Annotated in this window: 24 protein-coding genes and 1 tRNA gene (1 of these 25 running past the window's edge); 9 read left to right on the top strand and 16 right to left on the bottom strand. The window is 72.1% G+C overall.

Going from position 1 to position 57,671, the window contains the following annotated elements; all coding sequences use genetic code 11:
- The 3 genes in view from AB0H54_RS07865 to AB0H54_RS07855 are tightly spaced (at most 24 nt apart) and all read right to left on the bottom strand, a layout consistent with a single transcriptional unit that may run on beyond the window.
- Positions 1 to 2,095: the start of a type I polyketide synthase gene (locus AB0H54_RS07865; protein WP_357343633.1), read on the bottom strand. It extends 13,763 nt beyond the left edge of the window; the window shows 2,095 of its 15,858 coding nt (coding positions 1–2,095); its start codon is at positions 2,093 to 2,095; its stop codon lies off the left edge, out of view.
- Positions 2,092 to 12,867, bottom strand: a complete 10,776-nt coding sequence (locus tag AB0H54_RS07860; RefSeq protein WP_357343631.1) for a type I polyketide synthase — start codon at positions 12,865 to 12,867, stop codon at positions 2,092 to 2,094. The genes AB0H54_RS07865 and AB0H54_RS07860 overlap by 4 nt, the downstream gene beginning before the upstream one ends.
- A gap of 24 nt (positions 12,868 to 12,891) precedes the next feature.
- Complete coding sequence (locus AB0H54_RS07855; protein WP_357343629.1) at positions 12,892 to 27,708, bottom strand: SDR family NAD(P)-dependent oxidoreductase; 14,817 nt, start codon at positions 27,706 to 27,708, stop codon at positions 12,892 to 12,894.
- Positions 27,709 to 28,386: 678 nt separating this feature from the next.
- On the opposite strand from AB0H54_RS07855, the gene AB0H54_RS07850 reads away from it, so the two are divergent.
- A complete protein-coding gene (locus AB0H54_RS07850; protein WP_357343627.1) occupies positions 28,387 to 30,060 on the top strand; it encodes a hypothetical protein in 1,674 nt (557 codons plus the stop codon).
- Between the two features lie 40 nt (positions 30,061 to 30,100).
- On the opposite strand, the gene AB0H54_RS07845 is transcribed toward AB0H54_RS07850, so the two are convergent.
- Together AB0H54_RS07845 and AB0H54_RS07840 are read right to left on the bottom strand one after the other, a co-directional pair.
- Positions 30,101 to 32,065 (bottom strand): YhgE/Pip family protein, encoded by a 1,965-nt coding sequence (locus tag AB0H54_RS07845; protein WP_357343625.1) that lies wholly within the window; start codon positions 32,063 to 32,065, stop codon positions 30,101 to 30,103.
- 255 nt (positions 32,066 to 32,320) lie between these two features.
- Positions 32,321 to 32,394 (bottom strand) — tRNA-Met (locus AB0H54_RS07840).
- A 353-nt stretch (positions 32,395 to 32,747) separates the two neighbouring features.
- Here AB0H54_RS07840 and AB0H54_RS07835 point away from each other — a divergent pair.
- Complete coding sequence (locus AB0H54_RS07835; RefSeq protein ID WP_357343623.1) at positions 32,748 to 33,284, top strand: transglycosylase family protein; 537 nt, start codon at positions 32,748 to 32,750, stop codon at positions 33,282 to 33,284.
- A 71-nt stretch (positions 33,285 to 33,355) separates the two neighbouring features.
- Here AB0H54_RS07835 and AB0H54_RS07830 read toward each other — a convergent pair whose 3' ends face one another.
- Positions 33,356 to 36,340: a UPF0182 family protein gene (locus tag AB0H54_RS07830; protein WP_355280771.1), complete on the bottom strand. Its 2,985-nt coding sequence runs from the start codon at positions 36,338 to 36,340 to the stop codon at positions 33,356 to 33,358.
- Positions 36,341 to 36,497: 157 nt separating this feature from the next.
- Here AB0H54_RS07830 and AB0H54_RS07825 point away from each other — a divergent pair, with 157 nt between their 5' ends.
- Entirely contained in the window at positions 36,498 to 37,076 is a 579-nt protein-coding gene (locus AB0H54_RS07825) for a PPA1309 family protein (RefSeq protein WP_355280770.1), read from the top strand.
- Here the strand turns inward: AB0H54_RS07825 and AB0H54_RS07820 are convergent, their stop codons facing one another.
- Positions 37,077 to 38,102: a PDZ domain-containing protein gene (locus AB0H54_RS07820; protein WP_355280768.1), complete on the bottom strand. Its 1,026-nt coding sequence runs from the start codon at positions 38,100 to 38,102 to the stop codon at positions 37,077 to 37,079.
- A gap of 127 nt (positions 38,103 to 38,229) precedes the next feature.
- On the opposite strand from AB0H54_RS07820, the gene AB0H54_RS07815 reads away from it, so the two are divergent.
- The 3 genes from AB0H54_RS07815 to AB0H54_RS07805 all read left to right on the top strand — a co-directional run bounded on the left by AB0H54_RS07815 (position 38,230) and on the right by AB0H54_RS07805 (position 42,119).
- On the top strand, positions 38,230 to 39,624 hold the full coding sequence (locus AB0H54_RS07815; protein ID WP_357343621.1) for a zinc-dependent metalloprotease: 1,395 nt from the start codon (positions 38,230 to 38,232) through the stop codon (positions 39,622 to 39,624).
- A 213-nt stretch (positions 39,625 to 39,837) separates the two neighbouring features.
- Positions 39,838 to 40,710 (top strand): TOMM precursor leader peptide-binding protein, encoded by an 873-nt coding sequence (locus AB0H54_RS07810; protein ID WP_357343619.1) that lies wholly within the window; start codon positions 39,838 to 39,840, stop codon positions 40,708 to 40,710.
- Between the two features lie 56 nt (positions 40,711 to 40,766).
- Positions 40,767 to 42,119 carry an AarF/UbiB family protein gene (locus AB0H54_RS07805; protein WP_357343617.1) on the top strand — a complete coding sequence of 451 codons (1,353 nt, stop codon included), beginning with the start codon at positions 40,767 to 40,769 and terminating at the stop codon, positions 42,117 to 42,119.
- Positions 42,120 to 42,212: 93 nt separating this feature from the next.
- Here the strand turns inward: AB0H54_RS07805 and AB0H54_RS07800 are convergent, their stop codons facing one another.
- From AB0H54_RS07800 to AB0H54_RS07780, 5 genes are all read right to left on the bottom strand, one after another.
- Positions 42,213 to 42,467, bottom strand: a complete 255-nt coding sequence (locus AB0H54_RS07800) for a WhiB family transcriptional regulator (protein ID WP_189027533.1) — start codon at positions 42,465 to 42,467, stop codon at positions 42,213 to 42,215.
- 177 nt (positions 42,468 to 42,644) lie between these two features.
- Positions 42,645 to 42,971, bottom strand: coding sequence for a hypothetical protein (locus AB0H54_RS07795; protein ID WP_355280761.1), 327 nt, complete (start codon positions 42,969 to 42,971; stop codon positions 42,645 to 42,647).
- Positions 42,972 to 43,080: 109 nt separating this feature from the next.
- Positions 43,081 to 45,237 (bottom strand): ATP-dependent DNA helicase UvrD2, encoded by a 2,157-nt coding sequence (locus AB0H54_RS07790; protein WP_357343615.1) that lies wholly within the window; start codon positions 45,235 to 45,237, stop codon positions 43,081 to 43,083.
- 45 nt (positions 45,238 to 45,282) lie between these two features.
- Positions 45,283 to 45,741, bottom strand: a complete 459-nt coding sequence (locus tag AB0H54_RS07785; protein ID WP_357343613.1) for a MarR family transcriptional regulator — start codon at positions 45,739 to 45,741, stop codon at positions 45,283 to 45,285.
- On the bottom strand, positions 45,738 to 46,178 hold the full coding sequence (locus AB0H54_RS07780; RefSeq protein WP_357343611.1) for an SRPBCC family protein: 441 nt from the start codon (positions 46,176 to 46,178) through the stop codon (positions 45,738 to 45,740). Before AB0H54_RS07780 ends, AB0H54_RS07785 begins: the two co-directional genes overlap by 4 nt.
- A gap of 106 nt (positions 46,179 to 46,284) precedes the next feature.
- Here AB0H54_RS07780 and AB0H54_RS07775 point away from each other — a divergent pair, with 106 nt between their 5' ends.
- Positions 46,285 to 46,515, top strand: coding sequence for a mycoredoxin (locus AB0H54_RS07775; protein WP_189027531.1), 231 nt, complete (start codon positions 46,285 to 46,287; stop codon positions 46,513 to 46,515).
- A gap of 2 nt (positions 46,516 to 46,517) precedes the next feature.
- On the opposite strand, the gene nudC is transcribed toward AB0H54_RS07775, so the two are convergent.
- The 4 genes from nudC to AB0H54_RS07755 form a co-directional block, all read right to left on the bottom strand.
- Positions 46,518 to 47,423, bottom strand: coding sequence for an NAD(+) diphosphatase (gene nudC / locus AB0H54_RS07770; RefSeq protein ID WP_357343609.1), 906 nt, complete (start codon positions 47,421 to 47,423; stop codon positions 46,518 to 46,520).
- A 33-nt stretch (positions 47,424 to 47,456) separates the two neighbouring features.
- On the bottom strand, positions 47,457 to 48,512 hold the full coding sequence (locus AB0H54_RS07765; RefSeq protein WP_357343607.1) for a potassium channel family protein: 1,056 nt from the start codon (positions 48,510 to 48,512) through the stop codon (positions 47,457 to 47,459).
- Between the two features lie 84 nt (positions 48,513 to 48,596).
- Positions 48,597 to 52,274, bottom strand: a complete 3,678-nt coding sequence (locus AB0H54_RS07760; protein ID WP_357343605.1) for a UvrD-helicase domain-containing protein — start codon at positions 52,272 to 52,274, stop codon at positions 48,597 to 48,599.
- On the bottom strand, positions 52,271 to 55,987 hold the full coding sequence (locus AB0H54_RS07755) for an ATP-dependent DNA helicase (RefSeq protein WP_357344255.1): 3,717 nt from the start codon (positions 55,985 to 55,987) through the stop codon (positions 52,271 to 52,273). Before AB0H54_RS07755 ends, AB0H54_RS07760 begins: the two co-directional genes overlap by 4 nt.
- A 115-nt stretch (positions 55,988 to 56,102) precedes the next feature.
- Between AB0H54_RS07755 and AB0H54_RS07750 the strand changes: the two genes are divergently transcribed.
- Both AB0H54_RS07750 and AB0H54_RS07745 read left to right on the top strand, forming a co-directional pair.
- Entirely contained in the window at positions 56,103 to 56,894 is a 792-nt protein-coding gene (locus AB0H54_RS07750; protein ID WP_357343603.1) for an alpha/beta fold hydrolase, read from the top strand.
- Positions 56,895 to 56,899: 5 nt separating this feature from the next.
- The gene (locus AB0H54_RS07745) at positions 56,900 to 57,190 is read left to right on the top strand and encodes an MGMT family protein (RefSeq protein WP_355280747.1); all 291 of its coding nucleotides are present in this window, start codon (positions 56,900 to 56,902) and stop codon (positions 57,188 to 57,190) included.
- The last annotated feature ends 481 nt before the right edge of the window (positions 57,191 to 57,671 follow it).

Genomic DNA, 57,671 nt, shown 5'->3' with positions numbered 1-57,671 from the left:
CGGGCAGCCGCCCCATGAGGCGGCCACGCGCGGCCACCAGTCGGCACGCGTCCGGCAGCGACCACACGCCGGCCAGATAGGCGGCAGCCAGCTCACCGATCGAATGACCGAGCAGGACATCCGCTGTCACACCGAACGATTCCCACAGCCGGTACTGCGCGACCTCGTAGGCGAACAGGGCGGGCTGGGTGTACTCCGTGCGGTGCAGCGTGGCGTCGCCGTCGTCGAACATCAGCTGCCGCAGCGAGATTCCCAGCAGCGGGTCGAACTGCGCGCAGACTTCGTCCAGCGCGGCCTCGAACACCGGGAACGCCGCCGACAGCGCGCGTCCCATGCCGTGCTGCTGCGCGCCCTGGCCGGTGCACAGGAACGCGGTCTTGCGCAGCACCGCCTGGCCCGTGGTCACCCCACCGGCGGGCGACGACTCCGCCAGAGCGGTCAGCCCGGCGAGCAGTCCGTCCCGGTCGGCGGCCACGAACGCACCGCGCCACTCCAGCCGGGCACGCGTGGTCGACAACGAATAGCCGATGTCGTCGACGCCGAGTTCGGGGTGGTCGGTCACCCACCGCAGCACCTTGGCGGCCTGATCCCGCAGGCCCGCTTCGGTTTTCGCGGAGATCAGCACCGGGGTGACGCCGAGCGCCACGGCCGGCGGCGCGTCATCTTCCTCCGGTGCGGCGGCCTCGACCGCGGCCGGGGCTTCCTCGAGAATGACGTGGGTGTTGGTGCCGCTGGCGCCGAACGAGGACACACCGGCCCGGCGCACCCGCTCGCCCGCGGGCCACGGCTCCGCCTCGGTGAGCACCCGCACCGTGCCCGCCGACCAGTCCACATGCGGGGTCGGGGCGTCGACATGCAGTGTCGCGGGCAGTGTTTCGTGGCGCATCGCCTGCACCATCTTGATCACGCCGCCGACGCCCGCCGCGGCGGAGGTGTGACCGATGTTCGATTTGAGCGAGCCGATGCGCAGCGGGGCACCGGTGCGGTCCCGGCCGTACGCGGCGATCAGGGCCTGGGCCTCGATCGGGTCGCCGAGGGTGGTGCCGGTGCCGTGCGCCTCGACGGCGTCGATATCGGCGGGCGTCAGACCGGCATTGGCCAGCGCCTGCGCGATCACCATCTCCTGCGAGGGACCGTTGGGCGCGGTCAGCCTGCTGCTGGCACCGTCCTGGTTGACGGCCGTACCGCGCACCACCGCGAGGATCGGGTGGCCGTTGCGGCGCGCGTCCGAGAGCCGCTCGACCACCAGCATGCCGAGACCCTCGGAGAATCCGGTGCCGTTCGCCCCGGCCGCGAAGGCCTTGCACCGGGCATCCGGCGACAGCGCCCGCTGGCGGCCGAAGGCGATCAGCAGGGTGGGATCCGACATCACGGTCACGCCGCCGACCAGGGCGAGCGAGGTGTCACCCTGGCGCAGCGCCTGGCAGGCGAGGTGCAGGGCGACCAGCGAGGACGAGCAGGCGGTGTCCACCGACAGCGCCGGGCCCTTGAGGCCGAAGGTGAACGACACCCGCCCGGACAGCACGCTGGCCGAAACACCCGGGTAGGCATGGCCTTCCGCCTCGGCCGTCAGTCCGGGCGAGCCGACGCGCGGCCCGTAGTCCTGATGGATCACGCCGGCGAACACCCCGGTGTCGCTGCCGCGCAACGACACCGGGTCGATGCCCGCGTCCTCGAGCGCCTCCCAGGCGGCTTCCAGGAACAACCGCTGCTGCGGGTCCATCGCCTCGGCGGCGCGCGGCCCGATCCCGAAGAACCCCGCGTCGAAATCGCCTGCCGCGTCCAGGAACCCGCCCTCGCGGGTGTAGATCGCGCCCGCCGCGTCGGGGTCGGGATCGAACAGGCGCTCGAGGTCCCAGCCGCGGTCGGCCGGGAACGGGCCGACCGCGTCGGTGCCGGTCGCGACCAGATCCCACAGCTGGGCCGGGGTCTGGACGCCACCGGGATACCGGCAGCTCATGCCGACGATCGCGATCGGTTCGGCGGCCCGCTCCTCGAGCTGGTCGATGTGCTTCTTGGCGGCGCGGAGGTCTCCGGTGAGCTTGCGCAGATACCGGCTGAGTCGTTCCTCGTTGCTGGTGCCGGGGTTGCTCATGCTGGGCCAAACTCCTCGTCGATCAAATCCAAGAGCTCACTGCCGGAGGGCAGGTCGAGATCGTCGTACTCGCTGTCGGGCCAGCGGCCGGACAGGTAGGTGCGCAGGCGGTTGTTGACGCCGCGCAGGCCGGCGACGGTGTCGTCGTCATCGCCCGCGGTGGCGATGATCCGGTCGAGCAGCGACTCGAGCCGGGCGATGTCGTCGGGCGTCACCGCCGGGGTGGCCGGTGCGACGACGGTGGTCCGCGCCAGCAGGTAGTCGGCGAGGTCACCGGCGGTCGGGTAGTCGAACGCCAGGGTCGACGGCAGCGACAGGCCCGTCAGGGTCGAGAGCCGGTTGCGGAACTCGACGGCGCCGAGCGAGTCGAAGCCGAGTTCGTCGAAGCCGCGATCGGGGGCGATGTCGTCGGCCGAGCCGTAGCCGAGCACCGCGGCGACGGTGTCGCGCACCAGGTCCAGGACCAGACCGCGCCGCTTCGGCTCGGCCACACCGTGCAGTCGCTCCCCGAGCGAGGGTTCGTTGCTCGGGGTCGCGGCCGCCCGGTCCCTGGTGCGGACGAAGCCGCGCAGGGCGCCGGGCACCGGGCCGGTGTGCGCTTCGACGCGGAGCTTGTCGGTGTCCAGGTGGACCAGGGCCTGCACCGGGTCGGCGGTGGTCAGCGCGTCGTCGAACAGGCGAAGGCCGTCGGCGCGGTCCAGCGGGGCGAGGCCGAGTCGCTCCATCCGGCTCAGGGCGAGCCGGTCCAGGGTGCCGGTCATGCCGTTGTCCTGCTGCCACGGCCCCCAGGCCAGCGACAGCGCGGGCAGTCCTTCGGCCCGGCGCCGGATCGCCAGCGCGTCCAGGAAGCTGTTCGCGGCGGCGTAGTTCGCCTGTCCGGCCGAGCCGAGCACGCCGGCGATCGAGGAGAACAGGACGAACGCGGACAGGTCGAGATCGCGGGTGAGCTGGTGCAGGTGCCAGGCCGCCTCGGCCTTCGGCGCGAACACCCGATCGACCTGCTCGGCGGTGAGGGCGTGGAAAGTACTGTCTTCCAACAGCCCCGCGGTGTGCACGACACCGGTGAGCGGATGCTCCGCCGGGATGTCGAGCAGCAGGTCGCGGAGGGCGGCACGGTCGGTGACATCGCACGCGGCGATCCGCACCTCGGCCCCGAGCGCGGTCAGCGCCTCGGCGAGTTCCGCCGCGCCGTCGGCGCTCGCGCCGCGCCGCGACACCAGCAGGAGCTGCCGCACGCCGTGGGCGGTCACCAGATGCCGGGCCAGCAGGGCACCCAATCCGCCGGTGCCGCCGGTGATCAGCACCGTGCCCCGGCCGAAGGCGACGGGGTCGGTGACCGCGGTGGTCACCGGCTCGAGACGCGGGGACAGGACGCGGTCGCCGCGCACCGCCACCTGCGGCTCACCGGTCGCGATGGCGGCCCGGATCGCCTCCGCCGACACGGGCGTCGCGTCGGCGTCGACCAGCACGATCCGTCCGGGGTACTCGGTCTGCGCGCTGCGGATCAGACCGGTGACCGCCGCCGCCGCGACATCCGGTGTCTCCTCGGGCAGTCCGGCCGCCCGCCGGGTGACCACGACCAGTCGCGATCGGGCGAACCGGTCGTCGGCCAGCCAGCCGCGCACCGTCGCCAGCGCGGCCTTCACCCGATCCCCTGGCGCCGACTCCTGGTGCGCTGCCGCGGCTTCGGACCAGACGACGAGGTCGGGCACCGAGCCCGCCGCCAGCGCCGCCAGATCCGGGTGGTGCTCGTCGATCCCGAGGACCGGGGCGGTGCCGAGAACGGCGGCGCTGCCCGCCTGCGCGAGTCCGTCCGGCGTGCCTACCGCCGTCCAGCGCACCCCGTAGCGGGCCGCGCGGCCACCGGCCAGATTGGCGCGGAACTGCTGGACGTCGTAGGAGCGCATGACCACTTCGTCGATGGAGACGACCGGGTTGCCGTCCTGGTCGACGGCCACGACCGTGATGGTCTCGCTGTCGCGCTGAATGGCCATCACCCGCAGCGACGTCACCTTCGCGGTGGTGTGGAAGCGGGTCGCGCCCCAGCGGAACAGCAGCTTGCCCTCGGCCGGGTTGTTCGCTTCGTCGGACCAGATCAGGCAGACCAGTCCGGCGTGCATCACCATGTCGAACAGCGCCGGATGCAGCTGGAACCGGTCGGCGGGTACCTCCGCGCTCAGCGTGACCTCGGAGAAGATGGTGTCGCCGGTGCGCCACGCGCCGTCGATGCCGTAGAAGGACGGACCGTATTCCAGTCCGGCCACCCGGCCCACCTGGGCGGGAATCCAGGCGGGATCGACCGGTGCCGCGCCGACCGGCGGCCACGGCTCGGCGCGCAGCATCTCCATCAGCCCGATATCGGTGAGCTGATGACCGCTCAGCACGCCGCTGGCATTGCGCGTCCACTCGGTGTCGGCGGCGTCGGCGAGCCGGTAGTGGAAGGTGAACGACCGGCGCCCCGCGGCATCCGGTTCCCGGACCAGGACCTGGAGCTCCACGGCGCCCTCCGGGGGCGGGAGGATCGGCGACTCGAGGGTGAGCTCCTCGACCGCGCCGCACCCGATGCGCGCGCCCGCGACCAGCAGCATCTCCATGAGCGCGGCGCTCGGGACGAGCACGACGCCGTAGGTCATGTGGTCGGCGATCCACGGATGGGTGCGCAGCGACAGGCGACCGGTGAACAGCCATTCGTCCCGGTCGGCCACCCGCACCACGTCGGTGAGCAGCGGATGTTCCGCCGAGGTCGCGCCGGTGCCGACCGGCGCGGCGTCGAGCCAGAACCGCCGGTGCTCGAAGGCGTAGGTGGGCAGGCCGACTCGCGCCACCCGGCCCGTGGTGAACAGCCCGGTCCAGTCCAGCATCGCTCCGGCGGCGTGCGCGGTGGCGAGCATGGTCAGGAACTGGGCGACCTCGTCGTGGTCGCGGCGGGCCGCCGCGGCGACCGTGGATCGCTCCTCGATCTCGACGGGCAGGGTCTGGCGCGTCAGCGCCGCGAGGACCGCGTCGGGACCGATCTCCAGGAACCGGCGCACGCCCGAGGCCGCCAGGGTGTCGATGCCCGGCGCGAACCGGACCGCGCCGCGTACCTGCGCGACCCAGTACGCCGGGGCGAGGATCTCGTCTCCGGCGAGCTCGCCGGAGACGTTGGACACCAGCGGAATTCGGGGAGCGTGATAGGTGATGCCCGCCGCCACCGCCTCGAACTCGGCCAGCATCGGTTCCATCCGATGCGAGTGGAACGCGTGCGAGACCCGCAGCCTGCTGGTCTTGCGGCCCTGCTCGGCGAACCGCCGATCGAGCGCGTCGACGGCGTCCTCGTTGCCGGAGATCACCACGGCGGCGGGCGCGTTCACCGCGGCCACCGACACCCGATCGGCGAATTCCGTGACGGCCGTGGCGACTTCGGCCTCGGTGGCGGCGACGGCCAGCATCGCGCCGCCTGCGGGCAGCGCGTCCATCAGCGCGCCGCGCGCCGCGACCAGTCGGCAGGCGTCGTCGAGGGACCACACGCCCGCGATGTGCGCGGCGGCCAGTTCGCCGATGGAGTGGCCGATCACCAGATCCGGGACGAGCCCGAACGATTCCGCCAACCGGTACAGCGCCACCTCGAAGGCGAACAGCGCGGGCTGGGTCAACCGGGTGCGGTCCAGGATCCCGTCCGCCGCGACGCCCTGATCGTCGAGCAGGTGTCCGGTGACCATCGCCTGCTTCAGCGAACAGCCGAGCAGCGGGTCGAACCGGGCGCACACCTCGTCGAGCGCCGTCGCGAAGACCGGGAAGGCTCGCGCCAGCTCAGCACCCATCCCGACGCGCTGCGCGCCCTGACCGGTGAACAGGAACGCGGTCTTCCCCGAGCCCACCGTCCCGGACACCACACCTGACGCGGTGGTACCGGCGGCCAGCATGCCCAGCCGGTCCAGCAGCTCGGCACGGTCACCGCCGAGGACCGCCGCGCGGTACTCGTGGTGCGTGCGGCTCGTCGCGAGCGAGTACGCGACGTCGGCCGGATCGGCGTCGGGGTGGTCGAGCAGCCAGGTGCGCAGGCGCGCCGCCTGGGCCGCGAGCGCGGTCCGGCTCTTGGCCGACACCAGCAGCGGCACCGTGCGCGGACCGTCGACGGCCCGCTCCGCGACGACCGAGCGGACGGCGGGCGCTTCCTCGAGGATGGCGTGCGCGTTGGTGCCGCTGACACCGAACGACGACACACCCGCCCGGCGCACCGGCCCACCCGCACGCCACGGTTCCGGCTCGGTCAGCAGACGCACCGACCCCGCCGACCAATCCACGTGCGGGGACGGCACTTCCGCGTGCAGGGTCGCGGGCAGGGTCTCGTGGCGCAATGCCTGCACCATCTTGATCACGCCACCGACCCCGGCCGCCGCGACCGTGTGCCCGATATTCGACTTGATCGAGCCGATGCGCAGTGGTTCGCGCTCGCCCCGGTCCTGGCCGTAGGCGGCGATCAGCGCGTTGGCCTCGATGGGGTCACCCAGCGGGGTGCCGGTGCCGTGCGCTTCCACCGCGTCCACGTCGGCGGGGGTGAGTCCGGCGCTCGCCAGCGCCTGGGCGATCACCCGCTCCTGGGACGGGCCGTTCGGCGCGGTCAGCCCGTTGCTCGCGCCGTCCTGGTTGACGGCGGTGCCGCGCACCAGGGCCAGCACGTCGTGGCCGAGGCGGCGGGCATCGGAGAGCCGTTCCAGCACCAGCACGCCGACACCCTCGGCGAAGGCGACGCCATCGGCCGCGTCGGAGAACGCCTTGCAGCGCCCGTCCGGCGAGAGGCCGCGCTGCCGGGCGAAGTCGACGTAGAGGTAGGGGGTCGCCGCGACGGTGACACCGCTGGCCAGCGCCAGCGAGCTCTCCCCCTGCCGCAGCGCCTGGCAGGCCAGGTGCAGGGACACCAGCGACGACGAGCACGCGGTGTCCACGGTGACCGCGGGGCCTTCCAGCCCGAGCACGTAGGCCACGCGCCCGGAGATCACGCTGCTGGTGGTACCGGTGAGCCGATAGCCCTCCAGGTCGCCGACCACGCGGTCGACGTAGCCCGAGGCGCCAGCGCCGGCGAACACGCCGGTATCGCTGCCGCGCAACGAGATCGGGTCGATCCCCGCGTCCTCCAGCGCCTCCCACGACACCTCGAGCAGCAACCGCTGCTGCGGGTCCATCGCCGATGCCTCGCGCGGGCTGATCCCGAAGAAGCCGGGATCGAAATCGCCCGCGTCGTAGAGGAATCCGCCGCGATTGGTGTACACGGTCCCCGGCTTGTCCGGGTCAGCGTCGAACAGGCGGGGCAGATCCCAGCTGCGGTCGGCGGGGAATTCGCCGGTCGCGTCGACCCCGGCGGCGACGAGATCCCAGAGCTGCTGCGGTGATTCGACGCCGCCGGGGAACCGGCAGGCCATGCCGACGATCGCGATCGGCTCGTCGGCCCTGACCCGGCGCACGGTCTTGGTGACGGGCGCACCGGTCGCCGGGGTGACGCGGGACTGCACCAGCGCGGCCACCGCCGCCGGGGTCGGATGGTCGAACACCAGGGTCGATGGCAGTTGCAGGCCGGTGGCCTTGCCGAGCCGGTTGCGGAACTCCACGCCCCCGAGGGAGTCGAAGCCGATCTCGTCGAAGCGCTGGTCGGGCCGGATATCGCTGCCCGACTCATGGCCGAGCACCGCGGCGGCCTGGGCCAGCACCACGTCCAGGATCAGTTCGGCGCGACGTGCCTCGGGGACCTCGGCCAGCTGGGCACCGAGGGAGCCCACCGGCGCCGCGGTCGCCGCGTGCGCTGGGCGGGTCGAGCGGCGCACGTAGCCGCGCAGGACGGCGGGAACGGTGGCGGGATCGGTCTCCCGGCGCAGCGCGCCCGCGTCGAACACGGTCGGCGCCAGGCACGCCGCCGGGTGGGCGAGCGCCTCGTCGAACAGGCGCAGGCCGTCGGCATTCGCGAGTGGGCTCGTGCCCAGCCGGTCCCAGCGGGCGAGGGCGGCGCGATCCAGGTCACCGGTCATGCCGCTGCCCTGGTTCCACGGACCCCAGGCCAGGGAGGTGGCGGCCAGCCCGGCGGTCCGGCGGCGCCGGGCGAGCGCGTCGAGGACACCGTTGGCGGCGGCGTAGTTGCCCTGCCCGGCCGTGCCGAGCACGGTCGCGATCGAGGAGAACAGCACGAACGCCGACAGCGTCCGGTCCAGGGTCAGCTCGTGCAGATGCCAGGCGCCGTCGACCTTCGGGGCCAGTACCCGGTCGACCTGGTCGTCGGTCAGCGTGGCGACGGTGCCGTCCGCGAGCACCCCGGCGGTGTGCACGACGGCGGTGAGGCCGGTGCCGATGCCGTCGAGCAGCGCCCGCACCGCATCCCGGTCGGCCACATCGCAGGCCACCACGCGCGCCGCGGCGCCCAGCCGCGCGAGCTCGGCCACCAGTTCGGCGGCGCCCGGTGCCTCGGGGCCACGACGGGAGGTCAGCACCAGCTCGCGGACGCCGTGCGCGGTGACGAGGTGGCGGGCGAACAGGGCACCGAGCCCACCGGTGCCGCCGGTGATCAGCACGGTTCCGTCGCCGACGGAGACCGGTGCCGGGTCGGCGGTCGCCGCGCGCACCAGTCGCGGTGTCAGCAGCCGGTCACCGCGGATCGCCACCTGTGGTTCGCCGGAGCGCACCGCGGCCGCGATCCGGTCGGAGTCGAGTGGTGTGGCCGGGTCCTCGTCGATCAGGACGAAGCGATCGGGGTGCTCCGACTGCGCGCTCCGCACCAGACCCCAGATCGCGGCGGCGGCGAGATCGGGTGTCTCACCGGGCATTCCCGCGCCGTCCGTGGTCACGACGAGCAGCCGGGTAGCGGCCAGCCGCTCCTCGGCGAGCCAGTGCTTCAGCGTGGCCGAGGTCTCGTGGACAGCCGTGCGCACCACTTCCGGGCCCTCCGCGCCCCGCGCATCGGGTCGCCACACCACGACGGGCGGAACAGATTCCGCCGCACCGAGATCCGCGACCGACGCGAACGCGAGGTCGATTCCCGGCACGGTCGTGGCCGCGAGGGTGGCCGTCGTCGCCACGGTGGCGGGCCCGGCGGTATCCGTGGCCGTCTGCTCCCAGCGCACCTCGTAGAGGCTCGCCTCGGCACCGGCGACCGTGCTCCGGAACTCCTTGACGTCGTAGGGGCGCATCACGACCGCGTCGACCGAGATGATCGGCGCGCCTTCGGAATCGATCGCCGCGACCGAGAGGGTCTCGCGGCCGGACGCGACCGCGACGACCCGCAGCGAGGTCACCTCCGGTGGCACCTTCCCCGGTGTGTGGAAGCGCGCACCGCCCCACCGGAACAGCAGCCGGCCCGTGTCCGGATCGGGATTCCCCTCGCCCCAGAGCAACTGGGCGAATCCCGCGTGCATGACCATGTCCAGCAGGGCCGGGTGCAGTTCGTGGCGGCCCACTTCGGGTGCTGCGTCGAGGTTCAGGGCGATCTCGGAGAAGACGGCGTCGTCGCGCTGCCACACGGCGCGCACGCCGAGGAACGCCGGACCGTACTCGAGCCCCGCCGCCCGGGAGATCCGCCCCGGAAGTCCTTCGCTGTCGACTGTTTCGGCATCGGCGGGCGGCCAGTCCTCGTCGCGCAGCCGCTCCATCAGGGCCGCGTCGCCGTCCCAGCGGGCGGCGAGCGCGCCGGTGGCGTTGTGCACCCACTCCGACTCGGGCGAGGTCCGGAAGTAGAACTCGAACGGGCGACGTCCCGCCGCGTCGACGGCCTGGACCAGGACCTGGAGCTCGATCTCGGTGTCGTCGGTCGGCAGGATCGGCGCCTGCAGGGTGAGTTCGTCGACGACCTCGCAGCCGATCCGCGTACCCGCGGCGAGCAGGAACTCGATCAGGGTCGCGCTCGGCACGACCACCACGCCGTAGGTCATGTGATCGGCGATCCACGGCTGGGTCCGCAGCGAGAGCCTGCCGGTGAGCAGCCACTCGTCGGTGCCCGCCACCCCGACCACGCCCGTCAGGATCGGATGATCCGAGGCACCGGTCGATGCGCCGTGGTCCGGTTGCAGCCAGTGACGCCGACGCTGGAAGGCATAGGTGGGCAACGGGATCCGAGGTGCGGGCCGATCCGCGAACAGCGGTGCCCACGTCACCGGCACACCCGCGACCTGGAACCGGGCCAGCGCGGTGACGAACTGCGTCACCGCGTCGACGGACCGCCGCGACAACGCCACCACCGTCGACACCGACTCGATCTCCGGTGTCTCGGCCAGGCACTCCCCGGTCATGGCCGTGAGCACCGCGTCCGGGCCCAGCTCGACGAAACGCCGCGCGCCCGCCGCGACCAGGGCGGTCACGCCCGGCGCGAACCGCACGCAGCCACGCACCTGCCGCACCCAGTACTCGGGATCGGTCACCGTCGCGTCCGCGAGCTCGCCGGACTCGTTCGACACGATCGGCACCCGCGGCGCCGCGTAGGTGATACCGGTTGCCACCGTGCGGAATTCGGCCAGCATCGGCTCCATCCGCGCCGAATGGAAGGCATGGCTGACCCGCAACCGGCTCGTCCGCACCCCCTCGGCGGTGAGCTGTCGCTCGATCTCCTCGATCGCGTCGGCCTCCCCGGACAGCACCGAGGACGACGGACCGTTCACCGCCGCGATCGACACCCGCGTACCGAGACCCGCGACGATCTCGCCCGCACGCTCGGCGGTGACCGCCACCGCGAGCATCGCGCCGCCCACCGGCAGCGCGCCCATCAGCCTGCCCCGCGCCGCCACCAGCGCGCACGCGTCCGGCAGCGACCACACCCCGGCCACGTACGCGGCCGCCAGCTCGCCGATCGAATGGCCGATCAGGAAATCCGGTGTCACACCGAAGGATTCGACCAGCCGGCACATCGCCACCTCGAAGGCGAACAGGGCGGGCTGGGTGAACTCGGTGCGGTCGAGCAGGCCGTCGGCGTCGGTGAACATCACCTCGCGCAGCGACCGCCCGAGCAGCGGATCGAAGGCGGCGCACAGCTCGTCCAGCGCCGCCGCGAATACCGGGAACGCGCGGTACAGGTCCGCGCCCATGCCGACGCGCTGCGCGCCCTGACCGGTGCACAGGAAGGCCGTGCGCTCCGCGGTCGCCGTGGCCGTCAGCGCGGCGGGCGCGCCCGCCGCCAGCTCGGCCAGCCCGGCGAGCAGTTCGTCCCGGTCCCGGCCGACGACCGCGCCCCGCCATTCCAGCAGGGCCCGCGAGGTCGTCAACGCGTGCGCCACCTCCCGGACATCGCGGTCGGGTTCGCCGATCAGCCACTGCCGCAGGCGATCCGCCTGGGCGCGCAGGGCCTCGCCGGACTTGCCGGACAGGATCAGCGGCACGACCTCCGGCCCGGCCGGGGTCGCGACCGGCGCGGCCTCGTCGCCGACCGGCTCGGCGGGTGCTTCCTCGAGGATGAGGTGGGCGTTGGTGCCGCTGGCCCCGAACGACGACACACCGGCCCGCCGGGTCCGCTCCCCCGCGGGCCACGGCGCGTTGTCCCGCAGCAGCTCGACGGTGCCCGCCGACCAATCCACGTGCGGTGTGGGCGCGTCCACGTGCAGGGTCTTCGGCAGGACGCCGTGGCGCAGGGCCTGCACCATCTTGATCACGCCGCCGACGCCGGCCGCCGCCGAGGTGTGCCCGACATTCGATTTGAGCGACCCAAGCCGCAGCGGCGCGCCCGCGCGCCGCGCGCCGTAGACGCTGATCAGCGCCCGCGCCTCGATCGGATCGCCGAGCATCGTGCCGGTCCCGTGCGCCTCGACGGCGTCGATGTCGGCGGGCTCCAGCCCCGCGTTCGCCAGCGCCTGCGCGATGACCCGCTCCTGCGACGGACCGTTGGGCGCGGTCAGGCCGTTGCTCGCGCCGTCCTGGTTGACCGCGCTGCCACGCACCACGGCCAGCACCGGGTGCCCGAGCCGCCGCGCGTCCGACAGCCGCTCCAGCACCAGCACGCCGAGGCCCTCCGAGAAGCCCGTCCCGTCCGCGGCGGCCGCGAACGCCTTGCAGCGCGCGTCCGGGGACAGGGCGCGCTGCCGCGCGAACGCGATCAGCAGGGAGGGATCCGACATCACGGTGACGCCACCGGCCAGCACGAGGGTGGCATCACCCTGACGCAGGGCCTGGCAGGCCAGATGCAGGGCCACCAGCGAGGACGAGCAGGCGGTGTCGACCGAGATGGCCGGGCCCTTGAACCCGAACGAGTAGGCGATCCGCCCGGACAGCACACTGTTCGAGACACCCAGGTAGGCATGGCCTTCCGTCTCGGCGCTGATGGCCGCCGACCCGATGCGCGGACCGTAGTGCTGGTGGATGACACCCGCGAACACCCCGGTCTCGCTGCCGCGCAACGACACCGGGTCGATCCCCGCGTCCTCGAGCGCCTCCCAGGACGCCTCGAGCATCAGCCGCTGCTGGGGGTCCATCGCGGCCGCCTCGCGCGGCCCGATCCCGAAGAACGCCGCGTCGAAATCACCGATGGCGTCGAGGAATCCACCGTCGCGGGTGTAGACGGTGCCGGGCGCGTCCGGGTCGGCGTCGAAGAGGCGCTCCAGGTCCCAGCCACGATCGTCCGGGTAGGCCCCGACCGCGTCCACCCCGTCCGCGGTCACCCGCCACAGGTCCTCGGGTGACCGCACGCCGCCGGGGTACCGGCAGGCCATGCCGACGATGGCGATCGGCTCCTGCGACCGATCGGTGAGCTCACGGAGCTGCTGCTTGGTCTCGTACAGCTCTTTCGCGGTCTTCTTCAGATACCGGCGTAGCTCGTCGTTGTCGGCCATCGGTGGAACTCCTGCTCGTTCAGCTCAGCTGAGGTTGTCGATGAAGTCGAATAGCTCGCGGTCGTCCGCGTCGTCGAGACCGTCGAGGTCGATCTCGCCGGGGTCTCGGTCGGCGAGCCTGCGCACCAGGGCGGCCAGCTTGTCGGCGATGCCGGACCGGTCCGCGGCGGACAGGTCGGCCGCGTCGAAGCTGCGGGCGAGCGCGTCGACCTCGTCGGCGATCCGCCGCGCCGGGTCGTCGACCGGGGCGATCTCCCGGCGGACGAACCCGGCCAGCGCCTCCGGCGTGGGGTGGTCGAACATGGCGGTCGCGGGCAGCTGCAGGCCGACAGCGGATTTCAGCCGGTTGCGGAATTCCATGACGCCGAGCGAATCGAACCCGAGATCAGTGAACGGCTTGTCCGGCGCCGTCGCGTCCGCGCTCGCGTGACCGAGGACGGCCGCGGCCTGGGCCCGGATCACGTCGAGGACGAGCCGGTCCTGCTCGGCGACCGTGCGGCCGAGCAGGCGCGCCGCCAGGGACGCGGCGTCGGACGACGTCGTCGCCCCGGTGGCTTCGCCCGCCCGCCGCCGGGCAGGCCGGGCCAGGGCCCGCATGACCGGCCGGACGTCGGTGGGATCGACCTCACCGAGCGCGGCCGGGTCGACCCGGACCGCGACGAACGTGGACCGGCCGCCCGTCAAGGCCGCGTCGAACAGCGCCATGCCGTCCTCGGCGCCCAGCGGGAGCAGACCTTCGCGCCGCAGGCGGACGAGGTCGGCCGCACCGAGGCCGCTGGTCATGCCGCTGCCCTGCTGCCACGGCCCCCACGCGACCGAGGTCGCGGGCAAGCCGCGCACCTGCCGGTGCTGGGCCAGCGCGTCGAGGAAGACATTGGCGGCGGCGTAGTTGGCCTGCCCCGGGTTGCCGATCACGCCGGAGACGGAGGAGTAGAGCACGAACGCCGACAGGTCCAGGTGGGCGGTGGCCTCGTGCAGGTTCCACGCCGCGTCCACCTTCGGCCGCAGCACCTGGGCGAACTGGTCGGCGGTCATGGTGGCGAGGAGACCGTCGGCCAGGACGCCGGCGGAGTGGACGACGGCGGTCAGCGGATGGTCCGCCGGGATCGCCGCCAGCACCGTGTCCAGGGCGGCGCGATCGGCCGCGTCACAGGCGACCACGTCGACGTGCGCGCCGAGTTCGGTGAGCTCGGCGACGAGTTCGGCCGCGCCCGGCGCGTCCGGGCCACGCCTGCCCGCGAGGACGAGCCTGCGCGCACCGTGCGCGGTGACGAGGTGGCGGGCCGTCACCGCACCGAGTCCACCGGTGCCGCCGGTGATCAGGACGGTGCCCTCGGGCCGCAGCGGTGTCGGCACGGTGAGGACGTTCTTGCCGATTCCCCGGGCCTGGCTGAGGTACCGGAACGCCTCGGGTGCCCGGCGCAGGTCCCACGCGGTGGTCGCGGTCGGCGTCAGCGCGCCGCGATCGAACAGGTCGACGAGCGCGGCCAGGATCTCCTGGAGCCGGTCCGGTCCCGCCTCCATGAGCATGAAGCTCGCGTACCGCACGCCCGGGTGGGCGGCCGCCACGTCGGCGGGGTCGCGCCGATCGATCATGCCCATCTCGACGAACCGGCCGCCGCGCGGCAGCAGCCGCAGCGACGCGTCGACGAAATCGCCCGCCAGCGAGTCGAGCACGATATCGGCGCCGCGACCGCCGGTGCCGGCGTGGAACTTCCGTTCGAAGTCCAGGGTGCGCGAATCACCGATCTGGTCGTCGTCGAAACCCAGCTCCCGGAGCACATTCCACTTGGGCCTGCTGGCGGTGACCAGCAGCCGCAGGTCGAGGTGCCGCGCGAGCTGGATCGCCGCCATGCCGACGCCGCCGGTGGCCGCGTGCAGCAGCAGGGTCTCCCCTGGCTGCGCGGCGGCCAGGTCGACCAGGCCGTAGTAGGCCGTCGCGTAGACGATCGGCACGGCCGCGGCCTGGGTGAACGACCAGCCGCGCGGCATCGGCGCGAGCAGCCGCTGATCGGTCACCGCGACCGAGGCGACGCCGGGGGTGAAACCGAACACCCGGTCGCCCGGCGCGAAGGCGGTGACGTCGGGCGCGACCTCGACGACGATGCCCGCGCCCTCACCGCCGATGCGGCCGTTCGGGTCCGGGTAGGTGCCCAGTGCCATCAGCACGTCCCGGAAGTTGAGTCCGGCCGCCCGCAGGCTCACGCGCACCTGGCCCGGAGCGAGCGCGGTGTCCGGGCGCTCGACCAGCGCGAAATTGTCGCTGGACAGCGTGCCCTTGTCGAGCGGGGTCAGCGCCCACTCGGCGGCGTGCGACGGTGCCCCGAGCGCGCCCGCGCTGGGGTTCAGCCGGGGCAGATAGGCGGTTCCGCGCCGGACGGCCAGCTGGGATTCGCCCGCGATCGCCAGGGCCGAGGCCACGGCGGCCCGATAGTCGGCCCAGGAATCGATGTCGACCAGCACGATCCGGTCCGGGTGCTCGCTCTGCGCGGTGCGCAGGAGTCCCCAGGCGGCCGCCGCCGACAGGTCGACCGGCTCGCCGGGATGGGTGGCGACGGCGTGGCCGGTGACGACGACGACGCGCCCGTCGTCGGCCAGCAGCCGCCGCACCCGGGTGGCCAGCGCCGTCACCGAAGTACGCACCGCGGCGGGCAGATCGGCGTCGGTCGAGGTGTCGTCGAGGCGTACCACCGTGGTGGTCCGGCCGTCGATCGTGACGGTGTCGCCGTCGGCGCCGGCGCGCCAGTCGTCGACGGTGATGTCGCCGGAGGGCTCGGCGGCGGTGATCCAGTCCAGCTCGTAACCGAGGCCGACCCGGCGCTGGGCTGCGCCGAGCGCGTCCGTCGACAGGGATCGCAGCGTCAGTAGGCCCACGTCCGCCACGGGCGCGCCGGTCCGGTCGGCGAGGGTCAGCGCGATTCGCGTACCGCCGGAACCGGTGCCGGTCGAGGTGGCCCGCACGCGCAGCGCGGTTGCACCGGCGGCGCGCAGGACGACGTTCTCCCAGGCGAACGGCACGGCCACGGTACCGACGGACTGGTCGGGCACCAGGCCACCGAGCAGGATCGCGTGCAGCGCGGCATCGAGCAGGGCGGGATGCAGGCCGAACGCCCCGGCGTCCGCGCGTACCGACTCGGGCAGGATGACCTCGGCGAATACCTCCCCCTCGCCGGCCCACAGGGCGGTGAGTCCCTGGAAGGCCGGGCCGTACCCGTAGCCACGCTCGGCCAAGCCCGGGTAGGCGTCCGCGAGCGCGATCGGGGTGGTGTTCGGGGGCGGCCAGGCCACCAGATCGGCTCCGGCGGTGGTGTCCCCGGCGGTCATCGTCGCGACCGCGTGCCGGACCCACCGGTCCGCGTCGTCGCCGGTCGTCCGCGAGTACACCGAGATCGTGCGGGTGCCCGCGTCATCCGGTCCGGCCGCCACCACGCGCAGTTCGGCGGCGGAGTCCGCCGAGATCAGCAGTGGCGCCTCGATCACCAGCTCGGCCAGCACCGGGCATGCCACCACGGTTCCCACGTGCAGGGCCAGCTCCACCAGCGCGGCGCCGGGCAGCAGCGTCACCCCGGCGACGGCGTGATCGGCCAGCCAGGGGTGCGCGGACGGCGACAGCCTGCCGGTGAACACCACCTCCGCGGAATCCGGCAGGCGCACCATCGCACTCAGCAGCGGGTGGGCCGCGTCGTCGAGGCCCGACTGCCGGACATCGGCGGCCTCGACCGGCCGCACCCAGTACCGCTGATGCTGGAAAGCGTAGGTAGGCAGGGTCACTCGCCGAGGGGTGTGCCCGGCGAACACCGGCGTCCAGTCCACCGGCAGACCCGCCGTGTGGGCCTGGGCCAGCGCCGTGACGAACCCGGCCGTCTCCGCGACGGAGCGCCGCGACGACGCCAGCACGGTCGACTTCGCCTCGAGCTCAGGGTGTTCGGCGAGGCAGGACCGGGTCATCGCGGTGAGCACCGCGTCGGGACCCACCTCCACGAACCTGCGCACCCCGGATTCGATCAGCGCGGTCACCCCGGGCGCGAATCGCACGCACCCGCGCACCTGCGTCACCCAGTACTCCGGGTCGAGGACCGCGTCGCCCGCAGGCGCACCGGTCACGTTCGACACGATCGGCAGCAGCGGCGCTCGATACGTCAAACCCGCGGCGACAGTGCGGAACTCGTCGAGCATCGGGTCCATCCGGGCCGAATGGAACGCGTGGCTGACCCGCAACCGGTGCGTGCGTCCGCCGCGCTCGGCGACCCGTCGCGCGAGCTCGTCGACGGCGTCCTCGTCGCCCGAGAACACCACCGCCTCCGGGCCGTTCACGGCGGCCACCGCGAGGCGATCGCCGTAGCCCGCCACCAGTTCCCGCGCCTCGTCCTCGGACACCGCGACCGCCAGCATCGCGCCACCCTCGGGCAGCGCGCCCATCAACCGGCCGCGCGCCGCCACCAGCGCACACGCGTCCGCGAGGGACCAGACCCCCGAGACGTAGGCCGCCGCCAGCTCACCGATCGAGTGACCGGCGACGACATCCGGGACGACACCGCACGATTCGAGCAGGCGGAACATCGCCACCTCGAACGCGAACAGCGCGGGCTGGGTGAACTCGGTCCGGCTCAGCCCCGCTTCGGGGGCGTCGAACAGCACCGTGCGCAGCGATCCGCCGAGGTGGCGATCGAGCTCGGCGCAGACCTCGTCCAGTGCCGCCGCGAACACCGGGAAGTCCCGGTACAGCTCGGCACCCATGCCGGGACGCTGCGCGCCCTGCCCGGTGAACAGAAACGCGGTCTTCCCCTGTCCAGCAACGCCTTCGACCACCGAGGACGAGCCGGTCCCGGCGGCGAGGGCGGCCAGTCCGGCCAGCAGCTCGGCCCGGTCACCGCCCAGCGCGCCGCCGCGCCACTCCAGCAGCGCCCTGGTCTCGAGCAGCGCCGCGGCCACGTCCCGCGGGTCCACCGCCGGATGGTCGATCAGCCACTGCCGCAGCCGATCCGCCTGCGCCCGCAGTGCCTGCTCGGACTTCGCCGACACCAGCAGCGGGACGGTCCCGGCAGGAGCGGTCACCGCGGGCGCGGCGGCGGCCACCACGGGTGGCTCCTCGAGGATCACGTGCGCGTTCGTGCCGCTGATCCCGAACGAGGACACGCCCGCGCGCCGTGGCCGCGCACCGGCGGGCCACCGTTCCGCCTCCGACAGCACCCGCACCGCCCCGGCCGACCAGTCCACATGCGGCGACAGGGCATCCACGTGCAAGGTCTTCGGCAGAGTGGCGTGCCGCATGGCCTGCACCATCTTGATCACGCCGCCCACACCGGACGCGGCCTGCGAGTGTCCGATATTCGACTTGAGCGAGCCGATGCGCAGCGGCTCGCCCCGCTCCTGACCGTAGGCCGCGATCAGGGCCTGCGCCTCGATCGGATCGCCCAGGGTGGTGCCGGTGCCGTGCGCTTCGACCACATCCACGTCGGCCGGGGTCAGACCCGCGTCGGCCAGCGCCGCCGCGATCACCCGCTCCTGCGACGGACCGTTGGGCGCGGTCAGGCCATTGCTGGCGCCGTCCTGGTTGACGCCGGTACCCCGCACGACGGCGAGGACATTGTGCCCGAGCCGCTGGGCGTCCGAGAGCCGCTCCACGACCAGCACGGCCGCGCCCTCCGACCACGACACACCGTCGGCGGCCGCCGAGAACGACTTGCACCGCCCGTCCGAGGCCAGCCCGCGATTGCGGGAGAACTCCAGGAACACCATCGGCGTCGCCATCACGGTCGCGCCGCCGACCAGCGCCAGCGAACTCTCCCCCTGGCGCAGTGCCCGGCACGCCACGTGCAGGGCCACCAGTGAGGACGAGCACGCGGTGTCCACCGTCAGCGCCGGGCCCTCCAGCCCCAGCGCGTAGGACACCCGGCCCGAGGCCACACTGCCCACGGCCCCGGTCACCACATAGCCCTCGACCTCGGGCGTCTGCCGGGTCAGCGTCTCGTAGTCCTGGTACATCACGCCCGAGTACACGCCGGTATCGGTGCCGCGCAAGGACATCGGATCGATGCCGGCGTGCTCGAGCGCCTCCCACGACACCTCGAGCAGCAGGCGCTGCTGCGGGTCCATCGCGATCGCCTCGCGTGGCGCGATCCCGAAGAATCCCGCGTCGAAGTCGGCCGCCTGGGTGAGGAAGCCGCCCTTGCCGGAGTAGGTCGTGCCGACGCGGTCGGGGTCGGGATCGATCAGCCGATCCAGCGCCCACCCGCGATCGGACGGGAAATCGCTGATGGCGTCGGTGCCCGCCGACACCAGCTCCCACAGCTCGTCGGCGGAGCCGACACCGCCGGGGTACCGGCACGCCATACCGACGATGGCGATCGGTTCGTCCGCCCGCACGCGCCGGACCGGCCGCGCGGACGGCGTGCCCGCCGCCGTCGGCGCGACCCGCGTCTGCACCAGTGTCGCCACGGCCGCCGGGGTCGGATGGTCGAAGACCAGGGTCGACGGCAGGGTCAGGCCGGTGGCCTTGCCCAGTCGATTGCGGAATTCCACGGCGCCGAGCGAGTCGAATCCCAACTCCCGGAACGGCTTCCCCGCGTCGACCGACTCGCCCGAATCGTGGCCGAGGACCGCGGCCACCTGGTCGCGGACCGCGGCCAGCACCACGGCGGCGCGTTGCGCTTCGGGCACGCCCGCCAGCCGTGCCCCCAGCGAACCCGCAGGCTGCGTGGTCGACACGGTGACCGGCGCCGGGCGACGCAGGTAACCGCGCAGTACCGCGGGGACCGTGTCGACGTCGGCTTCGCGACGCAGGACGGTCGCGTCGAACCGGATCGGGACGAGTCGCGCGTCCGGACGGGCCAGCGCGGCGTCGAACAGGCGCAGGCCCTCGTCGTCGCCGAGCTGCCCCAGGCCCAGCCGATCCCAGCGCGCGACGGCGACGCGGTCCAGCGCGCCGGTCATCCCGCCCGCCTGGTTCCACGGACCCCAGGCCAGCGCGGTCGCGGGCAGGCCCGCCGCCCGTCGCTGTTCGGCCAGGGCGTCCAGGACACCGTTCGCGGCCGCGTAGTTGCCCTGTCCGGCCGTGCCGAGCACGCCGGACACCGAGGAGAAGACGATGAAGGCCGACAGCTCGCCGGTCAGTTCGTGCAGGTGCCACGCGCCGTCGACCTTGGGCGCCAGGACCCGGTCGACCTGGGCGTCGGTCATCGACTCGACGACGCCGTCGTCGAGGACGCCCGCGGTGTGGACGACGGCGGTCAGCGGGCCGTCGGCGGCGATGGTGTCGAGCAGGGACCTGACCTCGTCACGGTCGGCGACATCGCAGGCCACGACCCGCACGTCGGCGCCCGCGCGGGTCAACTCGTCGGCCAGGGCGGCCGCGCCGGGCGCCGCGAGCCCACGGCGGGAGGTGAGCACCAAGCTGCGCACCGCGTGCGCGGTCACCAGGTGGCGGGCGAACAGCGCGCCGAGGCCACCGGTGCCACCGGTGATCAGCACCGTGCCGTCGCCGAACGACGGGGTGGCGGTGGTCGCCGGTGCGGACACGCGCGTCAGCCGGGGTACCAGGAGCTCCGGGCCGCGCACCGCGACCTGTGGCTCCGTAGTCCGGATGACGGCCGTAATCCGGTCCGCATCCAGTGGCGCGGCGGGATCCTCGTCGACGAGGACGAATCGCCCCGGGTTCTCCGACTGCGCGCTGCGCACCAGACCCCACACGGCGGCGGCGACGAGATCGGGCGCCGCGCCCGGGAGCGCGGCGCCGCCGGTCGTGAGCACCGCCAGCCGGGGCAGTCGTTCGTGGGCGAGCCAGGACTTCAGCACCGCCAAGGTGTCCAGGACACCGCTGCGCACGGCCTCGGGGGTCGTGCCGGTGGGCGCCCGCCACACCGCCACGTCCGGAACCTGTTCAGCGGCAGCGAGATCGGCCACCGTGGTGGCGGAATCGATTCCCGGCACCACGGTGTCGGCGAGCGCCGCCATGGACGGGGTCGCACCGCCGGGGACCACGGTGGGTTCCCAGCGCAGCTCGTACAGCTGCGCGTCGTCGGCCAGGGAGTTCCGGAACGCCGTGACGTCGTAGGGACGCATCACCACCGCGTCGACCGACAGGACCGGGGTGCCGTCCGGCGCGACGGCGGCGACGGACACCGCGTCCGGGCCGGTCGCGACGGCGAGGACGCGCAGCGACGTGATCTCTGGTGCGCTGTCGACGGTGTGGAGACGGACCCCACCCCAGCGGAACAGCAGCTTGCCGGTGGCCGGGTCGGCGGCGGCGTCGCGCCACACCAGCTGGGCGAGTCCGGCGTGCAGGCTCATGTCCAGCAGCGTGGGATGCAGGACGTAGCGTCCCGATTCCGCCGCCGGATCGGTCACGAGGGCGATCTCGGCGTAGACCGCGTCATCGCGCAGCCACGCGGCGCGCACGCCGGTGAACGCCGGGCCGTACTCGAGGCCCGATCCGTTCGACATCCGCATCGGAATATCTTCGGCCACAACGGCTTCCGCGTCCTGCGGAGGCCACGGTTCGTCACGCAGACGCGCCAGCAACGCCGACTCGCCGGACCCCGCCGACAGCGCGCCGGTCGCGTTGCGCGCCCAGTCCGCGTCCGGCGCGGTCCGGAAGGAGACCTCGAACGGACGCGACCCCGACGCGTCGGGTGCCCGCACGAGCACCTGCAACTCGACCTCGTCCGTATCGGACGGCAGGATCGGCGCCTGCAGGGTGAGTTCTTCCACCACCCCGCAACCGATCCGGGCACCGGCGGCGAGCAGGAACTCGACCAGGGCCGCGCTGGGCACGACCACCATGCCGTAGGAGGTGTGATCGGCGATCCACGGCTGCGCGCGCAGGGACAGACGACCGGTGACCAGCCACTCGTCGGTCCCCGCCAGGCCGACCACCTCCGTGCGGGCCGGATGATCCGAGGGGGCGCCGGGCGCATCGTCGACCGGCCGCAACCAGAACCGGCGATGCTGGAAGGCATAGGTGGGCAGCGGAATCCGGCGTGCGGCGCGACCCGCGAAAAACGGCGACCAGTCCACGCGCACACCGGCGACATGCGCCTGCGCCAGCCCGGTGACGAACTGCGTCACCTCGTCGGCCGCCCGCCGGGAGGTCGCGACCACCGTCGACTCCGGTTCGATGTCCGGGTGCTCGGCCAAGCTGGTGCGGGTCAGCGCCGACAGCACCGCGTCCGGACCGACCTCGACGAACCGGCGCACGCCACCCAGGGCGAGGGCGTCCACGCCCGGCGCGAACCGCACACAGCCCCGAACCTGACGCACCCAGTACTCCGGGTCGGTGACCTCGGCGCCGGCGATCGCACCGGTCAGGTTCGACACGATCGGCGTGCGCGGCGACGCGTAGGCGATACCCGCTGCCACGGCGCGGAATTCGTCCAGCATGGGTTCCATGCGGGCCGAATGGAAGGCGTGGCTGACGCGCAGCCTGCTGGTCTTGACCTCGGCCGCCGCGAGTCGCCGCTCGATCTCCTCGATCGCGTCGTCGTCGCCGGACAGCACCGTCGACGACGGGCCGTTCACCGCCGCGACCGCGACCCGATCGCCGAACTCCGCAGCGATCTCGAGCGCCCGCGCTTCGTCGATCGCCACGGCCAGCATCGCTCCGCCCGTGGGAAGGGCGCCCATCAACCGCCCGCGCGCCGCCACCAGCGCGCAGGCGTCCGGCAGCGTCCACACTCCGGCCACGTAGGCGGCGGCGAGCTCACCGATCGAGTGGCCGATCACCACATCCGGTGTCACACCGAAGGATTCGAGCAGCCGGTACAGCGCCACCTCGAACGCGAACAGGGCGGGCTGGGTGAACTCGGTCCTGTCCAGCACCGCGGGGTCGCCATGGAACATCACGTCGCGGAGCGCGGGGTCGAAATGCGCCAACACCGTGTCGATCTCGGTCGCGAAGACCGGGAACGTCTCGTACAGACCGGCGCCCATGCCGATCCGCTGCGCGCCCTGCCCGGTGAACAGGAATGCCGTTCGTCCCGCACCGGCGACGCCCTCGATCACGCCGGCGCCGGTTCCCGATCCGGCGAGATCGGCCAGCCGGGCGAGGATCTCGTCACGGTCGCGTCCGAGCACCACGCCACGCGAATCATGCTGCGCACGTGTCGAGATCAGCGCCTGAGCAACGTCGGAGAGGTCGAGCTCGGGATGTTCCGACAGCCACGCGTGCAGTCGCGCGGCCTGCGCGCGCAGCCCCGGTTCGCCCTTGCCTGACACCAGCACCGGGGTCATCGTCGGCCGCGCTGTCGCGTCGTCGATGGCCTGGACGGCAGGCGCTTCCTCGAGAACGACGTGCGCGTTGGTGCCGCTGATCCCGAAGGAGGACACCCCCGCCCGCCGGACCCGCTCCCCGGCGGTCCACGGTTCCGGTTCGGTCAGCAGACGCACCGCGCCCGCCGACCAATCCACATGCGGTGACGGCGAATCGAGGTGCAGGGTGCGCGGCAACCGCTCGTGCCGCATCGCCTGCACCATCTTGATCACCCCGGCCACACCGGCGGCGGCCACGGTATGACCGATGTTCGACTTCAGCGCACCGATCCGCAGCGGCTCCCGGTCACCCTGACCGTAGGCGGCGATCAGTGCCTGCGCCTCGATCGGATCACCGAGGGCCGTGCCGGTTCCGTGCGCTTCGACGACATCCACGTCGGCCGCGGTGATGCCCGCGTTGGCCAGTGCCTGCGCGATCACCCGCTCCTGCGATGGTCCGTTCGGCGCGGTCAGCCCGTTGCTCGCGCCGTCCTGGTTCACGGCGCTGCCGCGTACGACCGCCAGCACCCGGTGCCCGAGTCGCTGGGCGTCCGAAAGGCGTTCCAGCACGAGCAAACCCGAGCCCTCCGACCACGCCACACCGTCGGCGGCGGCCGAGAAGGGCTTGCACCGGCCGTCCGGTGCCAGGCCGCGCTGCCGGGCGAAGTCGATGTGCAGGGTGGGGCTGGCCGCGACGGTGACGCCGCCGGCGAGCACCAGCGAGCTGTCGCCCTGGCGCAGCGCCTGGCACGCCAGATGCAGTGCCACCAGCGAGGACGAGCAGGCCGTATCCACCGTGACCGCGGGCCCTTCCAGGCCGAACACGTAGGCGATCCGGCCCGAGATGACGCTGTGCGAGGTGCCGGTCAGCCGGAATCCCTCCAGGTCGCCGGTCACCCGCCGGGCGTAGCCCGACTCGCAGGCGCCGACGAAGACCCCGGCGTCACCGCCGCGCAACGAGGTCGGGTCGATGCCCGCGTCCTCCAGCGCTTCCCACGCGGTCTCGAGCAGCACCCGCTGCTGGGGGTCCATCGCCAAAGCTTCGCGCGGGCTGATGCCGAAGAAGCCGGGGTCGAAATCGCCCGCGCCGTCGAGGAATCCGCCGCGCCGGGTGTAGACCGTGCCCGGGGTGCCGGGGTCCGGGTCGTACAGCCCAGCGAGATCCCAGCCGCGATCGGTGGGGAATTCGCCGATCGCGTCCCGCCCCGCGATCATCAGGTCCCACAGGTCCTCGGCGGACGTCACGCCACCGGGGAACCGCGCGCCGATGCCGACGATCGCGATCGGCTCGTCGGTGCTCGCCCGCCGCGTCACCCGGCGCTGCTCCCGACCGCCGCCGGACACCCGCGCCCGCAGCAGTGCCGCCACCGCCGTCGCGGTCGGATAGTCGAAGACGAGGGTGTCGGGCAGCGTGACCCCGGTGGCCTTGGTCAGCCGGTTCCGCAGCTCCACACCGCTGATCGAGTCGAAACCGCCATCGGTGAACGGCTGGTCGGGATGGACCGCCGCGGCCGAGTCATGACCGAGGACGGCGGCGGCATGCTCCCGCACGAGGTCGAGAACGATGGCGTCGCGCTGGAATTCGGGTGCTTCCGCGAGCACACGAGCCAGATCGCTGTCAGCCCGGAGACCGGTCTGCCCTGCGTCACCGTGCTCCTCGGCGCCACTGGCCGCGAAGTTGCCTTCGGCATGGCCGTGCTGCGCGGCCCCGTGCGCTGCGGGGTCGAACACCGTCGTGTCACGCCCATCGCCGCTGCGCTGCGTGGTGCCGTGCCCCGGCCCCCTGAGCGTCGTGACTTCGTGTCCTGCGGCGCCGAGCTCCTCGGCATCGCGACCATCTGCGCTGACCTGTGTGGCATCGTGCCCCGTTGCGTCGGCCGCGGTGGCATCGTGACGACCGCTGCCGTTCCCCGTGGCGTCGGCCTCGGTGGCATCGCGACCATCGCTGTCGTGCCGCGATGCGCCGCGCTCCGCACCGCTGAGCGTCGCGACTTCGTGTGCTGCGGCGCCCGCATCGATGGTGGCGGGGAAGGTGGCCTCGGCCAGGGCTGTCGGTGTGCCGGTCCAGAAGTCGCGGCGCTGGAAGGCGTACGGCGGCAGGTCGACCCGCGCACCGCCGGTGACGAGCGCGTCCGGGCGGACCGGCAGACCGGCGCAGTAGGCCTGGGCGAGCGAGGCGACGAACCAGTCCGGGCCGTCCTCACCGAGACGGCGCGATCCGATGACCGCGACGCCGTCCGATGCGGCCGCGGCGAGGTCCGGGGTGAGCACCGGGTGGGGGCTCATCTCGACGAATCCGGTGATGCCGTCGTCGACCAGCGCGGTCACCACGTCGGCGAACCGCGCGGTCTCCTGCGGGCGGTGCCAATAGTCGGCGTCGAGTCGTGCGGTATCGACGCGGTCGACGGACGCCGTCGAGACGAACGGCACCGACCCCGATCGCGGTCGGATCGCCGCCAGATCATGCTCGGAGTCGAAACGCTCTCCGCCACGGCCTGATCCACCAGCAGCCTCGGCCGCACTCCGCGACCGGACAGCCACCACCCGCGCCGCGTCGGCCAGCGACAGTCCACCGGCGATGTACGCGGCGGCGATCTCGCCCAGCCCGTCACCGATCACCAGGTCCGGTACGACACCGGACGCCTGCCACCGCCGGGCCATGGACACCATGACCGCGAACAGCACCGGTGGCGCCACATCCTGACGATCCGCCGACGGCGCGTCCTCGTCACCACGCAGCACCGCGTCCAGCGACCAGTCCACATACGGCGCCAGCGCCTGCGAGCACTCCGCGATCGACTCGGCGAACGCCGCGTCCGACGCCAACAGCCCCAGCGCCAGACCGGCCCACCGGCTCCCCCGCCCGGGGAAGACGAACGCGACCCGGCGCGGCGCCGCCCGCCCGACCGTCGACCCGGGCGCGGCCACGGCCGCCAACGCGGTCAGCAACTCCACACGATCGCGTCCGGCGGCATAGCCGCGCCATTCCATGGGTACTCGCGTGGTCAGCAGCGACTGCGCGACATCGACGACACCCACATCCGGACGCCCGACCATCCACTCCCGCAACCGTGCCGCCTGCGCGCGCACACCGTTCTCGCTGCGTGCCGAGAGCACCAGCGGCACCACACCGACACCATCGGGCCCGGGGCGCGCGGCGGGCTCGCCGTCCACAGCCCCGGCCGCGACACCGAGAACGGGAGGTGCGATCCCTGCTGGCCCACCATGACCATCGGGCGCCGACACCGCCGCGCCGGCGCGAACGACAGCCGCAGCGCCATCAACGGCAGGCTGGCCACCGTGAACGGCAAGCTCAGCCCCGCCCGACGCGGCAGGGGCAACGCCGACAGGCGCCTGCTCCAGGATGACGTGGGCGTTCGAACCACCCATGCCGAACGAAGACACCCCGGCCCGGCGCACCGTCTCCGCCGACCACTCCTCGACGCCGGTGACGACACGTAAACCCAAGTCGTCGAGCGGAATCCGAGGGTTCGGAGCCTGGAAGTTCAAGCTGGGCACCAGATCACCGCGACGCAGGCAGAGCGCGGTCTTGATCAGGCCCGCGATCCCCGCGGCGCCCTCCAGATGCCCGATGTTCGTCTTGACCGAGCCGACGGCCAGTGGCGCGCCCGGCGCCCGGTCCACGCCGTAACTGTCGCCCAGCGCCGCCGCCTCCACCGGATCACCCGCGGGCGTTCCGGTGCCGTGCAACTCGACGTACTGCACCGACGACGCCTCGACCCCGGCCGCACGCAACGCGGCGGTGATCGCCGCCGCCTGCGCCGCCCGGCTCGGCGCACTGAGCACCCGGCGTTCGTTGCCGGTGGTGACCGCGCTGCCCCGGATCACGGCATGGATCCGGTCCCCGTCGGCCACCGCTCGGTCCAGTGGTTTCAGCACCACCATGCCGCCGCCCTCGCCGCGCACGAACCCGTCGGCCCTGGCGTCGAAGGTGTAGCAGGCGCCCAGCGCCGACTGCGCGCCGAACTGCTCGATCCGCGCACCGCTGGACGGTGACAGGATCAGGTTCAGGCCGCCGGCCAGCGCCACCTCGCTCTCGCCGCTGCGCAGGCTCTCGCACGCCAGGTGCACCGCGACGAGCGAGGACGCCTGGGCGCTGTCGACGACGAGACTCGGTCCGCCGAAACCGAAGTGGTTGGAGATCCGGTTGGCGATGATGCCGCGCCCGGCACCCCACAGCGAGTGCCTGCTGACGCCGGGACCACCGCGCGAGGCCATCAGCTCGGCGAAATCGCTGCCGGTGCTGCCGAGGAAGACGCCGTACCGCCGCGGCTCGTCCGCCGCGGCCGCCAGCCCGGCGTCCTCGAGCGCTTCCCAGCTCAGCTCGAGCGCCAGCAGCTGCTGCGGATCGACCGCGCGCGCTTCGACGGGCGAGACCCCGAAGAAGTCAGCATCGAAAGCACCTACAGTGTCGAGGAATCCGGCCCGCTCGGTGATCCCGTCGCGCCCGGCGGGCGCGGTGCCGATCGCGGCGCGCCCGGTACTGAGCAGCTGCCAGAAACCCTCGAGATCGGCGGCACCCGGCAATCTGCAGGACATACCGACAATCGCGACGTCGAACGTCGAACCGGTCACCTCTGAACATCCTTCCGCGAAAGCACGTTATTTCCCCCCGTAGCCCCCTACCGAGTGAATGTCGGGGTTACCAGAGCGCGGAGCTGGTCATGTCACCATCGATTCGTAGTGCTGACTGATGAGGTCGACGACTCAGACGATTCGTGCGTCAACACAACGAATCTCGATGCGGTCGAGCAGAGGGGTGCGGAATGTCGTCCGCGGATAGCCGTAGCCGCGCAGTCGGTGCGGGCCGGGCGCGGCGGGAGTCAGCCGTTCGGCCGGAAAGCTGACGCGCTACGTCGCCATTCCGGCGGCCCGAGGCGCGGGTCTGAGGGCGTCTCGACCGGGCGAACCGGCGCGGCGATCCCTCTCGAAAGGTTCGAACGGCAGAACAGGACTCATTGAACTGCACAGTATTTGGGGTGTCTCGAGCTTGTCAACCGTCCGGTTTCTTCCCATTCATCGTGCTGATTACTCACAAAGCTTCCCACGTTCCGGGCCGCTTCGCAGTGTTCGGTGGCTGGGAAGTTGCCGGGTGCTGGTACCGTTCGACCGTTCCGCGCCGGTCGCGCGTCAAGCCCGCATCGACCCCGCCGATCGCGCTCGTGCTCCGCCGGGGCTCCACCGCCCTCTCGTTGTCGCATTGCCCTGCGTATTCCGGGCTTCGGGCCCGATGGATGGAAGGTGTGATCACTGATGCGTCGAGCCTGGTCCGGACTGGTCGCGGCAGCGCTGACCGCGGCGACCGTCGCCACGAGCAGTCCCGCCCTGGCCGACGAGTGGTGGCCGTTCGGCGTCCTGCCCGAGGGGCTCAGCTGCGCGGCGCTCCCCCTGCCCGGCCGGGCGGGAGCCTGGCCGCTGCCGATGCACTTCCCCTCCGTCGGGATCGGTTTGCTGACGATGCCGTTCGCGCCCGTGGGCGTCGTCGATCGACTCCCCGCCCGCGTCGAGTTGCGGACGCCGCGGACCGGTTTCAACGAGGCCTGGCAGTTCGCGCTGCTCGACGGCAACCTCTACCTGAAGGCCGCGGTGGGCGAATCCGGCTGGCGGACAGCGCCACTGCCCAACTGCCTGCGCGGGCAGATCTCGGCGATCTCGGTGGATCGCAGCAGGTTGGTCGCGCTGGTGCCGGGCGGGCGGGTGTTCACACTGGAGTCGGCCGATCAGACGCCCGAACTGTGGTGGTGGACGGCACGATTCGGGTCCCCGATCTGGCTGGACCCGACCGGGACCAGGGTCCGGCCCGCATCCAGGGCGTGGAGCCTGTCCTGGCTCGACCCGGAATACGTGCAGCTGATCCCGTTCCGGCAGCAGGGCTTCTGGACCGATCCGACGGGCAAGCAGCAGCCGGTCGGCGGCGCCGGGGTGACGACGGTGTTCGTCCTCTCGCCGGAGGGCAACCGGATCGTCATCCTCGATCCCTGGCTGCCCGGCAGCGATCCGCTGAGGATCAGCGATCCCGAGTTCGCCGACGACTACAGCTACGAGCTGCCCGGCCCACTCGACGGGCGTTTCCAGTCGATCAATCTCAGCGCCTCGGGCTCGACGACCTTCCTGATCAACGAGTACGGCGACATGTACACCCGGCTCTGGGACTTCGACATCTCCGGCGCCGACACCCTGTTCTTCTCCTATACCTATGGCGACAAGCCCGATCTCGCCGAGGCGCCGACCAACTTCGACGCCTGGGTCGGCCAGTTCGAGTTCCTGCGCCCGTTCTTCCCGCAGTACACCGGCATCCATCTGCCGCCGCCCGCGTGGGTGCGCCAGCCCAAGATCCCGGGCGAGATCACCTCGACGATCAGCATCCACACCACCGGCGGCCGGTCCGAGCAGCGGGAGCTGCGCGTGGAGGGGCGCCACGACGGCCGGACCGGCTTCTGGCACAAGCCCGTCGAGGCCGGCGACTGGTCCTTCACCGTCAACGACCGTCCGCTGACGGCCGAGGTGCTCGACAACCGTCCCGGCGACACGTCAGCCCTGACGATGGTCGGCGCGACCGGCGTCGACTACGACTACCGCGACCCGGCCGGCTGGACGATGAGCCTGCGCGACTACGACTACGCCGACGATGTGATGCCGGTCCGCGTCTGCACGGCCGACAACGCCTGCACCGACCTGAGCCTGTTCCTCGCGAGCACCCCGCGCTTCGGCTGGCAGCCCGAGGGCCTGTCCGCGACGCCCCGCACCTATCACGGCCTGCTGCAGTCGCCCGAGTCCGACTGGAACGCCCTGCCCGCGGGGGTGCGCGCCGTCGTCGAGCGCATCACCGGTGCCGATCGCGGCGCGAATGTCGTCGCCACCTCGAACACCGGCGAGTTCACGCTGAGCACCACCGAGGGCTTCCAGGTCGTGCTCCGGCGCTCGTGAGCAACGCGCGAGGCCGGAGTCGCCCGATCGGGCGCGGATTTCACGCCGGGGCCGGCTCCGGCGCGGAGGTCGCGGAGGTGGTGGCGAGGTGGCGGGCGACCAGCATCGCGGCGAAGGCCGTCACGAGCATGGCGATCAGGACGGCGATCGAGGTCCAGAACATGGTGTCGTAGAGGGCGATGTCGGCGCGGATGACGGCACGGCGGGCGAAGGTCATCGGGGCGATGTCGGTGAAGGGACGGAACGCGGGCGGGGTCGTGCCCGCGGGGAACACCCCGCCGAAGGCGAAGATCTGGAACATGTAGAAGGCGAAGGCGGCGATCGAGCCGGTGACGCGGCCGAACACCACGATGAACAGCTGCGTGGTGACCGCGGCCACCGCGCCGACCAGGACGATCACGGCCGCCATGACCGGCCACCGCTCGGGCGACCAGCCCGCCGAACTGCCGTAGCCGGCGGCCAGCGCGGTCAGGACGACGACGCCGACCACGCCCACCGCGGAACCGCGCAGCAGCGGCACGGCGGTGCGCCGCCACAGGGTGGTGCCGGTCGCGGCGCCACGCCACGGGCGCACCAGCATCCAGAGCACGATGGCGGCCAGGAACGCCCCCATGACCACCAGGACGGGGCCCGCGCCACCGGCGATCTCCTTGGTGCTGCGGTCACCGCCGCGCACCAGCTGGCTCGGCTCCTGGTTGCGGACATCCATGGAGACGGGCTGGGCGATCACGTCCGCGGAGGCGGTGGGGTCGGTGATGTGCGGCGCGGCGGTGGCGCCGTCGCGGAGCCCGCTGTCGAGTTGTGCCGCACCGTCGTCCAGCTGGGTGGCGCCGTCGCGGAGTTCACGGCCACCGGCGGCGAGCTGACCGAGGCCGGTGGAGAGTTCGGCGGCGCCTGCGCCGAGTTCGCCCGCGCCGTCGCGGAGTTGGCCGGAGCCGTCGGCGAGGGCCAGGACACCGGCGCGGTATTCGGCCGTGGGGTCGGTCAGCTGGCGAGCCAGTTCCGCGGTGCCGTCGCGCAATTGGGCGAGCTGGCCGACCAGCGAATCGGGGTCGGTGGGGCCGACCTGCCCGAGCAGGTCCTTCAGCTGGACAGCGGCGTCGGCCAGGGCCGGGTCGGCGTTCCTGCTCAGCTCGTCGAGCAGCGGGTTCAGCTGGGTCGCGAGTTGTCCGGCGGGCGCGAGAGCGTCGAGCAGGGGCGTGATGATCTGGTCGACGCCGTCGCGGATCTGGGTCGCGCCGGTGCCGAGCTGGTCGGTGCCGGTCACCAATTCGTCGGCACCGGCGGCGAGTTGCACGGTGCCCGCGTGGAGCTCGCGGGCGCCCGCCACCAGCTGGGACGCGCCGAGGGCGGCCTCGTCGAGACCGGCCGAGAGTTGGCCGGAGCCGTCGGCGAGCTGGGCGGTGCCCTGCGCCAGCTGAGTCGCGCCCTGGGACGCCTCACCGATGCCCGCACCCAGACTGTTGACGCCGACCAGGACCTGCGAGGCGTAGCCGCGGCCGATGGTGGCGGCGATCTGGTGCCGGGCGTCGGCGATCACGCTGTTGGCGACGGCGGGGCCGAGGGTTCCGTTGAAATCGTTGTACCAGACCGCGATTCGGGCACGCTGTGGCACGGGATCGGTCACGCTCAGCACATTGCGGGTGAAGTCCGCGGGGATGACGACGGAGAAGGCGTAGCGGCTCTCGCGCAGGCCCTGCACGGCTTCGGCGCTGCTGACCCGATGGAACTTCAGCTCGCCGCCGGACACCAGGGTATCGAGGATCTCGGTACCCATGTTCTGGGCCTTGCCGTCGGAGACGCCGCCGACATCGTCGCTGGCGACGGCCACCGGGATCTGCTTCAGATACAGCTCCGGATCCCACATGATCCACATGTAGACCGCCGAGATCAGCGTCGGCACCACCAGGAACAGCACGACGAGCACGCGCAGCGGTCCCGCAGCCCGGCGCGAGCGGAGCAGCTCGCCGACGCGAGTGCGAAGGGATGTCGATCTGTCTGCCATGGCGGAACCCCGATACTGCCCAGTGAACGTTGGCGCCCAAGCTAGTTGGTCACCCGTCCAGCATGGGGGGAATCGGCGAAATTGTCCTGCCGAGTCGGCGAATCGCCGCATCACCCCCGCCCAGCGCCGCCGTGCGAGAGCACCCCGGCCACACCGAGACCGCACGCCCAGAAGACCGGGATCGACCGGAGCGCGACCAGTCCCCGCGGGCAACGCAAAAGGCCCGGAACCTGGCGGTTCCGGGCCTTTTCTTTGTAGCGGGGACAGGATTTGAACCTGCGACCTCTGGGTTATGAGCCCAGCGAGCTACCGAGCTGCTCCACCCCGCGTCGGTGAATACAACATTACACACGGGTTAGCTCGGATGCCAAATCGTCAGGTCAGCGCTGGTTTTCGGGGAGTTGCCCGCGATCTTCGGCAGCGGCCGGAGCGACGCGGAACCCGGAGATGTGACCGGCGTCATACCCACTCGCCACCCGGCGCGGCGGGCCGAATTCTCGTGACGGGGGTCACTATTTCGACGTGATCTCACGCACATAACGGACCAATAACAGACCGACCGGGATCTAGGCATTCCCCGGCGCTATGCAGCGTAAACATTGGTAAGACGACTATTTCATTCATACAATTGCCTCGTTATCAAGATGTGATCGTCATGGATTTCTTGGTTAGCGTCTCCCCCATGACTGAGACCCGGAAATTCCGCACCCGTGCCCTTGGCGTCGCCGCCATCACCGGCGCCCTGGTTGCCGTTCCGTTCAGCCTGGCCACCGGCACCGCCTCCGCCGCGACCCACAACTGGGACGGTGTCGCGCAGTGCGAGAGCGGTGGCAACTGGGGTATCAACACCGGTAACGGCTACTACGGTGGCCTGCAGTTCTCGCAGAGCACCTGGGCCGCCAACGGTGGCCAGGGGTCGGCGCACAACGCCAGCAAGGAAGAGCAGATCCGCGTCGCGGAGAACGTGCTCGCCAGCCAGGGTGTCGGCGCGTGGCCGCACTGCGGCCGCTACCTGCAGGCCGGCACCTCCGAGCCCGAGCCCGCCGTGGTGGAGGAGCCCGCCGTCGAGCTGCCGGCGCAGACCAAGACCGAGGTCCAGTCCGCCGTCGACCAGGCCAAGGCCGCGGGTCAGGCCCTGGCCGACCAGTACGGCGTCGCGGGTCAGTACCAGGACCTGCTCAACGCCAGCGCCCCGCTGATCGCCTCGATCGGCGGCTGATCCACCGTTCCCCCTGCACGAGAAAGGCCCCGCCGTCCGGCGGGGCCTTTCTTGTGCTGTCGTGCGGTCGGCTACCGGCCGCCGGCGTCCTGGTACGCCTTCACCGCGGCGTCCAGTTCCTCGAGCGCCCTACCGAAATCGGTGAAGTTGCCCGTCCGCATCGCCGTGCGCACCGCCTCGATCTTGCGGCTGAGCTCGGCGGCCGCGGCCTCCTGGGCGGTCGACCCCGGCGGGGTGGTTGTCCCGGCGGGCGGGGTCGTGCTCCCGTTCGGCGGGGTGGTGGTGCCCTGGTCGACCGGCGGCGTGACGCCCGGCTTCGGCTTGACCGCCGGATCGCCACCGAACGGCGTCGCCAGTGCGCCGGCACCCGGCATGACCTGGTTCAGCGCCTCGGCCAGCGTCGCCGCGTAGCCGACCTTCACGCTGCCCGCCGCGTCGCGGTAGCTCACCAGCACGCGCAGCAGCTGCGGGAACGTCGACGACCCGGTGTTGCGTTCGTTGTAGAACGGCTCCACGTAGAGGATGCCGCCGTCGGCCACCGGCAGCGTGAGCAGATTGCCGTAGCGGATCTTGTTGGAGTTCGACAGCAGGGTCTTCTCCCGCGACACCGCGTCGGCGGTGGTCATCGAGTTCTGGGTCTGCTGCGGACCCTGGGTCTGCGTCTCCACCGGCAGCTGCAACACGGTGAACTTGCCGTACCCGTCGGGGTCGGAGCGCACCGAGATGTAGGCCGACAGGAACTGCCGGTTGTAGCCGACCATCGCCGAGGTCAGGTTGAACACCGGCTTGTTCGTCTTCGGATCACCCAGCAGCACGTAGTACGGCGGCTGGTTGAAGGTGCCGCCCTCGATCGTGGGATCGCTGGGGACCGACCAGAACGCGTTGTTGGTGAAGAACTCGCGCGGGTTGTCCACGTGGTACTTGGTGAGCATGTCGCGCTGGACCTTGAACAGGTCCTCCGGGTAGCGGAAGTGCGCCTGCAGCTCCGGCGTGATGTCGCTCTGCGGCTTCACCGCGTTCGGGAACACCCCGCGCCAAGCCTTGAGGACCGGGTCGGTGGTGTCGGTCTCGTACAGGGTGACGGTGCCGTCGTAGGCGTCGACGGTGGCCTTCACCGAGTTGCGGATGTAGCTGACCTCCTTGCGCGGGATGACGCGCCCGGTCTTCTTGTCGATGCTGTCCTCGACCGCGCCGTCGAGCGAGGTCGGCTGGGCGTAGGGGTACTTGTCCAGCGTGGTGTACGCGTCGACGATCCAGACGATGCGCTTGTCGATGACCGCCGGGTAGGCGTTGCCGTCGGTGGTCAGCCACGGCGCGACCTTCTGCACCCGCTCGCGCGGACCGCGGTTGAACAGGATCTTGGAGTCGTCGCTGATCGCCGAGGAGAACAGGATGTTGCGCTCGGCGTACTTGGCCGCGAAGGCCAGGCGGTTGAACCAGTTGCCGATCGGCACGCCGCCGCTGCCCTCATAGGTGTAGGAGGCCTGGTCGGAGTCGTACTCACGCGGCGCCTGACCGTCGGCGGCGCCGACGATGGCGTAGTCGGGATCGGACTGGGCGATCAGCTCGCCGTAGTAGATGCGCGGCTGGTCGACCTTGATCTGCTGGTCGTCCACCTTGGTGAACAGGTCGCTCACCATGAACAGCGGATAGCCGGAGTCGCTGCCGCCGACCACGCTCGGCGCGTCGGACTGCGGCTTGTTCACCCGGTTGGCGGGCGCGGCGACGAAGCCGTTGCCGTGGGTGTAGACGGTGTGCTGGTTGATCCAGTCCTTCTGGTTGCCCGAGAGCGCTTCCGGATGCAGCTCGCGCGCGGCGACGATGTAGTCCTGGGTGTCGCCGCCGAGGGTGTAGCGGTCGATGTCGAGCGACTCGGGGAAGCCGTAGAAGTTCTTCCGCTGCTGCAGCTGGGTGAAGGTGGGCGAGAGGATGTTCGGGTCGAGCAGCCGGGCGTTGCCGATGGTCGCCGCGTCCGCGGGCACCTCGAGCGGGCTCTTCTTGCTCTCGCCCTGATAGTCCTGATACTCGACCTTGTCGTCGGTGATGCCGTACGCCTGGCGCGTCGCCAGGATGTTGCGCTCGATATAGGGGCTCTCCTTGTCGGCGGCGTTCGGGCGCACCGAGAACTGCTCGACCACCATCGGCCACACGGCGCCGACCAGGATCGAGGAGAGCACCAGCAGGGCGGCCGCCATCGCGGGCACCCGCAGATCACGCAGCACGATGCCGGCGAAGAACGCGATCGCGCAGATCACCGCGATCGAGAGCAGGATCAGCTTGGCGGGCAGCACCGCGTTGATGTCGGTGTACGACGGGCCGCCGAAGGTCGGCTCCTTGCGGGTGCTCGACAGCAGGTCGTAGCGGTCGAACCAGTACGCGACCGCCTTGAGCAGCACGAAGATTCCGGCGATGACGGCGAGCTGCACGCGCGCGGCCCTGGTCAGCGTGCCCTCACGCCCGGCCAGCCGCAGCCCGCCGAACACGTAGTGGGTCACCAGGTTCGCGAAGAAGGCGATCACCACGGCGACGAACAGCCAGTTCAGCACCATCCGGTAGAACGGCAGATCGAAGGTGTAGAAGCCGATGTCGAGATGGAACTGCGGGTCCTGCTGGCCGAACTCACCGCCGTGCAGGAACAGCTGCACAGTCGCCCAATTCGACTGCGCGACCAGGCCCGACAGCAGACCGAGCAGCACCGGGATGCCGACGCCGAACAGCCGCAGCCTGCCCATCACGGTGGTGCGGTAGCGCGCGATCGGATCGTTGGGCCCGGCGACCGGCACGAACACCGGCCGCGACCGGTAGGCCAGCAGCAGCGCGGCCCACACCACGAGGCCGACGAACACCGCGACCACGACGAACAGGATCAACCGCGTGCGCAGCACACCGAGGTACACGCTGCGGTAGCCGACCTCACCGAACCACAGCCAGTTGGTGTAGGCGTCGGTGAGCCGTGGCCCGAGCAGCAGCAGCGCCGCGAGGACGACTGCTGTCACCAGCAGCACCCGGCTGCGTCGGGACAACGAAGGTAAACCGGTGGGGGGCCGCATGCCCACGGTGCCACTCTCCAAGGGTCCGGCGGCTACCACGCCGGTGATCGGCGCAGCACCGCAGTCCGATGTTGCGGATGGTCCGTTGCCGGACCGTTGGCGCCCACTCTACGGAAATCGGACACCGTGCAAGCGTCTGGGCCGAAAATGATTGGATGGGCGGGTGACCGATGACCAGCACGCCGAAGTCGTCCTCGCCCGCTGTGTGCGCGAGGTCGTCGAGTTCGCCGACGCCGAGGGCTGGGGTAACCCGCCGCAGATGTTCGCCCTGGTGCCGACCGCCGACCTGGTCGCGGCCGAACCCGATCTCGAGGATCAGCTCGACGACGGCAGCGAGCTCACCCCCATCGCGCAGGAAGCCTTCCCCGACGACATCACCGGCGGGTCGATGGCGCTCGACGAATTCCTCGCGACCACCACCTGGCCGCCCGCCGTCGAGGGCTGCGTGCTCGTCCAGGAGATCGTGGTGCTCCCGCCGGACGCCGAGAGCGATCTCGACGAAGCGCTCGTCCCGCTGCTCGCCGACGACGACGCCGCGGACGCGGCCGGGCGTGCCGCGGCGCACGCCCACCCCGGTCGCCGCGACGCCCGGCTCATCGCCGGTGTGCTGCGCCAGGGCACGTCGCTGTGCCTGCTGCAGATCCGCCCCGAGGACGACGACGGCTTCGGCGATCTCGACCTGCGCACGTACCCGAATCTGGCGCCTGGCCTGGTCGAGGCCCTGCACCACACGCTGGAGTGATCAGCCGCAGCTGACGGCCTCGCGGCCTGCGTCGATGTCGGCCAGCGAGGTCACCGCGCTGTCGAGCGTGTCGACCCGCACCAGGCGCAGCCCCTCCGGCGCCCGCTGCCTGGCCTCGTTGCAGTTGTCGGCCGGGACCAGGAAGGTCTCGGCGCCCGCTTCGCGAGCGGCGATCATCTTGTACTGGATGCCGCCGATCGGACCGACCTTGCCCTCCTGGTCGATGGTGCCGGTCCCGGCGACGAACCGGCCGCCGTTGAGTTCACCGGGCGAGAGCTTGTCGATCAGGGCCAGGCTGAACATCAGGCCGGCCGACGGCCCACCGATATCGGCGAGGTTGAACTCGACCTGCAGCGGCGGACGACCGCCCTCACCGGGCGTGATGCCGAGGTAGCCCTTGGTCGAGTCGTCGGGGCGCGGCGCGAGGGTGATCGGCGTGCTCTGCTGCGCGTCGCCACGGCGGTAAACGACGGTGATGGTGGTGCCCGGCCCCTTGGTGGAGACCAGGTCGATGACGTCCTTGGGCGTGGTGATCGGCGTGCCGTCGATGCTGATCAGCTCGTCGCCGACCTGCAGCACGTCCTTGGCCGGGCCGTTCTCGCCGAGTCCGCGCACCAGCACGACCGTCGGCAGCTTCAGGTAGTGCAGCGCGGCGACCTCGGCGTTGCTCTCGGAGTCCTTGAAGTCCTGCTGGTTGGACTTGTCGACCTCCTCGCGCGACACACCGGGCGGGTAGACCTCGGCGCGCGGGACCAGGCCGTGCTCGCCGCTGACCCAGAAGCCGAACGCCTCGAACAGGTTCAGCCCGTCGCGGACCGAGACCGTCGTCATGTTGAGGTGCCCGCTCGTCGGATCCAGGGGTGCGCCCGTGACGTCCACCACCTGCTTGCCGTCGACCTCGCCGAGGGTGTCGAAGGTCGGCCCCGGCCCGAGCGCGACGAACGGCACGGTGACCACGCTGCCGACCACACCGAGCACGAGCACGGGTACCAGGGCCACGATCAGGGTGAGGATCCGACGATTCACTCCGACCACAGTAGTGATCACCGGCCGCCACCGACGGCAGTGGCACGCTTTTACCGGGTGTGCGGCCGGATCGATTTCGCGATGCGCGAACACCGTGGCCCCCTGGTGTCCGCGTAACGTATGAGGTATGAGCGATCTCCCCTTCGGCTTCTCGAACCGCGACGACGACGAGTCCGGCAAGCGGCGCGACGAGGCGAACGGCCCCGGCGGAAACGATCCGTTCGGGTTCGGAGCTGCGGGCGCGGGCGGTTTCGACCCGTCGCAGCTGGGGCAGATGCTGACCCAGCTCGGGCAGATGATCAGCGGCATGGGCCAGGCGGGCCCCGGCGGCGCGCAGGCCGGACCGGTCAACTACGACGTGGCCAAGCGGCTGGCCCGCCAGCAGCTCGGCGCCACCGTCGCGCCGATCACGGCGAAGACGACCTCCGCGGTGAGCGACGCGGCGCACCTGGCCGAGCTGTGGCTCGACGGCGCCACCACGCTGCCCGCCGGCGCGACCAGGACCGTCGCCTGGACGGCCAACGACTGGATCGAAGAGACCCTGCCCACCTGGAAGCGCCTGTGCGATCCGGTGGCCGAGCAGATCTCGGGCATGTGGACCGCCCAGCTGCCCGAGGAAGCCAAGCAGTTCGCCGGGCCGATGGTCGGCATGCTCGGGCAGATGGGCGGGCTGGCGTTCGGCTCCCAGCTCGGTCAGGCGCTCGGTCAGCTGGCCAAGGAGGTGCTGACCTCCACCGACATCGGCCTGCCGCTCGGCCCGGCCGGTACCGCCGCGCTGCTGCCGACCGCGATCTCGGCGTTCAGCGAGGGGCTCGAGCAGCCCGAGAGCGAGATCATGGTCTTCCTGGCGGCCAGGGAGGCCGCCCACCAGCGGCTGTTCGCGCACGTGCCGTGGCTGCGCCAGCAGGTGCTCGGCGCGGTCGAGGACTACGCGCGCGGCATCAAGATGGACTTCTCCGCGCTGGAGGAAGCCGCGCAGAACATCGACCCGATGTCGCTGAGCGACCCGTCCAAGCTCGAGGAACTGCTGTCGCAGGGCACCTTCGAGCCGCAGACCACCCCGGAGCAGAAGCAGGCGCTCGAGCGCCTGGAAACCCTGCTCGCGCTGATCGAGGGCTGGGTCGACGTGGTGGTCACCGACGCCGTCGGCGAGCGGCTGCCCGGCGCGGGCGCGCTCTCGGAGACGCTGCGCCGCCGCCGCGCCACCGGCGGGCCCGCCGAGCAGACCTTCGCCACCCTGGTCGGCCTGGAACTGCGCCCGCGCAAGGTCCGCGAGGCCGCGGCGCTGTGGCGGCGCCTCACCACCGACGCGGGCATGGAACGCCGCGACGGCGTGTGGGCGCACCCCGACCTGCTCCCCGACTCCAGCGACCTCGACTCCCCCGCCGGGTTCATCGACTCCGTACTCGGCGGTGGCACCGGCGCTTTCGACGATCCGCTGGCCCAGCTGGCCGAGACCGAGGCCCGCGAACGCGACGAGGCCGAGCGCGGCAAGACCGATCCCGACGCCGATCAGTCCTGACCTGAGCCACCGCGCCACCACGACCGCGAAAAATCTGCGAATCGTGGTGGCGCGACACGCTTTCCGGAGTGTCGCGCCCCAGGAAACCCCGTCGCGACCTGCGGGACGCGAGTTGTCCACAGGCTGATTCCACGATCGCGACACGCCGAAAACCTGTGGATAACCAGGCTTTCCACACCCGGTCGGTCGTCGGCGCGAGCCGATACTTGCGCCATGACGACCACGACGCCACTGCGCGGACCGATGTTGCACCCGCGGGTGATCACCCTGGTTCGGCCCTCCGGGACCGTGCAGCTGGGGTGGGACCCGGAACGAGCGCTGCTGCTCGAGACCACCGAACTCGACACCGGCACCGTCCTGGCCTTCCTTCGCCTGCTCGACGGCTTGCAGTCGCTGCCCCAGATCGTCTGGCGAGCGGGCGAATTCGGTATCGCGCCCGCGCGCACCGTCGCCCTGGTCAGCGCGATCGACGAGGCCGGGCTGCTGCTGCAACCGGAGCGCAAACAGGGCACGGTGCGCGGTGTCGCCGTCCACGGGCTCGGGCCGCTGTCGGACGCGGTGACGATCGGTGTGCGGCGCATGGGCATCCGGCCGACCCGATCCCGGGAGTACCGGCCCGGCACCGCGGTCGGGGCGGGGTGCAACCTGGTGGTCCTCACCGACGCGCTGATGGTCGACCCCCGCCTGTCGATCGACCTGGTGCTGCGCCGGGTACCGCACCTGCAGGTCCGGATCCGCGACGGCATCGGCGTGGTCGGCCCGCTGGTCCTGCCGGGCCGGACCAGTTGCCTGCGCTGCGCCGATCTCACCCGCACCGGGTTCGACGCCGACTGGCCGCACCTGGCCGCCCAGCTGCTCGGCCGCACCGGGCACGCCTCACCGGCCGGGATCGCCGCCACCACCGCGCTCGCGCTGGGCGAACTGGAGACCATCGTCGCCTGTTCACCCCGCCAGGACCCGGGCACCCTCGACGCCACGATGGAGCTGAACCTCGACACCCACGAGGTGCACCGACGCCCCTGGCCACCGCATCCCGACTGCGGCTGCCGCACCCTGGCCACCCCGGAATCGGACGCGGGCCGGTGAGGACTCACACCGCACGGTGTGAGCATTCTTATGGCACACCAGCGGCAAGTTCGGCCATGATGGGTAGCGTGTCCGAGATCGTGCGCCGCAGTTCCAGCCGCAATGCCAAGTTGGCCAAGATTCCGCTCGGTATTGCCGGACGAGCCGCCGTCGGTTTCGGCAAGAAGCTGGTCGGGGGTGACAAGCAGCAGATCAACGCCACGCTGAACCAGAAGGCCGCCGAACAGCTGTTCACCGTGCTCGGCGAGCTCAAGGGCGGCGCGATGAAGTTCGGCCAGGCGCTGAGCGTGATGGAGGCCGCGGTCCCGGAGGAGTTCGGCGAGCACTATCGCGAGGCACTCACCAAGCTGCAGGCCGCCGCGCCGCCGATGCCCGCCGAGACGGTGCACCGGGTGCTGGACCAGCAACTCGGCACCAAATGGCGCGAGCGCTTCCAGTCCTTCGACGACACCCCGGCCGCCTCGGCCAGCATCGGCCAGGTGCACCGGGCGGTGTGGTCGGACGGACGCGCGGTCGCGGTGAAGGTGCAGTACCCCGGCGCCGACGAGGCGCTGCGCGCCGATCTCAAGACCCTGTCGCGGATGACCGGTCTGCTGTCCTCGGTGATCCCCGGCGCCGATGTGAAGCCGCTGCTCGCCGAGATCACCGAGCGCACCGAGGAAGAGCTCGACTATCGCATCGAGGCCGCCAACCAGCGCCGCTTCGCCGCCGCCTTCGACGGCCACGCCCAGATCGTGGTGCCGCGGGTGGTCGCGGGTGCCCCGAAGGTGATCGTCACCGAATGGCTCGACGGCACCCCGGTCTCGGCGCTCATCGCCGCGGGCGCGGCCGACCCGGAAGGCACACGGGCGCAGCGCAACCGGATCGCCGAACTGATGGGCACCTTCCACTTCTCCTCCCCGGAGCGGGTCGGCCTGCTGCACGGCGACCCGCACCCGGGCAATTTCCTCGTGCTCACCGACGGCAGGCTGGCCGTGCTCGATTTCGGCGCCTGCGCGCCGATGCCGGACGGGTTCCCCGTGGTCCTGGGCCGGATGCTGGCCCTGGCCGTCGCGGAGGACCACGCCGAGCTCACCGAACTGCTGTATGAGCACGGCTGGGTGATCCCGGGCCGCACGGTCACCCACGAGGAGATCGAGGCGTACCTGCGCCCGTTCAGCGACCCGATCCGCACCGACACCTTCCACTTCACCCGCTCCTGGATGCAGCGAGTCGCGGGCAAAGCCTCGGAGTTCACCAGCCCCGAGATGAAAACCGCACGCGCCCTCCAGCTTCCGGCCGAGTACCTGACGATCTTCCGGGTGCTCGGCGGCTCGGTCGGCATCCTGGCCCAGCTCGACGCGGAACTCGGTTTCATGAACCTGGTCCGCACCTGGGTCCCCGGTTTCCGCGCCGAACGCGCCTCCTAGCCCCGGCCCGCCCGCGAACAACCGCAGAGACAAACGAACCGCTCACCAGGACTCGGTGAGCGGTTCGTTTGCGGTACAGGCCTTTTCCGGGGTTCATGCCGGGATCGCGACCTTGCGGGGACGGCCACGCGGGCGCTTGCGGGCGATCACGACACCCTGGTCGAAGATCTCGCCACCCCAGACACCCCACGGCTCGGCGCGGTCGATGGCCGCGGTCAGGCAGCCCTTGCGGATCGGGCAGGACGCGCACAGTTGCTTGGCCTGCTCGAGGTCGTTCGGGCTCTCGGCGAACCACAGATCAGGGTTTCCGGCCCGGCAGGGCAGGGACGCCACGGTTCGGCATGTCACGTCAGCAGTGGCCGTCGGCCATTCCTGGGCGGTGAACACGTCGTTCTCCTTCAGCTCGTTTGCAGCGGTTGTTCGTTCGGTGTGCGAACCCGGTGCCGACGGCTGAGGAGCCGAAAGAAAATGGCCACGGATTTCGCTTCTCGCGATCCGTGGCCAGGAGGTCTGGGAGGAGTTTCCCTACCTAGTTCGACATCTCTGCCGAGACCTGATCACGGTCGCTGGGTGGACACGGAGGCGGATTGCGCCGGCGAATTCGGGTGCGTAACCGAAATCGACGGCCGGGGCTGCCGGGGCCTCGATGGCCGTCGGCTGCCAACCCACGCTGGGCTTGTCCTGGAGACGAATCGGGGTGTGCAGATGGACGAGAGCCATCGGCACAGCTTTGGTATCGACGCCGGACAGACCGGTCCCCTGCAGAGCGAGGACCCCCCGGGAGGCGGACACCATGGACGCGTTCACCAGGACGCGATTGCCCATCGCGTCGAACGTGGTGTTGCTGTTCATCTGACTGCCTCCCTCCTGAACTCGTGTGCTGATAGAAACCCGCGCCGAGATCACTCTCGGTGCGTGTTCTCCACCATAGGCAATGATCGAGAACCGAACAACCTATTTTCTACCTGCGGTTTTGTGTCGTGGCCCGCATTCGGGACGCCACGATGGCGAGCACGTCCGCGCCGTACTGCTCGATCTTCTTCGGGCCGATGCCCGCGATCGCGCCCAGCGCCGCGTCATCGGCGGGCAGCTGCTCCGCGATCGCGGTGAGCGTCGTGTCGGTGAAGACGACGAAGTCACGCACCCGCAGGACCTCGGCCTTCTCCGCCCGCCACTCCTTCAGCGCGTCCAGCAGCTGCGGGTCGAGTTCGGCCGGGCAGCGGCGGCACCGGCCGAGCATGGTGGCGTAGGTGCCGATCAGCGGTTTCGCGCAGACCCGGCACAGCGGGCGCTTGCCGTCGGCGTCCTTCGGACCGGTCGCGGTGGCGGCGATCCGGGAGGCGGGCGAGTCGTCGGGGACCAGGCCGTTGAGGAACCGGGAGCGCCTGCGCACCCGCCTGCCGCCCTCGGTGCGCGCCAGCGCCCAGGACACGGCGAGATGTTCGCGCGCCCGGGTGACACCGACGTAGAGCAGCCTGCGCTCCTCTTCCAGCGCCGCCTGATCGGACGGGCTGCCGTCGTCGCCGAGGACGTGCTGGATCGGCAGCGTGCCGTCGGCGACGCCGACCAGGAACACCGCGTCCCACTCCAGGCCCTTGGCCGCGTGCAGCGAGGCCAGGGTGACGCCGTCGACGGTCGGCGGATGCTTGGCCTCGGCCCTGGTCGCGAGCTCGCGCAGCAGCCCGGTGAGGTCGATCTCCTCGTCGTGGCCGACCAGTTCCTCGGTGAGCTGCACGAGCGCCAGCAGCGAGGACCAGCGTTCCTTGGCCTGGGCGCCCGCCGGTTCCTCGGCGGTGAGCCCCACCGGGGCCAGCACGGCGCGCACCAGCGTGATCAGCTCGGCGCCGCTGCGCGATTCGTCGGGCAGGTCGTCGCGCGCGTCGGCCTGGCGCAGCGCCTGCACCGCCTGGCGCACCTCCTGCCGCTGGAAGAAGCCCTCGCCGCCGCGCACCTGGAAGGGGATGTCGCGGGCGTTGAGTGCCTGCTCGAACGGTTCGGACTGGGCGTTGATCCGGTACAGCACGGCGATCTCGGCGGCGGGGGTGCCCGCGGCGATCAGCTTCTTGATCCGGCCCGCCACGGCCGCCGCTTCGGCGGGCACGTCGGGGTATTCGGCGAACTCGGGTTCGGGCCCGTCGGGCCGCTGGCCGATCAGCGCGAGCCTGGTCCCGGCGATCCGGCCGCGCGCGGCGCCGATCACCCGGTTGGCCAGCGACACCACCTGCGGGGTGGAGCGGTAGTCGCGTTCGAGCCGGATGACGGTGGCGTCGGGGAAGCGGCGGGAGAAGTCGAGCAGGTAGTTCGGGGTGGCGCCGGTGAAGGAGTAGATGGTCTGGTTGGCGTCGCCGACGACGGTGAGGTCGTCGCGTTCGCCGAGCCAGGCGTCGAGCACCCGCTGCTGCAGCGGGGTGACGTCCTGGTATTCGTCGACCACGAAACTGCGGTAGCGGCCACGGAATTCGTCGGCGACGGCCGGATAGTCCTCGAGCGCGGCGGCGGTGTGCAGCAGCAGGTCGTCGAAGTCGAGCAGCAGGCCGTCGGCGGAGGTCTTCATCGATTCGTAGCCCGCGTAGACCTGGGCCACCCTGGTCACCTCGACCGGCGCGTCCCGGTGGTGCCTGGCCGCGGCGGCGGGATAGTCCTCCGGCGCGATCAGCGACGCCTTGGCCCATTCGATCTCGCTGAGCAGGTCGCGGATCAGTTCGGTCGAGGTGCCCAGGCCCGCCCGGTGCGCGGCCTGCGACACCACCGGGAACTTGCTGTCGAGCAGTCGCCAGGGCACGTCACCGACGACCTGCGGCCAGAAGTACCGCAGCTGCCGCAGCGCCGCGGCGTGGAAGGTGCGGGCCTGGACCTGCCCCGCCTCGCCACCGAGCCCCATCGAGCGCAGCCGATTGCGCATCTCCCCCGCCGCCCTGGCGGTGAAGGTCACCGCCAGCACCTGGTCGGCCTTGACGTGCCCACCCGCGATCAGGTGCGCGATGCGGTGGGTGATCGTCCTGGTCTTGCCGGTGCCCGCACCGGCTAGCACGCACACCGGACCCCGTGGCGCCCGCACCGCGGCGGCCTGTTCCGGGTCGAGGGCGGTGAGATCGAGTGCTGGCACGGGCACCATCATGACAGCGCCCGCCGACAACCGGGCCCGACGGCCGCCGACCTGGGCTTACGGCGCGCCGTCGCGCAGCGAGCGCAGCGCGCGGGCGAAGCCACCGACGCCGGCGCCCAGCGGCCCGAAGAAGGTCCGGTCGCACGCCTCGACGGCCACGACGGCCCGGTTCGCCAGCGCGACGCCGTCGGCGGTGGCCACCAGGGCCCTTGCCCTGCGGTCGCGCGGGTGCGCGCGCCGCTCGATCAGACCCTTCTGTTCCAGCGCGCGCAGCACCTGCGAGGTCATCATCGGGTCGGTGGCGGCGTGTTCGGCCAGCTCACGCTGCATCACCGGTTCCGCGCCGCGGTGCCCGAGGTAGGTCAGCGAGGCGAGCAGCACGAACTGCACATGGGTGAGGTCGAACGGCGCCAGCGCGGCTCGCTGCGCCGCCTGCCAGCGGTTGGTCACCTGCCACAGCAGCAGGCCGGGGCTGTCCTGCGCGTCGCCGAATTCGGTGCGCAGGCCCTCGCTCACGCGCGGCCCGCGGTCGCGGCGTCCCTGGCCTCGGCGCGCGCGATCAGCGCGGCCAGGTCGGGCCGGACCGACTTCGCGATGTCGGCGCCGAGGATCAGGTTCCACAGCGGCCGCAACGGCCCGGTCAGCTCCACCCGCACGCCGACCGACACCCGGCCGTCGGCGACCGGGGTGACGGTGTGCGCGAAGGTCAGCCTCGCCCCGAGCAGGCGCGAGACGTCGTCGAACTCGGTCGCGGTGAGCTTGGCGACCTCGAACCGCACCGCCGGGCCGCCCTTGGGCTTGAGCTTGCCCGTCGCACCCTGCTCGAACGGGCCGTCCAGGCGGACCCAGGCGGTGTCGGCGTTCCATTCGGGCCAGCTCTCCATCTCGCCCCAGATGGCGAACAGCGTGGCGGGCGCGGCAACGGTCTCGGCGGAAGCCTCGGCGAGAATCATGAACAAAGTATGCGCGCTTACTACTTTCCGCGCAAAGCGGGCCCGGAACACCACGCCCACCTCCGACGTTGCACATCCCGTGACTGAAGCAACCACTGATCTGACGATGTACTCGACCACCTGGTGCGGCTACTGCCGTCGCCTCAAGACCCAGCTCGACGAGGCGGGCATCACCTACACCGTGATCGACATCGAGGACGACCCCGCTTCGGCCGAATTCGTCGGCAGCGTGAACAACGGCAACCACGTCGTGCCGACCATCAAGTTCCGCGACGGCTCGACGGCGACCAACCCGTCGCTGTCGCAGGTCAAGCAGGCTCTGGCCGCGCTGGCCTGAGTTCAGCGCGCCGGCTGCTCGGCCCAGGATTCGATGATCGTGCGAGCGATCGAGATGGACCCGGGTACCAGTAGCCGCGCGCCCTGCTCACGGGCCGCCGCCCAGTCGCCCGCGCGCAACGCCGCGCGGACCTCGTCGCGGGTGAACCAGTGCGCCTCGGCGATCTCGCCGTCGGAGAACACCAGCTCCTGCTCCGGATCGCCGACGGCGGCGAAGCCGACCATCAGCGAGCGCGGGAACGGCCACGGCTGACTGCCGAGGTAGGTGACCTCGCGCACGTCGACGCCCACTTCCTCGCGGATCTCCCGCTCGACACAGTGCTCGAGCGACTCGCCCGCCTCCACGAAACCGGCCAGCAGCGAGAACATGGTCTCGGGCCAGCTGTGCTGCCGGGCCAGCAGCACCCGGTCGGCGCCGTCGTGCACCAGGCAGATGATGGCGGGGTCGATCCGGGGGAACTCCTCCTCGCCGGTGGCGGTCAGCCGCGACCAGCCCCCTCGCGACGAGGTGGTCGAGGTGCCGTCGCTGCCGTGGAACCCGGCCCGGTCGTGCCAGTTGAGCAGCGCGTAGGCGGTGGCCAGCAGGTCGGCGGTGAAGTCGTCGACGGCGCCGAGCGCGCGCAGATCCTTCAGCGTCCCGTCGAGCTCGGGCTCGCGCACGGCCCACAGGTGACTGTCCTCGGCGACGCCGAGGAACACCGCGCCCGCCCCCGGCTCCGCGGCGATCGTGACGGCCGCGTCCAGCACGACGCCCGCGTTCTCCACCCGCACCCGGCCGCGCGCGTCGACCCGCAGGACCTTGGCCTTGCCCCAGCCCTCGCGCAGGGCGTCGGGATCGAGCCGGACGTGCTCGGCTCGATCGATCGTGGAACGCGACAGCAGCGGAACGTCTTTCAACCGGAACGACACACGACCGAGCCTAGCCGGTCGACGAGTCCCGGATCACTTGCCGGTGTGCCGGATGTAGAGCAGCTTGTCGGCGGCCTCGAGCGCGTCGACCTCGGGTTCGCCCACCCGGATCAGGTTCCCGTCGCGCACCACGCCGAGCACGATGTCGCTCAGATGCCGCGGCGAGCCACCGATCTCACCCGGTTCGACCTCGCGTTCGGCGACGGCGAAGCCCTGCTCGGGCGTGAGCAGATCCTCCATGATCTCCACGACGGTGGGCGTGGTGGTCGCGATGCCGAGCAGGCGGCCCGCGGTCTCCGAGGACACCACGACCGAGTCGGCGCCGGACTGACGCACCAGGTGGGTGTTCTCCGCTTCGCGGATGGCGACCACGATCTTGGCGGTCTTGTTCAGTTCGCGGGCGGTGAGCGTCACCAGGGTGGCGGTGTCGTCCCGGTTGGTGGCGACGATGACCGAGGCGGCCCGCTGCACGCCGGTCAGCCGCAGCACATCGGACTTGGTCGCCGAACCGTGCACGGTGACCAGGCCCGCGCTCGCCGCCGCTTCCAGCGCGACCGCGTCGGTGTCGACGACGACGATGTCGGCCTGCTGTGCGCCGTCGGCCAGCATGGCGTCGATCGCGGTGCGCCCCTTGGTGCCGTAGCCGACGACGACGGTGTGATTGCGCACGGTGTGCCTCCATCGCTGAATCTTGAACGCCTGCCGCGACCGTTCGGTGAGCACGCTGAGGGTGGTGCCGACCAGCACGATCAGGAACAGGACGCGCAGTGGCGTGATGACGATCGTGTTGATCAGCCGCGCCGAGGGAGTGATCGGCGCGATGTCGCCGTAACCGGTGGTCGACAGCGAGACGGTCGCGTAGTACATCGCGTCCAGGAACGACAGCTCGTCGCCGGAGTTGTCGCGGTAGCCGTCACGGCCGATGTACACCACGGTCGCCGCGGCGAACAGCAGGAAGATCGCGAACAGGACGCGGCGGGTGAGCGAAACCCACGGACTGGTCTGCACCGCGGGGATCCGCAAGAGACCGACCAGCGCGTAGTCCGGGCTGCTGCTGAGCCCGACCGGGCCACGTGTGTCCCCTGGCATCGCCCCCTCCTTTCGCTCGGCCCGGCACCGAGTCCACCGGCTCCGGCACAAACCGGGAGCCTACTGCGTGCGCGCGTCTCGGGCTCATTCGACATCCGGGACCGGAGCCGCGTCGCGCAGGAGCTGTTCCAGTTCGCGCGGACCGGCCAGGTCGGTGGGCGCGATGGTGCGTCCCGACCGGACGTAATGGAATGCCGCGCCGACCCGTTCGAGCATCGCGGCCTCGTCGGCGCCGGTGCGCGCGGCCATCAGCCGCGCCCAGGCGAGCCGGTAGACAGCAAGCTGCACCGCCACGGCGGCTTCGTCGGCGGGGCCGGGCTCGGCGCCGGTCTTCCAGTCGACCACCACCCAGCGGTCACCGGGTTCGGCGAAGACGGCGTCCATCCGGCCGCGGATGACGGTGCCCGCGATGCTGGTCTCGAACGGCACCTCGACGTCGATCGGGTTGCGATGCGCCCACGGGGAGCGGCGGAACGCGGCCTGCATGGCGGCGAGTTCACGATCGGCCCTGCCCTGCTCGGTGCCGCTGTCGGCGGCGCCGGGCAGTTCGTCGAGGCCGAGCAGCTGTTCGGTGCCGAACCAGGACTGCACCCAGGCGTGGAAGGCGGTGCCGCGCCGGGCCATCGGGTTCGGTGGGTACGGCAGGGGACGGCGCAACCGGGCGGCCAGCCGGGTCGGATCGGCGCGCAGTTCCACCAGCGCGGTGGCGGGCAGCTGGCCGGGCAGTTCCACCTGCTGGTCGGCGAGTTCGGCCGCGGTGAATTCGGCGAGCAGGGCGTCGACGTCGGTGGCCCAGCCCTCCGGATCGTCCTCGTCGTCGGTCGGCTCGGGATCGGCCGGGCGGGAGCGCAATCGCTCCAACGCGGTGCGCACCAGGGCCGCGCCCTGTTCGATCGGGTCGCGGCGGCCGCCGAGCGGGTCGCGCGGCCACGGGGCGGTGGGCGGGTTGTCGGCGAACGGGTTGACGGCGTCGGGCGGCGGCTGCTCGTCCCAGCGGGCGATGGTCGCGACGCCGAAGGCCGCGCTGTCCTGGTCCTCGTTCGCCTGTTTCAGTTCGAGCAGGAACTCCGACGGGCCCTTCTGCGCGGTGCCGGTCTCGGGCCAGTAGTAGGCCGAAACCAGCAGCACCCGTTCGGTTCTGGTGAGGGCCACGTAGAACAGGCGGCGTTCCTCGTCGAGGCGGCGGCTCTTGAGCGCGTCCTTGTGGTCGACGATCGCGCGTTCGAGTTCGGCGCGGTCGCCGATCCGGCTCAGGTCCAGGACCGGCACGCCCTCGGACGCGTCGGGCTGGGCGCGGTCGCCGCGCAGGGTGGTGGGCAGTTCGGTGAGCGCGCCGAGCCAGGTGCTCAGCGCGGTCGTCGACGGGAACACCGACGCGCTCACGTGCGGCACCGCGACGACCTCCCACTCCAGGCCCTTGGCCGCGTGCACGGTGAGCACCTGCACGCGATCGCGCGCGACCTCCACTTCGCCCGGTTCCAGACCGTTCTCGACGGATTCGGCCGCGGTGAAGAACGCCAGCAGACCGCTCAGTGAGGCGCGCGTGTCGGCCGCATACCCGGCCACCACCTCGGCGAAGGCGTCGAGGTGCTCGCGGCCTGCGCCGCCGCCGGCGATGGCCCGCCTGGCCTGGGTCTCCACGCCGACACCGATGGTGCGTTCGACATCGGCGACCAGCTCGACCAGTGGCTGTCCGCTGCGCTCGCGCAGCGCGGTCAGCTCCTCGCCGAGCGCGCGGATGCGGGTGAATCCGGCCTCCGAATACTGGTCGGGCGCACCGGGATCGGCGATGGCGTCGGCCAGGCCCGCCTGCTCGGTGGGCTCCGGCGCGACCTCGCGCAACGCGCTCGCCAGTCCGGCCGCGTCGGTGATGGCGGCGGACGCGTCGCCGGACAGGCTGCCGATCGACAGCATTCGCGCGCGCCGGGCCAGGGCGGCGAGATCGGCGACGCCGAGCCGCCAGCGCGCGCCGGTGAGCACACGGACGGCGGCGCTGCCGGTGCCCGGCTCGGCGATCAGCCGCAGGGTGGCGACGATGTCGGCGACCTCCGGCGTCGCGAGCAGCCCACCGAGGCCGACGATCTCGACCGGCAGTCCCTGCTCACGCAGGGCCTCGGCGAGCGGCGCCGCGTCGGCGTTGCGCCGGATCAGCACCGCCGAGGTGGGGGGCGGCTGGTCGGCCGCCCTGGCCGCCGACCATTCCCCGGCGATCCGCTCGGCGATCCAGTCCCGTTCCTGCGCCACGGTTTCGGTGAGGGCCAGCTCCACTGTCCCCGGCTGTGCCTCGGGCTTGGCCCGCAGCGCGTCGACGGTCGCGCCGCCTGCGGCCTTGGCCCGCAGCCGCAGCGGATCGGCGACCAGGTTCGCCAGGGCGAGGGCTTCCGGCGGGTTCCGCCAGCTGGTCAGCAGCGGCAGGATCGGCGCGGGCACACCGGGCGCCGCGGGGAAGTCGGTCGCGAAGCGCGGGAGGTTGGCGGCCGAGGCGCCGCGCCAGCCGTAGATCGACTGCATCGGGTCACCGACCGCGGTCACGGCCAGAGCTCTTCCACCCGAGCCGGTTTCGCCCGTCTCCCGAACGTCGCCCGACCCGCTGTCAGCACCACGATCGGCGCGCCTGCCGGGATCGCTGTCCTGTCGACGGCCAGCTGCACCGGCATTCGCGCGATCCGCCGCACCCCGACCGACATCGCTGTCGGCTCCGAGCAGGTGACCCGCAGGGTCGCCGGGGTCGTCGCCTGCGCGACCGAGATGGTCCGGATCCCACAGCATCTCCGGTTCCTGTGCCGGTGCTGCCGGCGCGCCACCCCGGACCCGCACCGGCCGCGGCCGATCCTGGCGGACCGCGTCGGCATCACCGAACAGCGCCGACAGCAGCACCCGCTGCGCGTGCCCGGTGTCCTGGTACTCGTCGAGCAGGACCAGCCTGAACCGGGCGCGTTCGGCGGCGGCCACCTCCGGATGGTCGACGGCCAGCTGCGCGGCCAGCGACATCTGCGAGCCGAAATCGAGGGCGCCACGGCGGTTCAGCGCCTCGGCGAGCTGCCGGACCAGCGGCAGCAGTGCGACGCGCTCCCGTTGCGCGTCGACGACGGCGGTCAGCGTCTTGCTCGGCCCGCCGCGCTGACGCGGACCGGCGGGCAAGGTGTACACCAGTTTCTCCAGCTCGGCGTGCGCCTCGGCGAGCTGCTCCGGCTCCACCAGGTGCTCGGCGAGCTGCCCGGCCAGTGCCAGCACCGCCTCGGTCACCGAGACCGGCGTGCGATCGGTGTCGAGGTCGCCGTCCCAGGACCGCACCACCTCGTGCGCGAGCTGCCACAGCTGGGTCTGGGTGAGCAGCGCCGCCGACGGCTCGACCGGTAGCAGCAGGCCGTGCGCGGTGAGCAGCCTGCCCGCGTACGAGTGGTAGGTGCTGATCTCCGGTTCGGCGCCGGAGATCAGGGTGCGCAGCGCCCCGGTCGGGTCGATCTCGCGGACCAGCGGCGCGCCCGCCAGCCGGGCCAGCCGGGTGCGGATGCGGGAGGTCAGCTGCTGGGCGGCCTTGCGGGTGAAGGTCAGGCCGAGCACCTCGTCCGGGGCGACCAGCTGGTTGGCCACCATCCACACCACCCGCGCGGCCATCGTCTCGGTCTTGCCCGCACCCGCGCCCGCCACCACCAGGGTCGGCCCCGGCGGCGCGGCGATGACCGCCGCCTGCTCGGCGGTCGGTGGCGGCAGCCCGAGCGCGTCGGCCAACCGCTGCGGGGTGACGCGCACGCCGCTCACTCGTCGGTCACCTGCCGTCCGGTGTCCTGCACCGGGCAGCTGCCCGCGACCGGACAGTGCCTGCACCCGTCGTTGCGCACGGCCAGGTAACCGGGCCCGCGCGTGGCGGCCGCCGCGTCGTGGATGGTCTCGCGCCAGGTGTCGAGACCCTCGGCGTCCAGGGCGGTCTGGGCGCGTTCGGTGGCACCGGTCTTGGTGTGCGGCTTCGCGACATAGACCAGCCGGGCGCCACCGGGGTCGGCGGGCGTCGCGGATTCCGCCTCGTCGAGCGCGCCGTGCGCGGCGGCCACCTGGTAGGTCGCCAGCTGGGCGTGGTCGGCCACGGATTTCGCGCTGACCGGCGTCTTGCCGGTCTTCACATCGACGATCACGAAGCGCCCCTGCGCGTCCCGCTCCAGGCGGTCGATGCGGCCGCGGATCCGCACGGCGCGTTCGTCGTCCGCCCGCGCGGGCAGCACGCAGTCCACCGGCACCTCGACGCCCGCCTGGGTGAGTTCGCCGCGGGTGGTCCTGACCCAGGACAGGAAGGTCTCCAGCATCGCCTCGGTGCGGCGCAGTTCCTGCCGGGAATGCCAGCCGGTGGCGGGGTCGACCGTCCGCCACGCCTGGTCCAGCGCCGCGCGGACCTGCGCCTCCGGCACGTCACCGGCCAGCGCCTGCACCAGCGTGTGCACGAGATTGCCCTTGACCGCATGCGGATTGTCGCCGTCGGTGCCGCCGTGGCGCTCCAGCGCCCAGCGCAGCGGGCAGGTGCGCAGCAGCTCGACCGTCGACGGGGACAGGCCGATGGGGGAATCGTCGTCGTCCCACAGTTCCCGGTCCGAGCTGAGCTCGGCGGTGCCGTACCAGTCGCCCGGGTCGGTGCCGGGGACGCCCGCGTCGGCGAGCCGGGCCAGCTGGTGGGCGGCCCGGTCCCGCCGGTCGGGCGCGGTGGTGGGATCGCAGACCACGCCGCGCAATTCGGCGACCAGGGCGTGCATCACCAGCGCGCGACCGGGATCGGCGACCGGCAGCGCGCCGGGTTCGCCGGTGTCGTCGTCGCCGAGCAGTTCGGTGAGGAAGCGCGACGGCACCAGATCCTGGTCGCCCGCCGCGGATTCGACGGCGGTGACCAGCAGCGACCGTCTGGCCCTGCTGCACGCGACGAGCAGCAGCCTGCGTTCCTCGGCCAGGATCGGCGCGGCCCGGCTCGTCGTCGCGCCGAGATCGACGCCGGCGACCAAGTCGACGAGGTCCTCGGTGTGCAGCAGGGTGCCCCTGGCGCGCGGGTTGGGCCAGATGCCCTCCTGCACCGCGGCCACCGCCACCACGTCCCATTCCCGGCCCGCCGCCGCGTGCGCGCTGAGCAGCGACACCGCCTCGCCCTCGGCGGTCAGCGGCCTGCCCTGCTGCGGAATCTGCTGGTGCAGCAGGTATTCGACGAAACCGTCGATGCTCGCCTTGGGCAACCGGTCGACGTATCCCGCCGCGGCGTCGAACAATTCGACGGCGGCGTCGAGGTCGCGATCGGCCTGCATGCCCGCCGCGCCGCCGCGCCGGGACTGCCGGAACCAGCGGCGTTCCAGCCGGGAACTGGTCCACAGGGTCCACAGCACGTCCTCGACACCCTGGCCCCTGGCCTGGGTCTCGCGCGCCTTGCGGAGCGCGCGCAGCACTCGCTGCAGCGGCGCCGCCTCCACTTCGGTGAGCCCGTCGAGCAGCCGTTCCTCGCCGATGCCGACGATCAGGTCGCGCAGGACCTCCGCCGAGGACTGGTCGATCAGCGGCACCGCCGGTGGTTCAGGTTCCGGCCGGGGCGGTCCGACGGCGACCGGCGGTGCGGCGGGCGGGGTTTCGGCGTCGAGCAGGTCGATGTCGTCGGGCAGGCGTTCGGCGATGTCCCAGTCCGGTTCGGGTTCCGGGCGCAGCGGGTCCTCCGGGTCGGGCTCCGGCGGCAGCCATTCGCCGTCGATCGGATCCGGCTCCGGATCGGGCAATTCCGGTGGGGGCGGCGGTGTCTCGTCCCACAGCAGGAACTGGCCCGCGTCGGCGTACGGGTCGGCGGCGGCCAGCGCGCCGGTGCGTTCCAGGTCGAGGACCGTGCGGCGGACGCCACGGCGCAGTCGTCGCAGGGCGATCTGGTCGGCGCCGCCGAGGGGGCCCGACAGCAGGTCCATGGCGTCCTCGGGCGAGAACATGGCATCGATCGCGCGCCGCGACCCCGGGCGCGACGAGTCGCCCGCCAGCAGCACTCGCAGCGCCAGCACCAGCCACGCCGCACCGCGCCTGCGGGCGAGCGGTTCGGCCACGGCGGGCCTGCGCACCGGCACACCCGCGGCCAGCAGCGCCCGCCGCAGCGGCGCCAGCGACAGCGGGACCGAGCGTACGATCACCGCCATCGACGACCACGGGATCCCGTCGGTCAGGTGCGCCCGCCGCAGGTGATCGGCGATGAGCGCCGCCTCCTTGGCCGCGGTCGACAGCACCCGGACGCGCACGCTCGACTCGACCTCGTGGTCGCGCATCTCGTCGGCCCGACCCGGCGCCTCGGCCGCCGTCGACCCACCGCCGGAGTGGCCGGACCGATCCGGCCCCGCGTCGCCGGACGTCGATGGCCGGGACGGGTGATCGGCGGACATCGGCGGATCGGCGTGCTGTCCGGGCAGCACGCGATGCCGCGCACTACCGGGTAGTCGCGCCGCGATCCGCGCGGTGGCCAGGCGGATGGGTTCGCCGCTGCGGTGGTTGTGCCGCAGGATGATTCGCCGCTGCGGCACCGTGTCGAGGTCGACGAGGAACCGGGAGTCCGCGCCGCGGAAGGTGAACACGGCCTGGTCCGGGTCGCCGGTGACGACCGTGCTCGCGCTGCCGCTGCCGATGGCGCGCACCAGGGTCGCGGCCTGCGGGTCGAGGTGCTGGGCGTCGTCGACGAGCAGATAGCGGATCCGATCGCGTTCGGCGGCGAGCAGATTCCGGTCACCGGCCAGCGCGTCGAGGGCGGCGCCGACCAGCTCGGCGGCGTCGAGCGCGGGCGCGGTCGCCTCCGGCGCCGCGACGCCGACCGACCAGCGCAGCATCGACGCCTCTTCGTAGCGCTGGAAGAACCGGCCCGCCGCCACCCAGGCGTCGTTGTCGTGCTCGCGGCCCAGGGCCATCAGGTCCTCGGGGCCGAGCCCGCGCTCGGTGGCCCGCAGCATGAGGTCGCGCAGTTGCTCGGCGAAGCCACCCAGTGCCAGGGCGGGGTGCAGCCGGGGCGGCCACAGGCCGCGCGCGCCCGCCTCGATGTCGGCGAGGTCGCCGCGCAGCATCTCGCGCAGCACGGCGTCCTGCTCGGCGCCGGTGAGCAGCCGCGGCGGCGGGTTGCCGTGCAGGTCGGCGTGGCGGCGCAGGACCGAGAACGCGTAGGAGTGCAGGGTGCGCACCATCGGTTCCCGGCTGGCGCCGGGGATGCCGCCCGCGTGCGGCCCGAGTTGGACGGTGATCGCGTCGCGCAGCGCGGCGGCGGCCTGCTTGGTGTGGGTGAGGACCAGCACCGACGAGGGGTCGGCGCCGTCGGTGATCCGCGCCGTCACCAGGTCGACCAGCAGCGCGGTCTTGCCGGTGCCCGGCCCGCCGAGAACCTGCCACGGCCGCCAGCCCGGCCGCGGTGGCGCGGGCTGGGCCTGCTCGGCGAACAGCGCGCGAACAGCGGCGCCCCAGGCTCGCGGCCGGGGCGCCCGCGTCGTCCGGCGCACGAGTCGCACCGAGCTATCCGATCGCACCACGTCGGCTATTGCAACAGACCAGTACGACACGCCAGCACTCCCCCGCCGGGGGGACACGCTGCGCGACCGTGCGCGACCGGCCAGAATGACTGTCGTGTCCCCGCTTCATGTGCACCGTTTCGGTCCCGCCGACGGCCCCGTCGTCCTCGCCCTGCACGGCCTCACCGGCCACGGCAACCGCTGGGAAACCCTGGCCACCGAGCATCTGCCCCAGGCCCGGGTCATCGCCCCCGACCTGCGCGGACACGGCCGATCGACCTCGCTCCCGCCGTGGGACTTCGAGACGATCGTCGACGATCTGGCCGCGCTGGTCCGCGCCGAGACCGACGGGCCGGTGGTCGTCGTCGGCCACTCCTTCGGTGGCGCGTCCGGCATCCATCTGGCCCGGCGGCACCCCGAGCTGGTGCGGTCGCTGATCCTGCTCGACCCCGCGATCGGCATCGACCCGAAGCTGATCGAACAGGTCGCCCTCGCCAACCTGGCCTCCCCCGACTACACCGACCTCGCCGAGGCCAGGTCCGACAAGCAGCACAGCGCGTGGAGCCCCGACGAGGTCGACCCGGCGCTGCTCGAACGCGAACTGGCCGAGCACCTGGTGCCCACCGAGGGCGGCCGGGTGGGCTGGCGGATCTTCCAGCCGGCGATCACCTCGTACTGGGGTCAGCTGGCGCGCCCGTTCGTGCTGCCGCCCGCCGACCTGCCGACCGTGCTGGTCCGGGCGGCCAAGGTGCAGCCGCCGTACGTCACCGCCGAGTTCCTGACCGCGCTGTCCGCCCACCTCGGCGACCGGCTCACCGTCGAGGTGTGGGACTGCGACCACATGGTCGCCCAGGCCCGCCCCGCCGAGGCAGCCGCCCTGATCGCCGCGGCGCTGTAGCGGCGATGGCGGCCACGACGGAGGAGCAGGTCGAACGGGTCCGCGCGCTGGTCGCCGCGATCCCGCCCGGCCGGGTGTCGACCTACGGCGACATCGCCCAGGGCGCCGGCCTGTCCTCGGCGCGGACCGTCGGCTGGATCATGCGCACCGATTCCGCCGACCTCCCGTGGCACCGGGTGATCGGCGCGTCCGGCCGCCCCGCCGCCCACCTCGCCGCCCGCCAGTTGCGCTTGCTCGCCGAAGAAGGGGTGCCGATCACCGACGGCCGCGTCGACCTGCGCACCGCCCGGCTCTGAGACAACGCACCCACCGGTCCCGGCTTGCGACAGCAAGCTCGATCGGCACCGGACCGAGGGCGCGAACTCACCGAGGTTTGAGCGCGGGCCCGCTACCGCCAGCAGTCGCGCAGCCCATCGCCGATATCGACCAGGACGCTGTACACACCGGTCCTCGAGCACCCGACAGCGTGCTCGATCGGCACCAGACCGAGGCTGAGCTCGCCGACGTGCGATCGCCGGCTACCGCCCGCGGTCGGGGTGACCCTCACTCGCCTGCTATGCCGGACTGGTGTCGACCAGGACGCCGCGCACACCAATCCGCCCGGTCGAGCTCATGGACGGCGGAGATCGACGGTCGGACCGGGGGTGCGAGCCGTGGAGTTCTAGCGCTCCGCTCAGGCTTCGGGCAGCTCAGTGCTCATCCGGAAACGACTGCTGGACAGTCGGATCCGAAGGGGCCACGGGTCTCGACGGTGGCGTGATGGGCGACGATCGGCGA

It is taken from the genome of Nocardia sp. NPDC050718 (assembly GCF_040654235.1).
Classification (GTDB): Bacteria; Actinomycetota; Actinomycetes; order Mycobacteriales; family Mycobacteriaceae; genus Nocardia.
This window is presented reverse-complemented; position numbering and strand designations above follow the sequence as displayed.

What these genes read in the sequence shown, in the direction of transcription:
- AB0H54_RS07860 (WP_357343631.1), bottom strand. Translation starts at nt 12,867, where the DNA reads ATGGCCGACAACGACGAGCTACGCCGGTATCTGAAGAAGACCGCGAAA.
- AB0H54_RS07850 (WP_357343627.1), top strand. Translation starts at nt 28,387, where the DNA reads ATGCGTCGAGCCTGGTCCGGACTGGTCGCGGCAGCGCTGACCGCGGCG.
- AB0H54_RS07845 (WP_357343625.1), bottom strand. Translation starts at nt 32,065, where the DNA reads ATGGCAGACAGATCGACATCCCTTCGCACTCGCGTCGGCGAGCTGCTC.
- AB0H54_RS07835 (WP_357343623.1), top strand. Translation starts at nt 32,748, where the DNA reads ATGACTGAGACCCGGAAATTCCGCACCCGTGCCCTTGGCGTCGCCGCC.
- AB0H54_RS07815 (WP_357343621.1), top strand. Translation starts at nt 38,230, where the DNA reads ATGAGCGATCTCCCCTTCGGCTTCTCGAACCGCGACGACGACGAGTCC.
- AB0H54_RS07810 (WP_357343619.1), top strand. Translation starts at nt 39,838, where the DNA reads ATGACGACCACGACGCCACTGCGCGGACCGATGTTGCACCCGCGGGTG.
- AB0H54_RS07805 (WP_357343617.1), top strand. Translation starts at nt 40,767, where the DNA reads ATGATGGGTAGCGTGTCCGAGATCGTGCGCCGCAGTTCCAGCCGCAAT.
- AB0H54_RS07795 (WP_355280761.1), bottom strand. Translation starts at nt 42,971, where the DNA reads ATGAACAGCAACACCACGTTCGACGCGATGGGCAATCGCGTCCTGGTG.
- AB0H54_RS07790 (WP_357343615.1), bottom strand. Translation starts at nt 45,237, where the DNA reads ATGATGGTGCCCGTGCCAGCACTCGATCTCACCGCCCTCGACCCGGAA.
- AB0H54_RS07780 (WP_357343611.1), bottom strand. Translation starts at nt 46,178, where the DNA reads ATGATTCTCGCCGAGGCTTCCGCCGAGACCGTTGCCGCGCCCGCCACG.
- AB0H54_RS07775 (WP_189027531.1), top strand. Translation starts at nt 46,285, where the DNA reads ATGTACTCGACCACCTGGTGCGGCTACTGCCGTCGCCTCAAGACCCAG.
- AB0H54_RS07765 (WP_357343607.1), bottom strand. Translation starts at nt 48,512, where the DNA reads ATGCCAGGGGACACACGTGGCCCGGTCGGGCTCAGCAGCAGCCCGGAC.
- AB0H54_RS07750 (WP_357343603.1), top strand. Translation starts at nt 56,103, where the DNA reads ATGACTGTCGTGTCCCCGCTTCATGTGCACCGTTTCGGTCCCGCCGAC.
- AB0H54_RS07745 (WP_355280747.1), top strand. Translation starts at nt 56,900, where the DNA reads ATGGCGGCCACGACGGAGGAGCAGGTCGAACGGGTCCGCGCGCTGGTC.